Origin of the sequence: Variovorax sp. KK3 (genome assembly GCF_001984055.1) — a bacterium.
Classification (GTDB): domain Bacteria; phylum Pseudomonadota; class Gammaproteobacteria; order Burkholderiales; family Burkholderiaceae_C; genus Variovorax.
The window spans coordinates 54,786-111,865 of sequence record NZ_LYVO01000008.1; the positions used below are offsets into that span (position 1 = coordinate 54,786).

Genomic DNA, 57,080 nt, shown 5'->3' on the forward strand with positions numbered 1-57,080 from the left:
CGTCCAGGTGCGGCGCCAGCTCGCGCGGCAGCAGGTCGGTGGTGAACTCGAACAGCTCGCCGCCGGCCTGCACCCGGACGCGATAGGGCCCGGCGCCGGCCGGCCTGAAGGCATAGATGCCCTTGTAGTTGCGGCCTTGCCCGTCGCGAATCGGCTTCGGCACGTCGCCGCGGTCAGGCGCGGTGGGCGTCCCGTTGATCGTGAAGGCGGGCCGTGCCGGCGGCTGGGCCGCGCCGAAGATGCCGACCCATATCCGCAGCTCGCCGTCGTGGTTGGCCTGCGCGTACGCGGTGAGCATCATGGATGGAAGACGGCGCGAAGGTGGTTGCTGGTTCCCGGATGCGCATCGTGCTCCAAAACGCCGGGGCCTTGCAACTGCCACAGGGCATAGGCCGGCCCGCCGGCCGGGCTGGGCCTGGGCCTGGCCTCAGGCCGGCGTGCGCGGCAGCCGCACGCTGAAGAGCGCGCCTTCGCCGAGCGCGCTCTCCACCGTCACGTCGCCGCCATGCCGCCGCGCGATCTCGCGCGTGATGTAGAGCCCGAGGCCCAGGCCGCCCGCATGCTGCCGCCCGTCGGCGCTGCGTTCGAACTGCTCGAAGATGCGTGCGTGGTCTTCCGGCGCGATGCCGGGGCCGCGGTCGCGCACCGTCATCTCGGCCGCGTCGCCCAGCGCCCGCACGCTCACCTCGATCGCGCCGCCGCCGCCGTAGCGCACGGCGTTGGTCAGCAGGTTGGTCAGCACCTGCTCGATGCGGAACTCGTCCCACACGCCGTCGATGCGCGATTCGGCGTCGGGCAGCACCTGCAGCGAAATGGTGGCGTCGGCCGCCTCGGCCTGCTGGGCCATGCCGTCGACCACGCGGCGGGCCAGGGCGGCCAGGTCGGCCGGCTTGGGCTGGATCGACAGCGCGCCGCGGCGCATGCGCGTCACGTCGAGCATGTCGTCGATCAGCCGCACCATGTTGCGGATCTGGTGCTGGTCGCGCGCGACCATGGCGGCCAGCTTGTCGGGCTCGAAGTTGGCGAGGTTGCCGCGGTCCAGGTGCAGCTTGCGCACCTGCGCTTCGAGGTACAGCGTGTGCAGCGGCGTGCGCAGTTCGTGCGACACCATCGACATGAAGTCGTCGCGCATGCGCACCGCACGCTCCAGCTCGGTCTGCGTGGCGCGAAGCTCCTGCACCAGCGTCTCTTGCTGCCGGTGGGCGGCGGCCAGCGCTTCCATCTCGCGGTCGAGCGCCTTGCGGTGGCGGTTCAGGTCGACGAACACGCTGACCTTGCTGCGCACGGCGTGCGTGTCCAGCGGCTTCTGCAGGAAGTCGACGGCGCCGCTCTCGTAACCCTTGAAGGCGTAGTTCAGCTCGCGGCCCGCGGCGCTCACGAAGATGATCGGAATGTGCCGCGTGCGCTCGGTGCCGCGCATCATCTCCGCCAGCTCGAAGCCGTTCATGATGGGCATCTGCACGTCGACGAGCGCCAGCGCGAACTCGTGCTCCAGCAGCAGCGCCAGCGCCTGCTCGGCGGAGGTGGCCTGGAACACCTGGCGCCCCTCGCCGCGCACCAGCGCCTCGAGCGCGAAAAGGTTCTCGGGCAGGTCGTCGACCAGCAGCAGCTTGCTCACGACGTCATGGGGCATGGTGGTGGGCGGCATCCAGTTTCAGCAGCAGGGCGCGAAGCTCGCGCAGGGGAAGAACGAAGTCGGGCGCCTGGCGTGCGATGGCGGCCTCGGGCATGGTGGGCACCTGGGCCTCGGCCGGGTCTTGAACGGCGCACAGGCCGCCGGCCCGGTGAATGTCGTGCAGGCCGCGCGCGCCATCTTCGTTGGCGCCGGTGAGCAGCAGGCCGGCGAGGGCGGGGCCGTAGGCATCGGCGGCCGACGTCATCAGCACGTCGATGGACGGGCGCGAGAAGAGCACGGGCGGCTCGCAGCTCAGCGAGAAGCTGCGGTCGCGCTCGATCGACAGGTGATAGCTCGGCGGCGCGAAGTACAGGCAGGCGGCCTCGACGGGCGCCTTGTCCTGCGCCTCGCGCACCGCGAAGGGCAGGCGATGGCGAAACACCTCGGGCAAACGGCTTTCGTGCCCCTCGGGCAAGTGCAGCACCACCACGATGGGCAGGCGCCAGGTGTCGGGCAGCCCGGCGAAGAGCAGGCCCAGCGCCTCGACGCCACCTGCGGACGCGCCCACGACGATCGCTTCGACGCGCGGCAGGGCCTGGCTGCGGGCGTGGCGCGTCATGTGGCCTTGCGGAAGACGCGCTCGGCGCGCGACAGCACGTCGAAGCGGCCGGCGTAGGCGGAGAAGTCGATGCTCTCCTTGCTGCCCAGGCCCAGGAAGCCGCGGTGGCACAGCGACTCGTGGAAGAGGCCCAGCGCGCGGTCCTGCAACTGCCGGTTGAAGTAGATCAGCACGTTGCGGCACGACACGAGCTGCGTCTCGGCGAACACGCTGTCGGTGGCCAGGCTGTGGTCGGCAAAGATCACGTCGGCGCACAGCGAGAGGTCGAAGCGGGCCGCATCGTAGGCCGCGGTGTAGTAGTCGGAAAAGGCGCGCTGGCCGCCGGCGCGCTGGTAGTTGGTGGTGTAGCGGCGCACGGCCTCGAGCGGAAAGATGCCCTGCCGTGCCTTCTCGAGCGAGACGGGGTTGATGTCCGTGGCGTAGATCTGCGTGCGCGACAACAGGCCTTCTTCGCGCAGCAGGATCGCCAGCGAGAACACTTCCTCGCCGGTGCTGCAGCCCGCGATCCACACCTTGATGGTCGGGTAGGTGTGCAGCATCGGCACCACCTGCTGCCGCAGCGCCATGAAGTAGCCCGGGTCGCGGAACATCTCGCTCACCGGAATGGTGAGGTACTGCAGCAGCTGGCCGAACACCTGCGGCTCTCGCAGCACGCGCTCCTGCAGGGCCGAGATGGTGGGCAGGCCCAGCTCGTTCAGTGCGTGCAGCACGCGCCGCTTCTGCGACGAGCCGGTGTAGTCGCGGAAGTCGTAGCTGTACTTGAGGTAGATGGCTTCCATCAGCAGGCGCAGCTCGATGTCGCTGTCGCTCGGCGGCTGCATCGGCGGCGGGGCGCCGGTGGTGGCCGCGCTCACAGCCGCTCCATGCGCGGCATCCACACGCGGATCAGCGAGAACAGGCGGTCCAGGTCGACCGGCTTCGCCAGGTAGTCGCTGGCGCCGGCGGCGAGGCATTGCTCCTGGTCGTCCTTCATGGCCTTGGCGGTGATGGTGATGACGGGCAGCTTCTCGAAGCGCGGGTCGCTGCGCAGGCGGCGCGTCGCTTCGAGGCCGTCCATCTCCGGCATCATGACATCCATCAGCACCAGGTCGATGTCGGGGATCTGGTCGAGCCGTTCGAGCGCCTCGCGGCCGTTGCGGCCCACTTCGACCTTGGCGCCGCGCTGTTCGAGCGCGCTGGTCAGCGCGAAAATGTTGCGCACGTCGTCGTCCACCAGCAGGATGCGCCGGCCTTCGAGCACGCGGTCGCGGCCGCGCGCGGCACGCAGCATGCTGCGGCGTTCGCTCGACAGGTCGGATTCGACCTTGTGCAGGAACAGCGTCACCTCGTCGAGCAGCCGTTCCGGCGAGCGCGCGCCCTTGATGATGATCGAGCGCGAATAGCGCATCAGCTCGGCCTCTTCGTCGCGCGTGAGGTTGCGGCCGGTGTAGACGATGACGGGCGGGAAGGAAACGATCTCCTCCGTCGCCATGCGCTTGAGCAGCTCGCCGCCCTGCATGTCGGGCAGGCGCAGGTCGGTGACCATGCAGTCGAACACCTTCTGCTTGAGCAATTCGAGCGCCTCGCCGCCGGTCTCGACCGCCGTGATGGCCACGTCGTCGTCGCCGATCAGCCGCACCACGCTCTCGCGCTGCAGCGCATCGTCTTCCACCAGCAGCACGGCCTTGACCTTCTTGGCCAGCCGGTCCTCGAACTTCAAAAACACCTGCTTGAGCTGCTCGCGCGAGGCGGGCTTCAGCGCATAGCCGATGGCGCCCATGTGCAGCGCGGCCTCGGTGTTGTCGACGGCCGAGATCACGTGCACCGGGATGTGCCGGGTCGACGGATCGTCCTTGAGCCGCTGCAGCACCGACAGGCCCGCATCGTCGGGCAGCCGCATGTCGAGCAGGATCGCGTCGGGCTGGAACTGGGCCGCCATGCTGTAGCCCTCGGCGGCGCCGTGCGCGACCAGGCAGCGGTAGCCCAGCTCGTGGGCCAGGTCGTAGAGGATGTGCGCGAACTGCGGCTCGTCTTCGATGACGAGCACGCGGCGCGTCTGGTCGCGCGGCAGGGCGCGGTCGTCGGCGAAGGCCGGCGGCACGTCGGGCGCGGGAGCCGGCGTGGTGGCGGGAACGGGCGCCGGTGCGGCGGCGGACGGCGCAGGCCGTGACGACGGAAAGGTCACCGATCCAGCCGGCGACTGCGCCGCGGCCCGCGCCTGCGGTGCTGCGGCCGGCAGCTCCAGCGTGAAGGTGCTGCCCTGCCCGGGCACGCTCTGCACGGTCAGCGTGCCGCCGAGCAGCTGCGTCAGGTCGCGCGAGATCGACAGGCCCAGGCCGGTGCCGCCATAGCGCCGGCTCGTGGTGCCGTCGGCCTGGCGGAAGGCTTCGAAGATCAGCTCCTGCTGGTCGGCCGGGATGCCGATGCCCGAGTCGGTGACGGCGAAGCGCACGCCGCCGCCCGGCGTGGGCGTCAGCGCGAGCCGCACTTCGCCGCGCTCGGTGAACTTGAGCGCGTTCGACAGCAGGTTCTTCAGGATCTGCTCGGCGCGCTGGCGGTCGGTGACGATGCTGGCCGGCAAGCCGTCCGCCGGCACGAGGCGGAACGCCAGGTCCTTTTGCGCTGCCAGCGGCGTGAAGACCGATTCGAGCCCCTGCGCCAGGCGCGCCACCGACACCGGCTCGGGCACGATCTCGAGCTTGCCGGCTTCGACCTTCGAGATGTCGAGGATGTCGCTGATCAGCATCAGCAGGTCGTTGCCCGACGAGTAGATGGACTCCGCGTACTTCACCTGCTCCGCGTTCAGCGTGCCGGGCGCGTTGTCCGCCAGCAGGCGCGACAGGATGAGCGCGCTGTTGAGCGGCGTGCGCAGCTCGTGCGACATGTTGGCCAGGAACTCCGACTTGTAGCGGCTCGCGCGCTGCAGCTCCCGGGCGCGGTCTTCCAGCTCGTGCTGGGCGTGGCGCAGTGCGGTATTGCGCAGGTCCAGCGCTTCGGTGCGCTCCGAGAGCTGGCTGTTGGTCTGCTCCAGCTCGGCCTGCTGGTTCTCCAGCGAGGCCTGCGATGCGCGCAACGCGCGCGACTGTTCTTCGAGTTCTTCGTTGGCCGTGCGCAGCTCTTCCTGCTGCACCTGCAGCTCTTCGTTGAGCTGCTGTGTCTCGGCGAGCGCCTGCTGCAACTGCTCGCGGTAGCGCACCGAGGCCACGGCACTGCCCACGTTGCCGGCCGACTGGGTCAGCAGCTCGCGCGTGCGTTCGTCGGGCGTGCGCAGCAGGCCCAGTTCGACCACGCCGTTGACGTTGCCGTCGTGCGTCACGGGCAGCAGCACGGCGGCGGCCGGCGCCATGTCGCCCAGGCCCGAGTTGACGCGCAGGTAGTCGGACTGCACGGGCTCGACCAGCAGCAGGCGCCGCTCGGCCGCGGCCTGGCCTACCAGGCCTTGCTGCGCGGCGATCACCTGCGGCGTGGCATCGGCCTCCCGCGAGAAGCCGTAGCTCGCCACCCGCCGCAGCGCGCCGTCGCGCTCGCGCAGGTACAGCGCGCCGACCGCGCTGCCCACGTGCCGCGCGAAGAAGGCCAGCACCTTTGTGCCCATGATCTGCGCGCCCAGTTCGCCGACCAGCTCGCCCGCCAGCTCGGTGCGCGCGTCGCGCAGCCAGGCCTGCCGCTGCAAGTCGTCGGCAAAAGCCGCCTGTTCCTTGAGCACCGCGTCGTAGCTTTCCGACAGCCTCATCAGCTGCCGGCGGCCGAAATAGCCGAGCAGGCCGGTGGTGAGCAGGGTGAAGAAGACGAAGGCCACGACGATCCAGAGGGCCGTGTTGTTGGCATCGCGGCTGCGCTCGACGCGCAGCGTTCGTTCGGCATCCAGAAAGGCCCCGTACTCGGCCCGCATGGTGTCGGTGAGCCCCTTGCCGCGCCCCAGCCGCACGGCGCTCTGGTAGTCGCCGCCGGCACGCCGCAGGTCGATCATCTCGCGCGCGAAGGTGTTCCAGGCCGTCTGCATCGTGGTGATGCGGCCCACCCGCGCCACCTGCGTCGGGTTGTCCGACACGAGGTTGCGCAAGCCGTCCAGGTCTGTGCCAACGCGCGCCAGTGCCGACTCGTAGGGCTGGAGAAACGTGTCGTCGCCGGTGATCAGGAAGCCGCGCATGCCGGTTTCCATGTCGATGCTGCGGCGCTGGATCTCGGTGGCGCTGCTGGTGACGCGGTCGGTGTGCTCCACCCATCCGATCACCGTCAGCAGGTACACGATGAGGCCCACGAAGACCACGGCGCCGAGCACCCCGCCCAGAAGCGGCAGCTTGAGGTTGCGGCTCAGCAGTCGCTGGAATTCATGGGGGTCGATCGAGGTGGTGGGCATGTGGCGAGGGATGGAGCAAGCAAAACCCATGAAGCTTGCCCGACATCGGGCCGGTTGCCTGTCGGAAAACACCGCAAGCGGCGCCACGCAGGCCGCTTCGAGGGGCGCTAGTGGCGCGGTGCCGTCGACGCAGTATCCGTCATCTCCGAGCGCATCACCCGGTGCGCCACCAGCAGCCAGCCGGTGGCCCAGGCCGCGCCGATGGCCCAGCCGGCCAGCACGTCGGTGGTCCAGTGCACGCCCAGCGCGATGCGGCTGATGCCGACCAGGAAGGTCGCGATGGCGGCGATGGCCAGGATGCAGACGCGCTCGACCCAGCGGCTGCGGGTGTTGGCGGTGAGCGCACCCACCGTGAGGAACACGATGGCGGACATGCTGGCATGGCCGCTCGGAAAGCTCATGCCCCACGCCGCATAGTCGGCGAAGGCCAGGTCGGGCCGCAGGCGCCCGAAGGCGGGCTTGAGCAGCAGGTGGATGAAGGCCGCGCCCAGGGCGGTGGACGCGGCCACGAGCAGGGCCGAGACGCGCGCCGACAGCAGCGCCAGGTAGACCACCGTGGCGGCGATCACCAGCGTCAGCACCACGCTGCTGCCCAGGCCGCTCAGGTCGCGCATCGTGTGGCCGAACCAGGGGTGGGCTTCGCGGTAGCGCTGCGCGGCGTGCAGCAGGGCCATGTCGAGGGCGTGCGTCTCGCCTTCCATCACCTCGCTGGCCAGCAGCACGAACAGCAGCAGGAGCAGCACGACCGAGAGCCCCGCGATCAGCGGCGCCGCGAGCGAGCGCAGCGCGCCGATGTGGCGCAGGCCCAGGCGCTCGAAGCCTTTGGGCCGCCGCGGCGGACGCGCCTCCCCCGGGTGCGTGGACGGTCGGGGATGATGGGTCGGGCGGTGGTGGGTGGTCACGAGGCAGAGGGCAGAGGGCAGAGGGGCGCTGGCGACGGGCCAGTGTCCACGGAAGGGCGCAGCCGCGCAACGGCATGCGCCCTGGATGGACGAGGCCATCGGAAATCGGACCATCGCTCCGCGGGAAAGCACCCTACAACCAGTGCCGCGCGTGAAGGCTAGATTCCGACTACGCTGGCGCTGCGATTTCTCGTCGCACCCAAGTCGGCGTCAATCACTGCGGAGAAGCAATGAATACGACACAACCGCCCCAGAGCGGCGAGGAAGAGAAGGAAGAACCCGTGCTCAAGTCGACCGGCGTGCCTGGCCTGGACGACGTGCTCGGCGGCGGCCTGTCAGCCGATCGGCTCTACCTGCTCGAAGGCCAGCCTGGTGCCGGCAAGACCACGATCGCCATCCAGTTCCTGCTGGAGGGCGCGGCGCGCGGCGAGCCGGTGCTGTACGTGACCTTGTCCGAAACCAAGGTCGAACTGCTCGACGTGGCGCGCTCCCATGGGTGGAAGATGGACGGCATCGACGTGCGCGAGATGCTGCCGACGTCCACCGCGCTCGAGCCCGACGAGCAGTACACGATGTTCCACCCCTCCGAAGTGGAACTCGGCGAGACCACGGTCAGGCTTCTGGCCGACGTCGACGCCATCAAGCCCGCCCGCGTGGTGTTCGATTCACTGTCGGAACTGCGCCTGCTGGCCGGCAGCTCGCTGCGTTACCGGCGTCAGATCCTGGCGCTCAAGCAGTTCTTCGCCGGGCGGCATTGCACCGTGCTGCTGCTCGACGACCTGACCGCGGCGGGCCAGGACCTGCAGGTGCAGAGCATCGCGCATGCGGTCATTCGCCTGGAACAGATCAACCCCGACTACGGCAACTCGCGGCGCCGGATGGTCGTGACCAAGTACCGCGGCCGCGAATTCCGCGCCGGCTATCACGATTACAAGATCGTGCGTGGCGGCCTGGCCGTGTTCCCGCGGCTGGTGGCGGCCGAGCATCGGCCGCCGTTGACGCAGACCCGCATTCCCAGTGGCCTGACGGCGCTCGACGAGCTGTTGGGCGGCGGCATCGAAAAGGGCACCAGCACGCTCTTCGTGGGCGCACCGGGCACTGGCAAATCGACTGTGGCTGCGCAGTTCGCGCTGGCGGCCGCCAAGCGCGGCGAGTGCTCGGCGCTCTTCATCTTCGACGAGAGCGTCAGCACGCTGCGCACGCGCTGCGCCGGCCTGGGCATGGACCTGGGGCCTTACATCGATTCGGGCCTCATCCGGCCGCGGCAGGTGGATCCGGCCGAGCTGTCGCCCGGCGAACTGGTGCACGAGATCCGAGAGGCGGTGTCGGTGCACAACGCCGCCGTGGTGGTGATCGACAGCCTCAACGGCTACCTGAATGCCATGCCCGACGAGCGCTTCCTGATCGTCCAGCTGCATGAACTGCTCACCTACCTCGGACAGGCGGGCGTGGCGACGATGATGGTCGGCGCGCACCACGGTCTGATCGGCTCGCAGATGCAGGCGCCGGTCGATGCCAGCTACCTCGCGGACTCCGTGGTGCTGCTGCGCTACTACGAGTACGACGGCGAGGTGCGGCAGGCGATCTCGGTCGTCAAGAAGCGCGGCGGTGCGCACGAGCGGACGATTCGCAGTTTCCACATGGGCAGCTACGGCATCCAGGTCGGGCCCCCGCTGCGCAACTTTCGCGGCGTTCTCACCGGCGTGCCGATTCCCGTCGGGCCGGTCACTGGCATGGATGCATCCGAATCGTGAGCAACAGCCGCACGCCGTCGCCCCTGGAACAGCGCGTTCTGCTGCGTGCGGCGACGACGCGCGACGCCCAGATGGCCAGCGCGGTGCTGGAGCGCGCCGAATTCCTTCCGCATGCCTGCGAGAGCGTAGCGGACCTGGTGCACGAACTCGAACGCGGCGCAGGCGCGCTGCTGCTGGCCGAAGAGGTGATGGGCGCGGACGAGATGGCCGCGCTGACCGCTGCGCTGGGCCAGCAGCCGCCCTGGTCCGACCTGCCCATGCTCGTATTGGCGCGGCAGGGTGCCAATTCACGGGCCATCGCGCACGTGATGGAGGAGTTCGTCAACGTCACCGTCATCGAGCGGCCGATGCGCGTGGCCGCGCTGGTGAGCGCCGTGCGCACTGCGCTGCGGGCACGGCGCCGCCAGTACGAGATGCGCAACCTGCTCGAGGGCCTGCGCGAGGCCGACCAGCGCAAGACCGAGTTTCTGGCGACGCTGGCTCATGAGCTGCGCAACCCGCTGGCGCCGCTGGGCACCGCTCTGGCGCTGCTGACGCGCAAGAAGCCGCCGGCGGAAGAGGCGGTGAAGTACTACGAGCTGATGGCCCGGCAGGTCGAGCACATGGTGCGGCTGGTCAACGACCTGATGGAGGTGTCGCGCATCACGCGCGGCAAGATCGAACTGCACCGTGCGCCGGTGCTGCTCGACGCGGTGATCGACGATGCGGTCGAGTTCAGCCGGCCGTTGCTGGAGCGCGCCGGGCACCGGCTGGACATCGAGCCGGCCGGCGAGCCGCTGGTGGTGAGCGGCGATGCGGTGCGGCTGACGCAGGTCTTCTCGAACCTGTTGAACAACGCGGCCAAGTACACGCCGCCCGGCGGCCGCATCGGGTTGACGGCGCGGCACGAAGGGGCCCAGGCCGTGATCGCCGTCAGCGACACGGGCACCGGCCTGGCGCCGGAGATGCTCAAGTCGATCTTCGACATGTTCGTGCAAGTCAGCGGCACCGCGCGTGACGCGCAGGGCGGGCTGGGCATCGGGCTCACGCTGGTGCGCAGCCTGGTCGAACTGCACGGCGGCAGCGTCGAGGCCGCCAGCGAGGGCCTGGATCGTGGCGCCACCTTCACCGTGCGCCTGCCCTTGTCCAAGTCCATGCCCGCCGCCGGCCGGCGCGCGCGGGGCTCGCAGGACAACAACCATGCGAGCGCGCTCGAAGCCACCGTGCTGGTGGTGGACGACAACCGCGACGCGGCCGACAGCCTGGCCGAGCTGCTGGGGTCGATGGGCGCCAGCACGCTGGTGGCCTACGGCGGCGAAGAGGCGCTGACGCTGTCGCGCGACCACGCGGTGGACATCGCGGTGCTCGACATCGGCATGCCCGGCATGGACGGCTGCGACCTCGCGCGGCACCTGCGCGCCGCGCCGGGCGGCGGGCAGCTCAAGCTGATCGCGCTGACCGGCTGGGGCCAGCGCGGCGACCGCGAACGCATCGCGGCGGCCGGCTTCGACCATCACCTGCTGAAGCCACTGAACCTGCCGGAGTTCATGGGGCTGCTGTAGCCGCCCCGATGTCCGGCACGCGTTCACTCCGGCAGCGTCGTGCCCCGGTACTCCGCGAGTTCGGTGCGGCGGAATTCGCCGGCGGGAATGCGCTGGTCGGGCAGGTCGGGGAAGTTCGCGACGATGTCGCCGCGCTCGCGCTTCCAGCAGCCCTGCACCGCGCCCTGGCCCCACCAGCTGAGGTAGGCGACACGGGCCGGCGCCTCGCAGGCACCGCGCGCGTCGGTCAGGCTCATGGTGTCGAAGTCGGCGCCGTTGGTGGTGAAGAGGATGGCCGGCGGCGAATCGCAGGCGGCGATGCACAGGCAGGCAGCCAGTGCGCTGGCGTGAAGAATCTTCATGGTCTTTGCTCCCTCGCGGCCGAACACGACGCGGCCGCGCGAAGCCATTGGAAGCGGCCGCCGCGGCGCCGTCATCCTCCGCGCGGATGAGGAAGCCGGGGCGCCCTCAGCCGACCGCCACGCCCACCTTCGCGCCGGCCGCGACGATCTCGCCCCAGGTTGCGTCGTCGATCCAGATGCCCTCGCGCTCCCGCGCGGCGCGCGCCTTGCGCTCGGGCTCGCCGGCGATCTGCACGCCCTCGAAGCCCTGGCCCGGCGGGCTCTGGCGCAGCCAGTCGACGAAGGCACGGGCTTCCTGTTCGAAGGCGACCTGCGTGCCCAGGCGGGCCGGGTCGATCACGATCGCCAGCATGCCGTTGAGCACCGTGCGCGCGTTGTCGGCCGGCCGGTGCCAGGTGCCGCTGCCGGTGAGCGCGCCGCCGAGCAGCTCGCAGGCGACGGCCATGCCGTAGCCCTTGTGCTCGCCGAAGGTCATGAGCGCGCCGAACAGGCCGTTGCCTTGCGGCACGACGACCACGCCGGGGTCGTCGGTGGGCGCGCCTTGCTCGTCGATCAGGTAGCCGGGCGGCACGCGCTCGCCCTTGTTGTGGGCCACGCGCATCTTGCCCTGCGCGACCCGGCTGGTCGCGTAGTCGAGCACGAAGGGTTGTTCGCCCTGGATGGGGATGCCGATGCAGCACGGGTTGGTGCCGAAGCGCCCGTCGCCACCGCCCCAGGGCGCGACGACCGGGCGCGATAGCACGTTGACGAAGTGCATGGCCACCAGCCCCTGCGCGGTCGCCATTTCTGCGAAGTGGCCGATGCGGCCCAGGTGGTGCGCATTGGCCAGCGAGAGCACGCAGGTGCCGTGCTGCTTCGCGCGCTCGATGGCGAGTTCCATGGCCTGGACACCGACGATCTGGCCGTAGCCACGTTGACCGTCGAGCGAGAGCATGGGGCCGGCGTCGAGGTTGATCTTGACGGCGGCGTTGGGCTTCAGGCCGCCTTCGGCCGCGGCCTCGACATAGCGCGGCACCATGCCGACGCCGTGCGAATCGTGGCCGCTGAGGTTGGCGAGCACGAGGTTGTCGGCGACCTGCTGCGCCTCGGCGGGCGTGCTGCCGGTGCCGGCAATGATGGCGGCGACCTGGGTACGGAGGAGGGGGGCTTGGATGGTTTGAGGCATGGCGATTCGTCTTTGCTTAGGGATCTTGCTCCCTCTCCCCAAGGGGAGAGGGAGTTGACCGGATCACATCACGGCGCCCACCTGCCAAGGCACGAACTCGTTCTGCCCGTACCCATGCTTCTCGCTCTTGCTCGGCGCCCCCGACGCGGTCGCCAGCACCAGCTCGAAAATGCGCTGCCCCATCTCCTGGATCGACACCGCCCCTTCGACGATCTCGCCGCAGTTGATGTCCATGTCTTCCTCCTGCCGCTGCCACAGCGCCGAGTTGGTCGCGAGCTTCAGCGACGGCGAGGGCGCGCAACCATAGGCCGAGCCGCGCCCGGTGGTGAAGCAGATCATGTTGGCGCCGCCCGCCACCTGGCCGGTGGCGCTCACCGGGTCGTAGCCCGGCGTGTCCATGTAGACGAAGCCGTGCGCGCGCACCGGCTCTGCGTATTCGTACACCGCCTCGAGGTTGCTGGTGCCGCCCTTGGCCACCGCGCCCAGGCTCTTCTCGAGGATGGTGGTCAGCCCGCCGGCCTTGTTGCCGGGCGAGGGGTTGTTGTTCATCTCGCCTTCGTTGATCTCGGTGTAGTGCTCCCACCAGCGGATGCGCTCGACCAGCTTCTCGCCGACCTCGCGCCGCACCGCGCGGCGCGTGAGCAGGTGCTCGGCGCCGTAGACCTCGGGCGTTTCAGAAAGGATGGCGGTGCCGCCGTGCGCCACCAGCAGGTCGACTGCCGCGCCTAGCGCCGGGTTGGCGCTGATGCCCGAATAGCCGTCGGAGCCGCCGCACTGCAGGCCGATGGTGATGTGCTCCGCACTGCAGGGCTCGCGCTTCACCGCGTTCGCGCGCGGCAGCATCTCGTTGATGAGCGCCACGCCTTTCTCGACCGTCTTGCGCGTGCCGCCCGTGTCCTGGATGTTGAAGACGCGCAGGTTCTCGCCCTCGCGCAGGTTGCCGGTGGAAAGCCAGGCGTTGATCTGGTTGGCCTCGCAGCCCAGGCCCACCACCAGCACGGCCGCGAAGTTGGCGTGCGTGGCATAGCCCGTGAGGGTGCGCTCCAGCAGCTGCATGCCCATGCCTTGCGTGTCCATGCCGCAGCCGGTGCCGTGGGTGAGCGCGACCACGCCATCGACGTTCGGGTAGGCGGCCAGCGCCTGCGGGTTGGTCTGGCGCGAGAAGTGGTCGGCGATGGCGCGCGCCGCGGTGGCCGAGCAGTTGACGCTGGTCAGCACGCCGATGTAGTTGCGCGTCGCCACGCGGCCGTCGGCCCGCACGATGCCCATGAAGCTGGCCTCGCGCCGCGCGGGCGCCGGCTTCACGTCGGCGCCGAAGGCGTAGTCGCGCTCGAAGTGGCCCTTGTCCGGCCCCATGTCGAGGTTGTGCGTGTGCACGTGCTCGCCGGGCGAAATGGCGCGGCTCGCGAAGCCGATGATCTGGTTGTAGCGGCGCACCGGGTCGCCCTGGGCGATGGCGCGCACCGCGACCTTGTGGCCGGGCGGGACCAGGCCGCGCGTGGTCACGCCTTCGATCTGCGTGCCGCCGACGAGCTGGGCGCGTGCGATCACCACGTCGTCGGCGGGGTGGAGGCGTATGAAGGGGTTCATCGTGTGTCTTTCGTTGTCGGGGCTCAGGGCTCAGGGCTCAGGGCTGAGCGGGCACGGGGCTCACTGCATCAGCTTGGGCAGCCACAGCACGGTGGCCGGCCAGTAGGTGATGACGATCAGGCTCAGCAGCAGCGGCACCAGCCAGGGCAATATCGCCATCGTCGTGCGCTCGATGCTCAGGTTGGCGATGCGCGCCAGCACGAAGAGCACCATGCCCATCGGCGGGTGCAGCACGCCGATCATCAGGTTGAGCACCATCACGACGCCGAAGTGCACCGGGTCGATGCCGAGCTGGTTCGAAATGGGCAGCAGGATGGGCACGAGGATGGTGATGGCCGCGGTCGTCTCCAGGAAGCATCCTACGAACAGCATCAGCAGGTTGGCGAGCAGCAAAAATACCCACGGCTCCTTCGTGAAATTGAGCACCCAGGTCGCGATGTCGGCCGTCACGCCGGTGGCGGTGAGCATCCAGCCGAAGATCGATGCGGCGGCCACGATGAAGAGCACGGTGGACGTCGACTCCACCGTCTCGATGCAGACCTTGACGAACATCTTCCAGCTGAGCGACCGGTACCAGAAGAAGCCCAGCACCATCGCCCAGATGCAGGCCGCGATGGCGCCCTCGGTGGCGGTGAAGACGCCGGTGGCCATGCCGCCGATGAGCAGCACCGGCGTCATGATGGGCAGCACGGCCTCGAACTTGAACATGCGGTCGGCCGCGAAGAGCAGCACCAGCGCCACGCCCACGGCCGGCTGCGCGGGCAGCCCGAGCTTGTCGACGGCCAGGTACAGCAGCGTCGGCCAGGCGCAGACCACGAGCAGCTCGACCAGCGCCTTCATCACGCGCGGCCCGTTGAACTTGATGTCCGCGCCCCAGCCGTTCTTGTGGGCGTAGTAGGCCACCGTGAGCATCATCAGGATGGTCATGATGGCGCCCGGCATCAGGCCCGCGATGAAGAGCGCGCCGACCGACACGTTGGCCATCATCGCGTAGATCACGAAGGGCAGGCTGGGCGGGATGATCGGGCCCAGCGTGGCCGAGGCGGCCGTCACGCCCACGGCGAACTCGGCCGAATAGCCGTGCTCCTTCATGGCCTTGATCTCGATGGTGCCCAGCCCCGCCGCGTCGGCGATGGCGGTGCCGCTCATGCCCGAGAAGATCACCGAGCCGAGGATGTTGACGTGGCCCAGTCCGCCGCGCATCCAGCCCACCAGCGCCAGCGCGAAGTTGTAGATGCGGTTGGTGATGCCGGCGTTGTTCATCAGGTTGCCGGCCAGGATGAAGAAGGGCACGGCCAGCAGCGGAAAGCTGTCGATGCCGCTGACCATGCGGTGGATGACGACGAAGGAGGGCAGGTTGCCCGACCACAGGATGTAGACCAGCGACGCGCCGGCCATGGCCACCGCGATCGGCAGGCCGGCGCTCATGAGGACGAGGAATGCGATCTTGAGCATGCTTCTTGTTGTGGTCGTTGGGGGCGCGGATCAGCGGTCGGCCATCGTGGTCTCGGGCCGCTCCAGCACGCAGTAGCCGCGCCGCCAGTGCTGCACCGACACCTGCACCGAGCGCACCAGCATGGCCGCGAAGCCGAACAGGCAGACGCCGTAGACGATGTTCATCGGCAGGTCGACGATGGTCATGTTGGCGCTGTTGCCGATCTTCATCATCATCTGCACCGTCATCACCACCGCGGCGACGAAGAACAGCGTGCGCAGCAGGTCCACCGCGATGCCCAGCGCGCGGCCCATCGCCTTGGGCATGTGGCGGTAGAAGAAGTCGACCTGGATGTGGTTGTTCTTGGTCACGCCGACGGCCGCGCCGACGAACACCACGCCGATCAGCAGGTAGCGCGCGATCTCCTCGGTCCAGGCGGCCGAGTCGTTGAACACGTAGCGCGTGACGAACTGGTAGAGCACCGTCAGGCCCAGCAGCCAGAAGATGCCCAGCGCGATCCACGCCTCGAAGCTGGTGCCGGAGAGGTCCACCGCCTCGTCGGTGGCGTGGAACTCCCCGTCGTCGCCGACCAGCTTGTCGCTTGCCGCGTTTTCCATCACTTGATCGCCAGGATGCGGTCGTAGTCCTGCTGGCGGTAGCCGTGGTCGGTGGGCTTGGTGTTCTTCAACACGGCTTCGCGGAACGCGCCCTTGTCGACCGTGATGACGTTGTTGCCCTTCTTCTTGAAGTCGTCGACCAGCCGCGTCTCGGACGCGATGATTTCGCGGCCGGTCTTTTCGGCGGCCTCCTGCATCACCTCGGTGAAGATCTTCTTCTCGTCGGCCGACAGCTTGCCCCACAGCGGGCCCGACACGATGGTCAGCAGCGAGTCGACGATGTGGCCGGTGAGCGAGATGTTCTTCTGCACTTCGTAGAACTTCTTGGCCTCGATGGTGGGCAGCGGGTTCTCTTGCGCGTCGACGGTGCCGCTCTGCAGCGCGAGGTAGACCTCGGCGAAGGCGATCGGCGTGGCGTTCGCGCCCAGCGACTTGGGGAAGGCCAGGTAGGCCGGCGCATCGGGCACGCGGATCTTCAGGCCTTTCATGTCCTCGGGCTTGGCCACCGGCTTGGCGGCGCTGGAGGTGACGTGGCGCGCGCCGTAGTAGGTCAGCGCGGTGATGTGGTTGCCGCTCTTGTCGTCGTAGCCCTTCGACAGTTCCTTGAAGACGTCGCTCTTCGCGTACTTCAGCTGGTGCTCGGCGTCGCGGAAGATGAAGGGGAAGTACGACACTGCCAGCGGCTGGTAGGTGCGGCCCGCGAAGCTCGCGCCCGACAGGATGATGTCGACCGTGCCCAAGGTCAGGCCCTGGTTGATGTCGGCTTCCTTGCCCAGGCTGGACGCGGGGAAGACCTGGATCTCGTACTTGCCGTTGGTGCGCTTCTTGATCTCGTCGCCGGCCCACACCGAGTACTTGTGGAAGGGCTCGGAGGTCTCGTAGACATGCGCCCACTTGAGCTTGGTCTGGGCCTGGGCCATGCCGAGTGCGCCTGCGGCGAGCAGGCAGGCGGCGATCGTTTTCATCGCGAAACGCTTGGTGTTGATCGTCATCGTCATCTTCTCGTCTCCGTCGTCGGTTGAAGGAACTGGTTGGCCCGGCGCCAGCTCGCGCTGAAGCGCTGGTGCGATTTGTCCATGTGCGCGTGCATCGCGGCGCGCGCGGCCTCGGGGTCGTGCGCGGCGATCGCGTCGCGGATCGCCTCGTGCTCGGCGATGGCGCTGCGCCAGGAGCGCATGCTCTCGAAGTAACCGCCCAGGCGCGTGAAGATCGGGCCCCTGCGCGAGTCCCAGAAACCCTGCACCGTCTCGGCCAGCACCACGTTGCCGCAGCACTCGACCACGGCCAGGTGGAAGGCGCGGTCGCCCTCCAGCGGCATCACGTTGTGATCGGCCAGCTCGCGCATGCGCTCGATGGCGCGGCTCATGGCCTCGATGTCCTTGCGACGGGCCGTGCCTGCGGCGATGGCGGCGGTCTCGCCCTCCACAACCCGCCGCGCGCGGATCAGTTCGAGCGGGCCCCACTCGGTGCTGGGCGGTGCTTCGGGCGCCTGCTGGGTGCGGTCGAGCACGTACACGCCGGAGCCGGTGCGCACCTCGACCCAGCCCTCCACCTCGAGCGCGATCAGCGCCTCGCGCACCGAAGGCCGGCTCACGCCCAGCTGCTTGGCCAGGTCGCGCTCGGCCGGCAGCCGCGAGCCGACCGCGAACTCGCCCTGGGCGATCAGGGCGCTGAGCTGGTCGGCGATCTGGCGGTAGAGGCGCCGGGGTTCGAGGGTCTGGAGGGGCACGAGCGGGGTTTCAGGGTTGTCCTGGATTGGCCAAGTGGTCAGGCCAATTCAGAATACGGTCCAGCCTGCGACGCAGCCATCGGGCCAAACCCTGAACGGGCGCGTCGCTTCTTCTCTTTGCGCAACGATCGAGGACATCTCATGAGACTTAAGGGCAAGACCGCGCTCGTCACCGCGGCCGGGCAGGGCATCGGCCATGCGAGCGTGCTGGCATTGGCGGCCGAAGGCGCGCAGGTGTGGGCCACCGACGTCAACGACAAGCTGCTCGAGCGCTACGCTGGCGTCGCCAACGTCACGGCCGCCAAGCTCGACGTGCTCGACAAGCAGGCCATCGGTGCCTTCGTGGCGACGCTGCCCGCGCTCGACATCCTGTTCAACTGCGCGGGCGTGGTGCACAACGGCGCCGCGCTGCAGGCGACCGACGAGGACCTGGACTTCGCATTCCGATTGAACGTGCGCGCGCAGATGTGGGCCATCCAGGCCGTGCTGCCCGGCATGCTGGGCGCGGGCCGCGGCAGCATCATCAACATGGCGAGCGTGTGCTCCAGCATCAAGGGGCTGCCCAACCGCTTCGTCTACGGCACCACCAAGGCGGCGGTGCTCGGCCTCACCAAGAGCGTCGCGGCCGACTACGTGGGACAAGGCGTGCGCTGCAATGCCGTGTGCCCCGGCACGGTGGACACGCCCTCGCTGGCCGACCGCATCAACGCCAACGACGACCCGGCCGCCGCGCGCCAGGCGTTCATCGCGCGCCAGCCCATGGGGCGGCTGGCGCAGGCCGAGGAGATCGCGCCGCTGGTGGTGTTCCTGGCCAGCGACGAGTCGCAGTTCGTCACCGGCCAGGCCTACGCGGCGGACGGCGGCATCACCATCTGAGCCCGCCATGAACCAGCTCGACTTCGAGGGCCGCCATGCGGTGGTGACTGGCGGGGCCACGGGCCTGGGCCGCGGCATCGCGCAGCGGCTCATCGCCTCGGGCGGCAGCGTCACGCTGTGGGACCGCGATGCCGAGGCGGCCGAGAAGACCGCCTGGTCGCTCGGCCCCAAGGCGCACGCGCTCAAGGTCGACGTGTCGCAGCAGCCCTCGGTGGCCAAGGCGGTGGCGGGCACGCTCGCGCGGGCCGGGCGCATCGACGCGCTGGTCAACAGCGCCGGCATCACCGGACCCAACACCAAGCTGTGGGACTACCCGGTGGATGCGTGGCGCGAGGTGATGTCGGTCAACCTCGACGGCGTGTTCGTGTGCTGCCGCGAGGTGGTGCCGCAGATGCACAAGCAGGGCTGGGGCCGCATCGTCAACATCGCCTCGGTGGCCGGCAAGGACGGCAACCCGAACGCCAGCGCCTACAGTGCGAGCAAGGCGGCCGTGATGGCGCTGACCAAGTCGCTCGGCAAGGAACTGGCCGACACCGGCATCCGCGTCAACTGCGTGACGCCGGCGGCGGTGAAGACGGCCATCTTCGACCAGATGACGCCCGAGCACGTCGCCTTCATGCTGTCGAAGATCCCGATGGGCCGCTTCGGCACGGTGGAAGAGGTCGCGGCGATGGTCGCGTGGCTCTGCACCGATGAATGCTCTTTTTCCACGGGCGCCGTGTTCGACTTGTCGGGCGGGCGCTCCACCTACTGATCCCCAAAGAAAGGACAACATGAAACTCGTTCGCTATGGCAACCCCGGCAAGGAAAAGCCCGGCCTCATCGACGGCAGCGGCCAGCTGCGCGACCTGAGCGCGGTGGTCAAGGACATCGGCCCCGAGCAGCTCGGCGACGCCGCGCTCGACAAGCTGCGCAAGCAGAAGGTCGACAAGCTGCCGCTGGTGCGCGGCAAGCCGCGCTTCGGCTGCCCGGTGGCCAACGTCAACAAGTTCATCGCCATCGGCCTGAACTACGCCGACCATGCGGCCGAATCGGGCCTGCCGATTCCGGCCGAGCCGGTGGTCTTCATGAAGGCCAACAGCTGCGTGCAGGGCCCGAACGATCCGGTGATGCTGCCCAAGAACTCGGTCAAGAGCGACTGGGAAGTGGAGCTGGGCGTGGTCATCGGCAAGACCGCCCGCTACGTCTCGCAGAAGAGCGCGCTCGACTACGTGGCCGGCTACTGCACCATCAACGACGTGAGCGAGCGCGAATACCAGATCGAGCGCGGCGGCACCTGGGACAAGGGCAAGGGCTGCGACACCTTCGGCCCCATCGGCCCCTGGCTGGTGACGCGCGACGAGATCGCCAATCCGCAGAAGCTGTCGATGTGGCTGGACCTGAACGGCAAGCGCATGCAGACCGGCAGCACGAAGACGATGATCTTCAACGTCGCCAAGATCGTGAGCTACCTGAGCCAGTTCATGACGCTCGTGCCCGGCGACGTCATCACCACCGGCACGCCACCTGGTGTGGGGCTGGGCATGAAGCCGCCGCTCTATCTGAAGAAGGGCGATGTGATGACGCTGGGGATCGAGGGGTTGGGCGAGCAGCGGCAGGAAGTGATCGCGTTCAAGCTCTGAAGAACGCGGTCCCCGCTTTTGTTCCCTCTCCCTCTGGGAGAGGGAGCAAGACACTTCACTTCGCCGTCGGCATCACGAACTCGGCCCCCTTGCCGATGCTCTCGGGCCAGCGCTGCATGATCGACTTCTGCTTCGTGTAGAAGCGCACGCCTTCCTCGCCGTACGCGTGCATGTCGCCGAACAGCGATTTCTTCCAGCCGCCGAAGCCATGCCATGCCATCGGCACCGGAATCGGCACGTTGATGCCCACCATGCCCACCTCGATGCGCCGCGAGAACTCGCGCGCCACGTTGCCGTCGCGGGTGAAGCAGGCCACGCCGTTGCCGAACTCGTGGGCGTTGACCAGGTCCACCGCTTCCTTCAAATCGTGCACCCGCACGCACGAGAGCACCGGGCCGAAGATCTCTTCCTTGTAGATGCGCATGTCGGGCGTGACGTGGTCGAAGAGCGTGCCGCCCATCCAGAACCCGTTGTCGCATCCTTCACCGGCTTGCCTGGCCTCGAAACCCCGGCCGTCGTAGACCAGCGTCGCGCCTTCTTTCTCGCCGATGTCGATGTAGCCGATGATGCGATCGTGCGCGGCCTGCGTGACGATCGGGCCCATCTCGGCATCCAGGTTCGTGCCGTTCAGCACCTTGAGCGTGCGGGCGCGCTCGGCCAGCATCGGCACCAGCTTGTCGGCCACGTCGCCCACCAGCACCGCCACGCTGATCGCCATGCAGCGCTCGCCGGCCGAGCCGTAGCCGGCGCCGATCAGCGCGTCGACCGCCTGCTCCAGGTCGGCATCGGGCATCACCACCATGTGGTTCTTGGCACCGCCCAGGGCCTGCACGCGCTTGCCGTGGCGCGCGCCGGTCTCGTAGATGTAGTTGGCGATCGGCGTGGACCCGACGAAGCTGATCGCCTTCACGTCGGGGTGCTCCAGCAGCGCATCGACCGATTCCTTGTCGCCCTGCACCACGTTGAACACGCCGTCGGGCAGGCCGGCTTCCTTCAGCAGTTCGGCGATGCGCAGCGAGGGGCTCGGGTCGGTCGGGCTGGGCTTGAGGATGAAGCAGTTGCCCGCCGCGATGGCGACCGGGAACATCCACATCGGCACCATCACCGGGAAGTTGAACGGCGTGATGCCGGCGACCACGCCCAGCGGCTGGCGCAGCGTCCAGTTGTCGATGCCGGTGGAGACCTGGTCGGTGTAGTCGCCCTTGAGCAGCTGCGGAATGCCGCAGGCGAATTCGACGATGTCGATGCCGCGCGTGACCTCGCCCTGCGCGTCGGTGAACACCTTGCCATGCTCGGCAGTGATCAGGTGCGCCAGCTCGTCGCGGTGCTTGTTGAGCAGCTCCAGGAACTTGAACATCACACGGGCACGCCGGATCGGCGGCGTGTCGGCCCAGGCCGGGAAGGCGGCGCGTGCGGCCGCCACCGCGGCATCCACGTCGTCACGGTTGGCCAGCGCGACGCTGCCGGTGGCGGCGCCGGTGGCCGGGTTGAACACATCCTGCGCGCGCTGCGACTGCGGCTTGGCGATGCGGCCGCCGATGAAGTGATGAATGGGGGTCTTGGCGAGTTGCATGCGTGTCTCCTGCGGCGGCCCGGGGGCCTGGGTGGAAGGCGCCAGTCTAGGAAGCGGGCGAGCGCGTGCCAAGCCGCCAGGCGTGAATTGATTGTTCGCCATGGTGAACAATGCACCCATGGAAACCAAGAACATCGAACTGCTGTGGAGCCATCTGCATTGGCTCACGGTGCTGGCGCAACAAGGCACCTACACTGCGGCGGCCGTCCGCCTGGGTGTGAGCAAGGCGGCCATGAGCCAGCGCATCGCCGAGCTGGAGCGCGCGGCCGGCGTGCCGCTGGTGCAGCGCACCACCCGCAGCGTGCGCTTGACGGAGGCCGGGCAGCGGCTGGTCGACGACACGCGCGCGCCCTTCGAGCAGATCGCCCACAGCTTCGCGGGCGTGCGCGACCTGGCCGGCGTGCCGCGCGGCCTGTTGCGCGTGACGGCCCCGGTGGCTTTCGCGCGCCAGCAGTTGGTGCCGCGCGTGGCGGATTTCCTGCGGGCCCATCCCGAGGTGCGTTTGGCGTTGGACCTGTCGGACCGCCTCAGCGCGCTGGCCGTGGAGGGCTTCGACCTCGCGATCCGGCATGCGCCGTCGGTGCCCGACACCCACGTGGCCTGGCGCCTGTGCGCGACCCATTCTCTGCTGGTCGCGAGCCGGGCCTACTTGCGCCGCCGTGCCGCGCCACAGACGCCGCAGGACCTGTCGTCGCACGACTGCCTGCACTATCCGCGCGCGCAGGACCAGCCTGCCTGGACGCTCGAATCTGCGACCGGGCGCCGAGCCGTCGAGCGCGTGACCATCCCCGTGGCCGGCCCCTTCGCCGCCAACAACAGCGAGGCCCTGCGCGACGCCGCGATCACAGGCATGGGCATCGCGCTGGTGCCCGACTTCAGCGCCCAGGCCGCGCTGCAGGCCGGCAAGCTGGTGCGGGTGCTGCCCGACTGGCGGCCAGTGGGCGCCTTCGCCGAGCAGCTCTTCGCGATCCGGCCCTATGCGACGCACGTGCCGCGCGCGGTGACGGTGTTCGTGGCGTGGTTGAGGGAGGCGTTGAAGGAGGGGTTCGCGAACTGAATCAGAGGGCGCACGCGACGTCGATCTGCGAGTCATGCCTCCAGCCGGAACCTTTTGCGCCAGCGCTGTTACACATCCGCACCCAGAAGCAAGCCGGCTGCCCTCGGCCGGTGATCCAGAGTGCAATGAACACAACAGAATTCGAAGACGTGTGTCGCGCGACGGCCGACGCATTGCGAGTCGAAGCCCGCCTCGATGCCGACGGGCGTTGCTCGTTGTCGATCGATGGCGTCGAAGTGCTCGTGGACCACGACGAAGAAGGCGATGCGTTCGCCTGCTACGTGGACCTGGGCAGTGCCGAGCCCTTCAATCGCGCCGGAGTCTGCGAGCAGCTGCTGGCGCTCAACCTCAGCGAACACGCCCAGCATGGAGGCTCTTACGCCTTCGAACCCCAATTCAGCCGCGCGATCTTCTGCGCGAACTTTGCCGAGGCCAGCGTATTGGGGGTGGATGAACTCGCGGACTTGCTGCGCTACTACGTCGACAAGACCGAGCATGCGCGGCGGGTCGTTGTGGACCCTTCCATCGACTCTCATCGGACGGAAGACAGCACAAGCTGCCTGTTCGCGGGCCGCCTGGCCTGAGGGTCACATTGACATTGCCCACTTTCATCTATTGAAAAGGACTGCACCGTGAATGGTTCGCCCCCTCCAAGACCCACATATCCTCCACCGATTCACATGGCTTATCGAGGGATGCCCGTGAGGGCACTGGGCACGGCGTCTGATGCACAGTCGACCACTCCGGGAGCTCCGCTCAGCGAAGTTGTATCGATGAAGTCGCGGCAAGCGCCGCTTGGACCGGACGGGGGCCCGAAGTCTCGAACAAGAACGCTTGCTCAAGCTCGATCGGCAAACATGACCGACGTCGTTGCCAAACAGAAGAAAGGTGAGGAGCTCTCTACGGAGCAGAGCGTTAGGCGCGGGGAATATGCGAAGGCTAGGAGCATCGCTTACAAGCGGCTGGAAAAAAAGGTGCCTGCAAGAACGCCGTCGCCATTGCAGAAAGTGGCGGAATCACCGGATGGTGACGAGGTGGTTAACAGCACGAGCGAAAACCATCTTCCTCAAAAAGACGTCGCCGTTGATGTCATTGAAGCCAACCAGGAAAAGTCCGATGTGCTCACCTGCCTGTATGCCGAAAAGTTCGCCGGCATCGACGGTGTGCTTCTGAACCGCTTGCAAATGTTTGTCCGGGCTGCGACAGCTGAACAAAGCGAGCATGGTGATTTCGAGGGACGGATGCACGTCGAGTGCAGACGAGCGATCACTCAGATGATCGCGCACAGTCATCATTTTGACGGTCTTGTAACGCCTGCTCATTGGACGGAACTGGCCAAAGCGCTCGACGTCGAATTCGAGAAGATGCTGAACATGAGCATCGATCAGCAGGCCGAAGAGAAGCCGGTCCATTTGTCGTTCGAACAGATGCACAACTACATCAGCCCCATGAGGAACATCGCCACGACATTCGCGGACAAGGTGGTGGATGTACTTCAGACGGAGTGGCCGGCACTCATCGCTGCCGACAAGAAGCCGAGCACCGACAACTGATTCGGCGAAGCGCCGCAGCAGTCGTCGATCGCCACGCGCTCGCTGCTTCGAAGGCCAGGCAGCTCATCCCCGCGTTTGAGCTTCTTGCCCGGCCAGCCAGGCCGCGGCCTGCAGGCGCGACGTGACGTCCAGCCGCTCGAGGATGCGCGCCACGTGGCGCTTGATGGTGTGCGGGCTCAAGCCGAGTTCCGCCGCGATGACCTTGTTGCTGTGGCCTGCGGCCAGCCTGCGCAATACGCTCATCTCGCGCGGGCTCAGGCCGGCCTCGTTCGACGGGGCGGGTGCGTCGTCCGGCCGCGTCCCAGACGGTGCGCGTGACATCTCGACCCATTGCCTGAGCACCTCGCGACCATCCGCCGGGGCGACACCGTCCCATCGGCCTCTGGCGATCTCGTGCAGCGACGTCGACCCGTTCAGCAAGACGCCTCCGCATTCGCCCGAGGCCTGGAAGTGCGCCACGAGCGGCGCGACGGCGTCCCAAGCGGCTGACGCGTTGCCGGCCCGCAGTTCCGCGCGGCACAGCTGAACCCTGACAAAGGCGTCCAGGCCCACCCGGTTCGACGCGCGGGAGCTGAGGACGATGTGCTGCAGCAAGACGAGTGCATCTGAAGCCCGTCCTTCATGCAGCGCGATGCAGGCCTCCACGGTCTCGTGCAGCGGCCAGCGCTCGTCCGGATGCACCTCGGCCAGCAAGCGCAGCGGCCCGATCGCTCGACGCACACCCTCCCAATCGTCCAGCGCGGCGGCGCTTCGGCAGGCGAGGCTGAGATTCATGACGCGAAGGCCGATGTGGCGGCGCGGCTCGTCGGCATCCCTGATCAGGGCCTCCTGTGCGGAGCGCGCCCGTTCGACGTCGCCCTCCAGAGCGCAACAGATGGCGCGCAGCCGCATCAACGGCACCTGCAGGCTGCGCGGGTGGCCCAGCCAGCGGCTGTCGGCCTCGATCTGCCGGATCGTCTCGCCGGCTTCGTCGATGGCGCCGCTCCAGAGGTGCAGCCAGGCGCTCAAAACACCGGCCGCAGCCAATGGGCCCGGACGTTCGCCGGCTGCCACCCTGGCTTCCGTGACGAAGCGCTCCATGTGAGGCCGCACGCCGGCGCGGCCGATGAACAAGAACACGCGTGGCGTGCATTGATACCAGAGGTCCGGGCGGTTCGCGGCGTGCAGGTGGTCGACCATCGCCGCAAGGTGGACGGCCGGCCCTTGCGGCGGGCCGTTGTGGCCGGTATCCCAATAGGAGATCAACGACACCAGGGCGCGCGTCGCGGAGTCCGGGGCCGGACCCGGCAGGCTCGCGATCAGCGCGTGCGCGTCGGGGGCTCGCTGCAGGAACATCAGGCCCAGGACTTCGTACACGCGCGCTTCGTAGGCGTCGCGATGCCGGCCGGCTTCTGCGAAGCCCTTGGCGGCCTTTGCCATGGCAAAGCCCAGCGCGGGCCAATCCATCTCTGCCATGGCGCAAAGGCCGCGGGCGAACGCGAGCACCGGCGAGGTGTCGCGCAGGCGCTCCGGAAATTGATCCACGAGGCGCAAGACGAGAGAGCTGTTCTCGTCGGTGATGAGGAGCCCGGCTGCATCGGCAAGTTCGTGTTCGGCCTCGACCCACATGCCGGCGCGCAGCAGCATCTGCAGCCTGCGTGCGCGATCGGGCTCGAGCTGCGCCGCCAGCCTGAGCAATGGCGGAATGCGCTCCGGCGCGTCACGGCGCAGACGCTCTTCGAGGAACTCCCTGAAGAGGTCATGCAGGCGCAGCGCCAATTCGTCCCCTTCCAGGACGGTCACGAAGAGCCCGCGCCGCTCGATCTCTTCCAGCAGCTCCGAGGTGCGGGGATGGCCGCTCACCGCGCGGCAGCGCCGCTCGGTGAGCTCGGGCAGCACCGAGCAGGTCAGGAGGAAATCGCGCAGCTCCTGCGGCATCTGGCCCAAGACCTCGGACGCGAGGAAATCGAACATGTGCCGCTGTTGCTGCTGCCGGCGCACCGCATTCGTGCGGTTCGAATGCCGCTCGACCTCCAGGCTGATACAGAGCCCTGCGGCCCAGCCGTTGGTGCGCTCACGCAGCAGCCGGCGCGCGTCGTCGGCCTGGTCCAGGCCGGCGGCCACGCAAAGGCGCTGCGTCTCGTCGTCGCTGAAGCGGAGGTCCGACTCGCAGATTTCCTCCAGGTTGCGATCGGCGCGGAATCGCGACAGCGGCAGGGGCGGGTCGGTGCGCGAAGCCAGCACCAGCGTCCAATGATTCGGCAAACGTTCGATCAACAGTCCGAGAAACTCGAAGACCTGGGGCACCTCGATGCAGTGCACGTCATCGAGCACGATCACGCCGCGTTCGACAGGCATCGCCGCTAGCACGTTGGCAAACTCGCCGGCGCTGTCGAGCAGGCTGCCGCCCTGCCGTACGGCCTCGACCAGCCTGTCGGGCGCCACGCGCCATGGCGGATCGTAGGGTTCCAGGGCTTCGCCCAGGTAGGCCAGCAGGCGGCGCAGGTCGTCCTGCCTGTCGGAGGTGACCCACGCAGATGCATCGCGAGGGCCGAGACGCGCGATGAGTTGCGAGAGCACCGCCGTCTTGCCGTAGCCTGCCGGCGCCACCACGACCAGCAGCTGGCGCCGATGCAGTGCGCGATGGAGCCGCTCTTCGAGTTGGGTGCGCTCGATCAGGCCGGCGCGGAAATTCGGTGGCTGGATCCTGGTTCGGGCGAAGACCATGGATTGCATTGAAGCGAGAGAAGGGCAGAACTGTCAATCGGTTCAAGCCCCCCGCCCGTGCCGCCTGTGCGATTCAACGGTGCCGCCGCGCGTCGTCAAATGTCCCATTGACAGAACATTCGAAGTGGTCAACGATGCCCTCCGATGTCGTTGATGCCCCTGCCCAAGTACCACCAGATCTACCTGGTGCTGCGCGAACAGCTCGCCGAGGGCCGTTTCGCCGAGGGCGTGCCGGGCGAGCTGGCGTTGATGGCGCAGTTCGGCGTCGCGCGCGTCACGGTGCGGCGGGCGCTCGAGCGGCTGTCGTCCGAAGGGCTGATCTCGCGCAACCCGGGGCGGCGCACGCGTGCGGTTCTGCAGGTCGCCGCGAACGAACCGAGGGCGGAGACCGCGACGCGGGCCAACCTCCACGGCCTGCTCGAAAACCTCGTCACCATGGGCCTGCATACCTCAGTCAAGGTGATCGACGTGGCCACGGTGTCGGCCTCGAGCCAGGTGGCGGAGGCGTTGCAATTGCAGATGGGCGACGCGGTGCAGAAGGCTGTGCGCGTGCGCTCCACGCGTGAAGGGCCGCTGTCGCACATCACCACCTACGTCCCGAACGACGTCGGCCGCCGCTTCGGCCGGCGAGAGCTGGCGAAGAAGCCGATCCTGGTGCTGCTCGAAGAAGCTGGCGTGAAGGTCGGCCGCGCGCACCAAACGATCACTGCGCGCCTCGCCGACAACGTGCTGGCCGAGCACCTGGAGGTGTCGGTCGGATCGGCCCTGCTGGCGGTGCGCCGGCTGGTGTACGACCAGAACGAGCGGCCCGTGCAGTGGCTGCACGGCTTCTACCGGCCCGACCGCTATGCCTACGAGATGCAGCTGTCGCGCGTCGGCAGCATCGACGCCAAGGTCTGGGTGAGCAAGGACGTCTCCGCGCCTTTCAACTAGCCGATCAACGAACCAACAAGGAAAACCCATGAGCACTCGTCGCCGCTTCATCTCGCAGTCCGCCGCCATGGCCTCCGCCGTCGCCCTGCCGCTCGTGGCGGGCGCGCAGCCCAAGACCGTGAAGGTCGGCGTGCTGCATCCGGTGACGGGTGCACTGGCCTACTCGGGCCAGCAATGCCGCCTGGGCGCGCAGCTCGCCATCGAGGACATCAACAAGGCCGGCGGCATCAAGTCGCTGGGCGGCGCGCAGATCGAGGCGTTGCTGGGCGACGCGCAGTCGCAGCCGCAGGCCGGCACGGCCGAGGTCGAGAAGATGAACGAAGCCGGCGTGAGCGCGATCGTCGGCGCCTTCGCGTCGGCCATCTGCCTGGCGACCACGCAGGCCGCAGCCAAGTACAACCTGCCGCACGTGGTCGACGTGGGCGTGGCCGACCAGATCGTCGAGCGCGGGCTCAAGAACACCTTCCGCTTCGGGCCCGGCTACAAGAAGTCGACCGAGCTCTCGATGGCCAACCTGCTGGTGCTCAACAAGGCCGCGGGCAGCCCGGCGAAGACGGTGATGATCATCCACGAGGAATCGCTGTTCGGCGCCGGCACCGCGCAGCTGCTGTCGCGCGAGCTACCGGGCTACGGCTTCGACGTGAAGGAAGTGGTGAAGCACGCCAACCCCACGCGCGACTTCAACAACATCGTGCTGCGCATGAAGTCGATCAACCCCGACATCGTGATCCCGGCCAACTACTACAACGAATACGCGTTGCTGGTGCGCACCATGCAGCAGCAGAAGGTGTCGCCGAAGGCCATCTTCTCGGTGCTGGGCGGCGCGGCCTCGAGCTACAAGTTCGTGAAGGAGTTTCCCGACGCGGCCAACGGCATCATCGACTGCAACCACTGGTTCAACCCGAAGGACAAGCGCGCGCAGGAACTCAGGAAGCGGGTGGAGGCCAAGGGGCAGTTCTTCAGCTACGAGGTCTTCATGACCTACACCGCGATGGGCCTGCTGGCCGATGCACTGGAGCGCGCGAAGTCGACGGACCGCGCGGCCATCATCGATGCGCTGGAGAAGAGCACCTTCTCGAATCACATCATGCCGTACGGGCCTACGAAGTTCGTCAACGGGCAGAACGAAGGTGCGCAGCCGCTGATGACGCAGGTGGTGAAGAACGACATCAAGGTGATCATTCCGCGCGATTACCGCGAGGTGGAGCCGGTGTTTCCGTTGAAGGCGTGAGGATGCGATCGACTTGTCCCTTGTCCCCGCTTTGTCCCCTCTCCCTCTGGGAGAGGGCGTAATACCGTGCTCGATTTCGGCATTCTTTTCCCGTCGCTGCTCAACGGCCTGACCACCGGCGCCGTGTACGCGCTGATCGCGCTCGGCCTCACGCTCATCTACGGCGTGCTCCACATCATCAACTTCGCCCACGGCGCCTGCCTGATGCTGGCGCTGTACGCGGTGTACTTCCTCAAGGAACGGCTCGGCATCGATCCGTACCTGGCGTTGCCGATCGTGGTGCCCGGCATGTTCGCGCTCGGCTACGCACTGCAACGCATCGTCATCAACCGCGCCGGCCACGGCAAGGACGAGAACATCCTGTTGGCGACACTCGGCATCGCGATCGTCATGGAGAACCTCGCGCTGATCTTCTTCAAGTCCGACACGCGCAGCGTCGACACCGCCTACTCGCTGGCCACCGTCGCCATCGGCCCCGCGATGATCGCGGTGCCCAAGCTGGTGGCCTTCGCCGGCGCGCTCGTCGTGTCGGCGCTGCTGTTCTGGATCATGGGCCGCACCGACCTCGGACGCGCCATCCGTGCGGTGGCGAAAGAGAAGGAGGGAGCGAAGCTCATGGGCATCGACGTCGACCACGTCTACGCGATGAGCTTCGGCATCGGCCTGGCCTGCCTGGGCGCCGCGGCCTGCTTCCTGCTGCCGGCCTACTACGTCAACCCGCAGGTGGGCAGCGGCTTCGTGCTGGTGGCCTTCACCATCGTGGTGCTGGGCGGCATGGGCAGCTTCGTCGGTGCGCTGGTCGGCGGCTTCCTGGTCGGGGTGGTGGAGTCGCTGGGCGGGCTGTACCTCGGTGAATCGCTGGGGCAGATCGGCATCTTCGCGATCTTCATCGCGGTGGTGCTGTTCAGGCCGCAGGGGTTGTTCGGAGCCAAGGCATGAGCGGAGGCCGCCAGCTCGCGCTCATCGCGCTCTTCACCATCGCGGTGGCCTGCGTGCCGCTCGTTTCGCGCTCGGGCGCGCTGCTCAACTTCGTGATGATGGCGCTCTATGCCACGCTGCTCGCGCAGGCCTGGAACATCCTGGGCGGCTTCGGCGGGCAGTTCTCGTTCGGCCATGCGCTCTTCTTCGGCACGGGCGCTTACGTGCAGGCCATCGCGCAACTGCAGGGTGGGATCAACGCGTGGGCGGCGCTGCCGCTGGCCATCGCGGGTGCGGCGGTAGTGGGCGTGTTCGTCGGCGCGCTGAGCTTCCGCTACGGGCTCAAGGGCTCTTACTTCGCCTTGGTCACGCTGGCCTTCGCGGAGGTGTTCCGCATCGTCGCGCTGTCGGTGCCGTTCACCGGCGGCGGTGTGGGGCTGATGGTGCCGCTGCGCGAGGCGGCGTCCAACTTCCAGTTCGGCTCGCGTGCCGGCTACCTGTGGGTGATGCTGGGCTTCGTGCTGGCGGCGCTGCTGGTGACCTGGTGGCTGCGCCACGGCCGCTTCGGCGCCTGGCTGCAGGCGGTGCGTGACAACGAGGACGCGGCCCGCGCGGTCGGCGTGAATCCGTTTCGCGTGAAGCTAGGCGCGATCGCATTGTCTGCCGCCTTCATGGGCGCGGCCGGGGCCTTCTATGTGCAGGTGTTCCAGTACATCGACCCGGGCATCGCCTACGGGCCGTCGACCTCGGTCGAGGCGCTGGTCGCGGCCATCGTGGGCGGCATGGGCACGCTGTGGGGGCCGGTGCTGGGCGCGGTGGTGCTGCACCTGCTCGCCGACCTCACGCGCAACCTGTTCGGCGAGCTGCCGGGCATCAACATGGTGATCTACGGCGTGGTGCTGGTGCTGATCGTGATCTTCCTGCCGCGCGGCATCGCGGGGCTGGGCCAGTCAGTGCGGCAGCTGTGGGCCGGGAAGGGCGGGCGCCATGGCTGAGCCGCTGCTGCAGCTGTCGAGCGTGTCGCGCGCCTTCGGCGGCCTGAAGGCGGTGCAGGACGTGAGCCTGGCCGTGCCCCAAGGGCGCCTGTGCGCGCTGATCGGCCCCAACGGCGCCGGCAAGACCACGCTGTTCGCGCTGATGTCGGGCTTCCTGAAGCCTGACACCGGTACCGTGCGCTTCGCCGGCGAAGACATCACCGGCCGCGAGCCGCACCGCAATGCGGCCGCGGGCATGACGCGCACCTTCCAGATCGTCAAGCCCTTCGCCGCGCAGACGGTGCGCGAGAACATCGCGGTCGGCGCGCACCTGCACGTGCGCAGCCGCGGCCAGGCGCTGGCGCAGGCCGAACAGGTGGCCAAGCAGGTCGGCCTGGCGCCGCAGCTCGACAAGCCCGCCTCCGACCTGACCGTGGCGGGCCGCAAGCGGCTGGAGCTGGCGCGCGCGCTGGCCACGCGGCCGCGCCTGCTGCTGCTCGACGAGGTGCTGGCCGGCCTCAACCCGCAGGAGATCGCCGAGATGATGCCGGTGGTGCGCGGCATCGCCGATGGCGGCGTGACCGTGCTGATGATCGAGCACGTGATGCAGGCGGTGATGCACCTGGCCGAGCACGTGTGGGTGCTGGCGCAAGGCAAGCTCATCGCAGAGGGCAGCCCGCAGCAGGTCACGTCGAACGAGCAGGTGGTCGAGGCCTACCTGGGGCAGGGCACGGCGGCGCGGCTGCGCAAGGCGCAGGGGGCCCGCGCATGACCTCGTTGCTCGACATCCAGGCCCTGCGCGGCGGCTACGGCCGCACCGAGGTGCTGCGCGGCGTGGACCTGCAGGTGAACGCCGGCGAAATGGTCGCGCTGCTGGGCAGCAACGGGGCCGGCAAGTCCACGCTGAACAAGATGGTCTGCGGCCTCGCACCGGCCTGGAGCGGCACGGTGCGCTTCGACGGGCAGGACCTGAGCGGCGCGCACTACCGCGACGTCGTGAAGGCCGGCCTGATCCAGGTGCCCGAGGGCCGCAAGGTCTTCCCCAACCTGAGCGTGCTGGAGAACCTCGAACTCGGCTCCTTCACCCGCGCACGCGAGCGCCGCGCACTCAACCTGGAGCGCGTGTTCACCATCTTCCCGCGGCTCAAGGAACGCCGCGGCCAGCACGCCGGCACCATGAGCGGCGGCGAGCAGCAGATGCTCGCCATCGGCCGTGGCCTGATGGCGGAGCCGGTGCTGCTGATCCTCGACGAGCCCTCGCTGGGCCTGTCGCCGCTGCTGGTCGAAGAAATGTTCGCGCTGATCCGGCAACTGCGCGACGACGGCCTGGCCGTGCTGCTCGTGGAGCAGAACGTGGGCCAGTCGCTGGAGATCGCCGACCGCGCCTACGTGCTGGAGAACGGCAGCGTGCGCTTCTCGGGCGAGCCGCAGGCGCTGTTGGCAAGCGACGAACTGCGGCGCGCGTACCTGGGGCTGTGAGCCCGCCAATTCCGATTCAAGAGACATCGAGCCAAGGAGGCCACCTGCCATGAAACGTCGAGACATCCTCATCGCATCCGCAGCCGCCGCGCTGGCCACCGGCGCACGCGCCCAGGTCGGCGGCGCGCCGGTGCGCATCCTGGTCGGCGCGCCCGCCGGCGGTTCCACCGACACCCTGGCGCGCACGCTGGCCGCCAGCATGGGCCCGGTGCTGGGCCGCACGGTGATCGTCGAGAACCGGCCCGGCGCCGGCGGCAACATCGCGGCCGAGGCGGTGGCCAAGGCGGCGCCGGACGGCAACACGCTGCTGATGAGCTTCACCAGCCACGCGATCAACGCGACGCTCTACCCTTCGCTGCCCTTCGACCCCATCAAGGACTTCAGCGCGCTGACCTGCGTCGCGACCTCGCCCTCGGTGCTGGTGGCGCATCCGTCGGTGCCGGCCGCCAACGTGCGCGAGCTGATCGCACTGGCCAAGGCCAAGCCGGGGCAGCTCAACTTCGCCATCGGCGGCATCGGCTCCTCGCTGCACATGGCGGGCGATGCCTTCAAGATGCAGTCGAACACCTTCATCGTCAACATCCCCTACCGCGGCACCGCGCCTGCGGTGCAGGACGTGCTGGCCGGCCAGGTGCAGCTGATGTTCGCCGCGGTGGGCAACGTGCAGGCCCACGTGAAGGCCGGCAAGCTCAAGGCGCTGGGCGTGACCACCGCGAAGCGCCTGCCTTCGCTGCCCGAGGTGCCGGCCATCGCGGAGACGCTGCCGGGCTACGAGTCGAGCGCGTGGTTCGGTCTGTTCGGGCCGGGTGGGCTGCAGCCCGATGTCGCCAAGCGCATCAGCGACGCGGCGCGCCAGGCCATCGCCCAGCCCGAGATGCGCAAGCGGCTGGAGACCGAAGGCGCGATTCCCGTCGGCAACTCGCCCGAGCAGTTCACCGAGTTCGTCAAGGGCGAGATCGTGCGCTGGGGCAAGGTGGTCAAGTTCTCCGGGGCGAAGCCGGAATGACGTCCGCCCAGACCCTGGCGCAGAAGCTGATCGCCCGTGCCTGCGGCCGCGAGCGGGTCGCGGTGGGCGAGATCGTGACCTGCAACGTGGACCTCGCGATGTTCCACGACTCCTCGGGCCCGCGCCGCCTGAAGCCCATGCTCGAAGAGCTGGGCGCGCAGATCTGGGACAAGCAGCGCGTGGTGCTGGTGATGGACCACTACGTGCCCGAGCGCGACGAGGACTCGCGCCGCATCGTGCGCATCGCACGCGACTGGGCGCGCGACCAGCAGCTGCCGCACGTGTACGACAGCCAGGGCATCTGCCACGTGGTGGTGCCGCAGCACGGCCACATCCGCCCCGGCATGCTGTGCGTGGGCGGCGATTCGCATTCGCCCACGGGCGGGGCCTTCGGCGCCTACATGTTCGGCGTGGGCAGCACCGAGATGCTGGGCGTGGTCGTCACCGGCCAGATCTGGCTGCGCGTGCCCGAGACCATCCGCATGTGGTGGGACGGCGCGCTGCCGGCCGGCGTGACCGCCAAGGACATGATGCTGTCGATGATCGGCCGCTTCGGCATGAACGGCGGGCGCTACCAGGCGGTCGAGTTCTGCGGGCCCGCGGTAACGGCGCTGTCGATGCAGGAGCGCATGACGATGTCGAACATGAGCGCCGAGCTGGGCGCGCAGGCCGGGCTGATCGCGCCCGATGCGACCACCGTCGCCTTCCTGGCCGAGGCCGGTGTGCGCGAGGTGGACACCACGCCCTGGTTCACCGACGAAGGCGCGGCCTGCGAGACGCATCGCTTCGACGCAAGCACGCTCGAGCCGCAGGTCGCCGCGCCGCACAGTCCGGCCAACACGCATGGCGTGAGCCACGATGCGGGCACGCCGGTCGACGTGGCCTACATCGGCGCCTGCACCGGCGCCAAGCTCGAAGACCTGCGCGCCGCGGCCCAGGTGCTGCGCGGGCGCAAGGTCGCGCCCGGCGTGCGCCTGATGGTGGCGCCGGCCAGCCTGCAAGACCAGGCGCGCGCGCAGCAGGAGGGCGTGCTGCAGGTGCTCGTCGATGCCGGTGCCGAGCTCTTTGCGACCGCGTGCGGCGCCTGTTCGGGCTACGGCGATCCGCTGGACGACGTGACCGTGATCTCCACCACCGCACGCAACTTCAAGGGGCGCATGGGCTCGCCCGATGCGCTGGTGTACCTGGGCTCGCCGTACACCGTGGCAGCCTCGGCGCTGCGCGGTTGCGTGACCGATCCGCGGGAGGTGCTGCAGTGAAAGCAGACGCGACGCACCGTGTCTGGCGCCTCGGCCCCGACATCGACACCGACGCGCTGGCGCCGGGCCATGCGATGAAGCACGGCATCGACGTCATCGCGACGCATTGCCTCGAAGCCGTACGCCCCGAGTTCGCGCGCGAGGTGCGGCCGGGCGACGTGATCGTGGCCGGCCCCAATTTCGGTATCGGCTCGTCGCGCGAGCAGGCCGCAGCGGTCCTGGTGCATCTGGGCGTGGCGGCGGTGATCGCACCGTCGTACAGCGGGCTCTTCTTTCGCAACGCCTTCAACCTGGGGCTGCTGCTGCTGACCTGCGCCGAGGCCGAATCGATGCAGGACGGTGAGCAGGTCTCCCTGGACGAGAACGGACCGTCCGTGCAAGGTGCCGACGGCCGCGTCCTGGCGTGCGAGCCGGTGCCCGGCTTCCTCATGGACATGGTGCGCGCCGGCGGACTGCTCGCGCAGTTGCGGCAGCGCGTCGAGGACGGCCATGGCGGCTGACACCGACGGCTTGCGCCGGTGGGACGGCCACCTCGCCGTGCTGCGCGAAACGGTCGCGCTGCACGCGGCGCGCCGGGCCACCGCCGAGGCCTCGATGCAGGCGCGCCGCCTCCTGGCCGACACGCTGGGCTGCGCCATCGCGGGCCGCCATGCCGCCGAAGTGCGCCGGCTCGAAGACCTGCTCGGCGGCTGCGAGCCTGGCAGCTTTCGCCTGCCGGGCGGGCCAGCGCTGGGCGTGCAGGCCGCGGCGCAGGTCCTGGCCATGGCCGCTACGTGGGACGAAGCCTGCGAAGGCCACGCACTCGCCCACGGTCGCCCCGGCGTTCCGCTGGTGGCCGCGCTGCTGCCGCTGGGCCTGCAGCGCGGCTCGACGCTGGCCGAGTTCGCCGACGCCTTCGTGCTCGGCTACGAGGTCGGCGCGCGGTGCGGGGCCTGGCTGCGCATCCGGCCCGGCATGCACGTCGATGCCAACTGGCCGGCACTGGGCGTCGCCGCCGGCGTGGCGCGGCTGATCGGCCTGCCGGCCGCGGGCATCGCGCAGGCCATCGACATCGCGGCCTGCCAGCTCGCGACCAGCCTCTACCTGCCGGTGGCGCAGGGGCGCACAGCGCGCAACACCTACCTGGGCCACTCCGCGACGCTGGGCCTGCAGGCGGCCTTCGCCAGCGCGGCCGGCATCGATGCGCCGGCCGATGCACTGGCCCACTATGCGCAATGGCATGCGGCCGCGGCACCACAGGCCTTGCCGGCCGCCGATGTCGCGCTATTGCAGGACGCCTACCTCAAGCCGTTCGCCGCGGTGCGCCACGTTCACTACGGCGCGGTCGCGGCGCGCATGCTGCGCGCGCAGCTCGACGGCGACACGCGTTCCATCGAGCGCATCGTGCTGCAGGTCTACCAGGAAGCCATCACCTACTGCGGCAACCGCGCGCCGCGCACGCCGATCCAGGCGCAGTTCTCGTTGAGCTTCGGCCTGGCTGCGATGCTGCGCTTCGGCGACATCGATCCCACGGTCTACGAAGGGCCGCGCTTCGACGATGCCGAGTTGCGGCGGCTCGAATCGCTGGTGGCGCTGGAGCCCGATGCCGGGCGCACGGCCCGCAACGCACGCGGCGCGACGCTGCGCCTGCACCGCGCGGCCGACACGCTGCAGCAGGCGGTCGACGCCATTCCGGGCGATGCCGGCCATCCGCTCGATCGCGCCGCGCTCATCGACAAGTTCTGCCGCTACGCCGCGCGCAGCCTGGATGCCGAGCGCGCCGCGCGCTTCTGCGAGGCGCTGCTCGGCGGCAAGAACACCGAAAGCACCGGAGACAGCCACGACGTCGAACTGCGCGCCCTGTGGCGGCAGCTCGACCCTTCTCATTCCTGACATCGACCGAAAGCCTCCCATGAAATCCCTGCGCCAACTCGCAAGCACGCTGCTCGTGTGCCTGCCGCTGGCCGCCGCCGCCCAGGGCGCCGGCGACTTTCCGAACAAGCCGATCCGCATCGTCGTGCCCTTCCCGGCAGGTGGTGCCACCGATGCCGCGGCGCGGCTGGTCGCCACCCAGATGTCCGAGGCCTGGGGCCAGCCGGTGGTGGTGGACAACCGCGCCGGTGCCGGCGGCAACGTGGGCTCGGACATCGTCGCCAAGTCGGCGCCCGACGGCTACACGCTGGTGATGGGCGTGACCGGCTCGCACGCCATCAACACCTCGCTCTACAGCAAGATGCCTTACGACCCCGTGACGGACTTCGTGCCGATCGCCCAGGTGGCGGTGGTGCCCAACGTGCTGGTGGTGCATCCCTCGGTGCCGGCGAAGAACCTGGCCGAACTGGTGGCGCTGGCCAAGCGCGAGCCCGGCAAGCTCAACTACGCATCGCTGGGCAACGGCACTGCCGCGCACCTGGGCATGGAGATGCTCAAGACCGCCGCGGGCATCGACGTGACGCACGTGCCTTACAAGGGCAGCGCACCGGCCGTGACCGACCTGCTGGCCGGCCAGGTGCAGATGATGGTCGACGGCCTGCCGTCGGCCCTGCCGCACATCCAGGCCGGCAAGCTGCGCGCCATCGCGCTGACCAGCCTCAAGCGCGCGCCGGCACTGCCCGAGCTGCCAACCATCGCCGAGACCTACAAGGGGTTCTACGCCGATGCCTGGTCGGGCCTGTTCGCGCCTAAGGGCACGCCCAAGCCCGTCGTCGACAAGCTCTCGGCCGAAGTGCAGCGCATCCTCAAGCAACCCGCGGTGCGCGAGAAGCTGGCCGCGCTGGGCGCCGAGCCGGTGGGCTCCACGTCGGCGGAGTTCGGTGCGCACGTGAAGCGCGAGATCGACAAGTGGGCCGCGGTGGTGAAGAGCAGCGGTGCCCAGGTGGATTGACCATGAACCCGAACATGAACGACAGCACAAGCCTCGACCCCGTCACCCTCGCCGTGCTGCGCGGCCGCCTCGAACAGGTGGCCGACGAGATGGACGCCACGCTCTACCGCAGCGCCTTCAATCCCATCATCGCGGAGGCGCACGACGCCTGCCACGGCCTGTACGACGCGCAGACCGGCGACACGCTGGTGCAGGGCAAGTCGGGCCTGCCGGTGTTCGTGGGCGCCATGGCCTTCGCGGTGCGTGCCACCGCGGCTGCGGCCGAAACGCGCGGCGGCATGCAGGACGGCGACATCTGGATCAGCAACGACGCCTACGACGGCGGCACGCACGCCAACGACTTCAAGCTGGTGCGGCCCTTCTTCCGCGATGGCCGCCTGTGGTGCCACATGGCCTCGGCCGCGCACTGGCACGACGTGGGCGGCGCGGTGCCCGGCAACTACAACCCGGCGGCCACCGAATGCTGGCAGGAGGCGGTGCAGATTCCGCCCGTGCGCATCGTGCGCGGCGGCGTGCTCGACCAGGACGTGCTGGCCATCCTGCGCGCCAACACGCGCCTGCCCGAAAGCCTGTGGGGCGACCTCAACGGCCAGCTGGCGGCGCTGGAACTGGGCGCGAAGCGGCTGCACGGCCTGCTCGACGAGTACGGCGACGCGCTGGTGCTGCAGGCGCTGGGCGAGCTGCGCGGCCGCGCGCTGAAGCTGATGCGTTCGCACATCGCCTCGCTGCCCGACGGCCGCTACAGCTTCGAGGACCTGCTCGACAACGACGGCATCTCGCCCGAGCCGCTCACCATCGCGCTCGACATGACGGTGGCCGGCGACCGGCTCGAACTCGACTTCTCGCGCACGTCGCCGCAGTGCGCCGGCCCGGTCAACATCTCGCGCGCGACCGCGGTCGCGGCCTGCTACGTGGCGCTCAAGCACCTGTTCCCCGACGTGCCGGCCAATGCGGGTGTGCTCGATGCGGTGGACTTCCGCATCCCCGACCGGCTGGTGATCAGCGCCGAGCGGCCGCGGCCGGTGGGCGGCTACACCGAGACCATCCTGCGCATGATCGACGTGATCTTCAGCGCGGCGGCCCAGGCCGACCCGCGGCGCGCGGTGGCGCAGGCCTACGGCACCATCAATGCACTGTCGATCGCCGGGCACCGCAGCGATGCGGGGCGCGAAGGGCAGCGCTGGGTGATGTTCAGCTTCTTCGGCGGCGGGCACGGTGCGCATTCGGGCGGCGACGGGTTGTCGCACGGCAATGCGCCGATCTCCACCGCCACCATCCCGCCGCTGGAAATCCTCGAGGCGGCGTACCCGGTGCGCTTCACCGAATGGAGCCTGCGCACCGGCTCGGGCGGCGACGGCGAGCACCGCGGCGGGCTGGGCGCGGTCTACGAGATCGAGCTGCTCGAGAAAGACGCGGAGGTTTTCGTGTTCGGTGAGCGCGGCAGCTCACCGCCCAAGGGCATCGCCGGCGGCGGGGAAGGGGCGCTCAACGTGTTCCGCTACGAGAACGACGGGCAGTGGCATGTGCCGCCGATGGTGTCGAAGATGCGCGGCATCCACCTGGTGCGCGGCGAGCGCGTGCGGCTGGAGACGCCGGGCGGCGGCGGCTGGGGTGCACCGGCCGAGCGTTCGCGCGAGGCGCGGGCACGCGACCGGGCCATGGGCTACGTGGGCGAAGAAAGCGCCGAGGATTCCGAATGAACGCAGCAGACAGCAAGAACACCGCAGGGCTGGTCGTCGGGGTCGACGTCGGTGGCACCTTCACTGACCTCTTCGTACTCGACGAAGCTGCGGGAACGGCACGCATCGTCAAGGTGCCTTCCACGCGCGGCGAGGAAGCGCGCGGCTTCATGAACGGCGTGCAGCGCGTGGCCGACTCGGCCGCCGCCATCGCGACCATCGTGCACGGCACGACCGTCGGCACCAACGCCTTGCTGGAGCGCAAGGTGGCGAAGACCGGCATCCTCACCACGCGCGGCTTTCGCGACGTGCTGGAGATGCGCCGGCGCGACCGCCCGCAGACCTGGGGCCTGCGCGGCAGCTTCGTGCCGGTGGTGCCGCGGCAGCTGCGGCGCGAGGTGGACGAGCGCGTGCTGGCCGACGGCAGCATCCACACGCCGGTCGACCTCGACCAGGTGCGCGAGCAGGCGCGCGCGCTGCTGGCCGAAGGCTGCGAGGCCGTCTGCGTCTTCTTCATCAACACCTACGCCAACCCCGAGAACGAGCGGCGCGCGGTGGCCGAGGTGCGCGCGCTCTGGCCGAACGCGCACGTGACCTCGGCCAGCGAGGTGCTGCCCGAGATCCGCGAGTTCGAGCGCTGCTCCACCGCCACGCTCAACGCGGCGCTGCAGCCGGTGGTGGGCAACTACCTCGAACGGCTCGAAGGCGACCTCCGCGCGCAGGGCTTCGCCGGCGAGTTGCTGGTGGTGCAGAGCAACGGCGGCGTGATGTCGCGCGCCACGGCCGGCGAGCTGCCGGTGCGCACCGCGTTGTCGGGCCCGGCAGCCGGCGTGATCGCCTGCGCCGAGATCGCGCGCGCGGCGGGTTTTCCGAACGCGATCACCGGCGACATGGGCGGCACCTCCTTCGACGTGTCGCTGATCGCAAACGGCGAGGCCGCGCTGGCGGCGCAGACCGCGATCGAGTTCGGCATGGTGATCCGCTCGCCCATGATCCAGATCGAGACCATCGGCGCGGGCGGCGGCTCGATCGCCTCGGTCGATGCGAGCGGCATGCTGCAGGTGGGGCCCGAGTCGGCCGGCAGCGTGCCCGGCCCGGCGTGCTACGGGCGCGGCAACACGCGGCCGACGGTGACCGATGCGAACGTGCTGCTGGGGCGCATCGCGGCCGACCGTCCGCTGGGCGGCGGCCTGCTGGCGGCACTCGACGCCGGCAAGGCGCGCGAGGCCATCGCGGAACACGTGGCCCAGCCGCTGGGCCTGGAGGTGCATGCGGCCGCCGAGGCCATCCTGACGGTGGCCAATGCGCGCATGGCCGGCGCGATCCGGCTGGTGTCGATCGAGCGCGGCCACGACCCGCGCCGTTTTGCCTACATGCCCTTCGGTGGTGGCGGCGCGCTGCACGTGTGCGCCATGATGCGCGAGGTCGGCGTGGCCACGGGCATCGTGCCGCGCTACCCGGGCGTGACTTCGGCGCTGGGCTGCGTGATCGCCGACATGCGGCACGACGCGGTGCAGACGCTGAACCAGCCGCTCGATGCGCTCGACGTCGAGGGCCTGCAGCGGCGCGTGGCCGAGCTGGCCGCGGGCTGCCAGCAGCGGCTGGACTCGTCGGGCGTGCGCTTCGACGCGGTGCGCGAGGTGATCGCGCTGGACATGCTCTACGCCGGCCAGACCCACACGTTGCCGGTGCTGCTGCGCGATGCGGGGGCGCTCACGCGCGAGGCGATTCGCGTCGCCTTCGAAGAGGCTTATGCAGCCGCCTTCGGCCGCGTGCTCGACGGCATCGCCATCCGCGTGATGAACCTGCGCTATGCGCGCATCGGCGTGCGGCCCAAGTTCGACCTGGCGGTGCTGGCGCCGGAAGGCGAGGGCAGCGTGGCGCCGCTGGGGACGCAGCGGGTGTTTCACGAGGGGCGGTGGCATGAGGCGACGCGGTATGCGCGGCTCGCGTTGCCGGTGGGCACGCGCATTGCGGGGCCGGCGATCCTTGAGCAGGCGGATACCACGGTGTGGTTGGAGCCGGGCTTCGAGGCGGAGGTGGATGCCTTCGGCAACTTGCTGGTGAGGGCCGCATGAAGTTGAGGCGCGGCCCTGCCTTACTCCCTCTCCCGGAGGGAGAGGGAGCAATACCGCGCGACCGCTATTCAATGAACGCCGACCAATGACCACCGACAACCGCATCCACGCCCCCCGGACCGCCCTGGTCATCATCGACCTGCAAAACGACTTCCTCGACCCCAACGGCGCCTACGCCCGAGGCGGCGACACCAACCCCGCGGCGGCACCGCTGCCCGAGCGCGTGGCCGGCGTGGCCCACACGCTCAAGGCGGCCGGCGGCCTGGTCGCCGCAAGCCAGTTCACGCTGTGGCCCGACGCGGCCGGCGAGCCGATGGTGTCGCCGCACCTGAAGGCACTGCGCCCCTTCCTGCGCAAGGGCGACTTCGCGCCCGGCAGTTGGGGCCAGGCCAACGTCGATGCGCTGGCGGGCCTCATCGCGGTGACGGTCTCCAAGGTCGCCTACTCGGCCTTCTTCAACACCCAGCTCGACTGGGTGCTGCGCCGCGCCGGCATCGACACCGTGGCCGTGTGCGGCATCGTCACCAACGGCGGCGTGGCCAGCACGGTGCGCGATGCCCACATGCGCGACTACCGCACGCTGGTGCTGGCCGACGGCTGCGCGGCCTTCGGCGAAGAGCGGCACGATACCGCGCTGGCCGACATGCGCAACGTGGCCGAAGTGCTCGACTGCGCGGAACTGATCCGCCGGCTGGCATGACGCAGATGCCGCTTCGCAGCGTGCGCCGGGCATCGCGAATCGATGCCGAGGCGCGGACCGCGGTGGCCATCGTCGGCGCGGGCGCCTGCGGACTGACGGCGGCGCTGATGCTGCACGACGCCGGCATCGACTGCGTGGTGCTGGAGCGCGATGCACAGCCGAGCGGATCGACCGCGCTGTCGTCGGGCTTCATCCCGGCGACCGGCACGCGCGTGCAGCGCGCACGCGGCATCGACGACAGCGCCGAGCGCTTCGCTGCCGACATCCAGGCCAAGGCGCATGGCCGTGCCGCGCCGGCGCTGGTGCGCGCCTACGCCGAGGCCATCGGCCCGGCGCTCGATGCGCTGCAGGCCCGGCATGGACTGGACTGGGTGCTGCTCGACGGCTTTCTGTATCCGGGGCATGGCGTCCATCGCATGCACGCGCTGCCGCAGAAGACCGGCGCGTCGCTGATGGCGGCCTTGCAAGCGGCGGCCGAGGCGGCGGACATTCCTGTGCTGACCCAGGCGCTGGTCGAAACGCTGTGGCTCGACGAGGCGGACCGCGTGATCGGCCTCGGCTACCGCCGCCCCGACGGCCGTGAAGAAGGCCTCGCCTGCGATGCGCTGCTGCTGGCCTGCAACGGTTTCGGCGGCAACGCGGACATGGTGCGCGAACTGCTGCCCGAGATGGCCCAAGCCACCTTCGGCGGCCATGTCGGCAACGACGGCAGCGCCATCCTCTGGGGCCGGGCGCTGGGCGCGCGGCTGCGCGACCTGGGCGGCTACCAGGGGCACGGCTCCTGGGTGACGCCGCAGGGTGCGCTGATGTCTTGGGCCGTGATGATGGAAGGCGGCGTGCAGCTCAACCGCGAAGGGCGCCGCTTCCACGACGAGACCCAGGGCTACTCCGAAGCCGCGGTGAAGGTGCTGGCGCAACCGGGCGGCGTGGCCTGGAACGTGTTCGATGCGTCGCTGTTGACGCTGGCCCGCGAATTTCCCGATTTCTGCGAGGCCGAGGCGGCAGGCGCGCTGCGCCGCTGCGACACCGTGGCGCAGCTGGCGGCGTGCATCGGCAGCAGCCATTGCGACGTGCCGACACTGCAGGCCACGCTCGATTCGATGCGCGCGGTCGGCCCGCAGCCCGACGGGCGCGTGTTCCGCCGCGGGCTCTCCGCGCCGTACTACGCGGTCAAGGTGACGGGCGCGCTGTTCCACACGCAGGGCGGGCTGGACGTCGCGCCCGACATGCACGTGCTGCGCGCCGACGGCACGCCGCTGCCCAACCTGCTGGCCGCAGGCGGCGCGGCGGGCGGTGTGTCGGGCGACGCCGTGTGGGGCTATCTCTCGGGCAACGGGTTGCTCAGCGCGGTGGCCGGCGGCGCCATCGCGGCGGCCACGCTGGCCGCATCGACCGGCGCGCGAAAGGACAAGGACAGCACATGACGAATCCTATTTCCCTCAAGTCACGCCTCGCCTCGCGCGACATCGTCCTGGCGCCCGGCGTCTACGACGCGCTGAGCGCACTGGTGGCCGAGCAGGCCGGCTTCGAGGCGCTCTATCTGTCGGGCGCCTCCATCGCCTACGCGCGGCTGGGCCGCTCCGACGTGGGGCTGACCACGTACACCGAGGTGGCCGACACGCTCGCGCGCATCTGCGAGCGGGTGGCGTTGCCGGTCATCGTCGATGCCGACACGGGCTTCGGCAACGCGCTGAACACCCAGCGCACGGTGCGCGGCTTCGAGCGCGCGGGCGCGGCCATGGTGCAGATCGAGGACCAGGGCTTTCCCAAGCGCTGCGGGCACCTCGACGGCAAGACGGTGGTGCCGGTGGGCGAGATGACAGGCAAGCTCAAGGCCGCGCTCGATGCGCGCGCTTCGGATCAGACGCTGATCCTGGCGCGCACCGATGCGGTGGCAGTCGAGGGCCTGGACGCGGCGCTGGACCGCGCCGAGGCCTACCTCGCCTGCGGCGTCGACGCGCTGTTCATCGAGGCGCTGCGCTCGCCCGAGCAGATGGACGCGGCCTGCCGCCGCTTCGCCGACCGCATTCCGCTGCTGGCCAACATGGTCGAGGGTGGCAAGACGCCCGTGCAGGACGCCGACGCGCTGCAGGCCCACGGTTTCCGCATCGCGATCTTTCCAGGCGGGACGGCGAGGGCGGTCGTCCACACCCTGCAGGGCTACTACGGCAGCCTGAAGCGGCACCGCACCACGCAACCCTGGCGCGACCGGATGCTGGATTTCGACGGGCTCAACGCCGTGATCGGCACGCCGGAATTGATGGCGACCGGCCAGCGCTACGAGGGCTGACTGCGGCCTGACCCGTTGACGAGCCGTTCGGCAGCGAATGGCGGAAATGTCAACTTTTGCATTCAATCGGCCTGCAGGAGGTGTCGGACAAAAGTAATACTGGGGCATGATACTTGCGGTAACTAAAAAGACTTCAAGTTTCATGATGACCCTGTCCGCCTTCTCGATCATCCTGGCCGCCGTGCTGCTGAATTCGGCAGCGCAGCTGATGCTGAAGGCCGGCGCGCAGTCGCTCGGCACCGTCGCCTTCAATGGCGCTTCGCTGTTTTCAGCCGCGTGGAATGCGGCCACCCAGCCCTGGATCGTGCTGGGGCTGTGCTGCTATTTCGTCAGCGCCGGGCTCTGGATCGTGGCCCTGACCAAGGTCGACGTGACGGTGGCCTACCCGATGCTGTCGATGGGTTACGTCATCGCGGCCGTGCTGGCCTGGCACTTCTTCGGCGAGGCGCTGACCGCCTCGCGCATCCTGGGCATCTCGATCATCCTGGTCGGTGTCGTCGTGCTCGCGCGAGGCTGAAATGAACGCATCCCTGCCCCTGTACGTCGACCTCGACGGCACGCTGATCGCCACCGACTCGCTGCACGAATCGCTGCTCAAGCTCGTGCGTTCATCGCCGCTGGCGCTGCTCCAGTTGCCGGGCTGGCTGCTCAAGGGCCGCGCCGTGCTCAAGCAGGAGGTCGCGCGGCGCACGAGCCTGGACGTGACCACGCTGCCTTACCGGCAAGAGGTGCTCGACCTGGTGCGCGAAGCCCGCGAATCGGGCCGCCGCACCATTCTGGCCACGGCCAGCGATGCCCGCGTGGCGCATCGCGTGGCCGAACACCTGGGCCTGTTCGACTCGGTGCTGGCCTCCGACGGCGAACGCAACGTCAAGGGCTCGGCCAAGCTGGCGGCCATCCAGGCCGATGCCGGCGGCCAGGGCTTCGCGTATGCGGGCGACCATTCCGCCGACATGAAGGTCTGGCAAGGCGCCACGGCCGCGGTGGTGGTCAGCCGTTCGGGCACGCTCGCGCGCCGCGCCGCCGGCGTGACCCAGGTCGAGACGGTCATCCAGCCGCGCCGCGCGGGGCTCGGCCGCTACCTGTACGGCCTGCGCGCGCACCAGTGGCTCAAGAACCTGCTGGTCTTCCTGCCGCTGATGCCCTTGCTGCACGAACTGACGGCCACGCTCGTCGTCGACGCCGCGCTGGCCTTCGTCGCCTTCAGCCTGATGGCTTCGGGCATCTACGTGCTCAACGACCTGCTGGACCTCGAATCGGACCGGCGCCACCACCGCAAGCGACGACGGCCTTTCGCGGCCGGCGACATCTCGCCGGCCACCGGCCTCGCGATGTCGGCCGCGCTGGGCATCGCATCGGTGGCGATGTCGTTCGCCCTGTTGCCCGAATCCTTCGTGCTGGTGCTGCTGGTCTACGCGGCGCTCACCACCGCCTACTCGGTGTTCTTGAAGCGGCGCGCCGTGGTGGACGTGTTCTCGCTGGCCGCGCTCTACACGATCCGCGTGGCGGCAGGCACCGAGGCCACCGGGCAGCCGCTGTCGTTCTGGATTCTTTCCTTCTCGCTCTTCATCTTCCTGAGCCTGGCGCTGGCCAAGCGCTACGTCGAAATCACCACCGCCGCCGGCGACGGAGGCCAGCTCAAGCGTGACCGCGGCTACCATCCGGGCGACGAGACCTTCGTGCTGTGCACCGGCGTGGCCGCAGGCCAGATGTCCGCGCTGCTCTTGAGCCTGTACCTGCAAGACCAGCAGATGCTGTCGCGCTACGACAACCCGACCTGGCTGTGGGTGCTGATTCCCGTCTTCCTGTTCTGGACCGTGCGCATCTGGCTCAAGGCCATCCGCGGCGTGCTGCACGACGACCCGGTGGTCTTCGCAGCCCGCGACTGGGTCAGCCGGGTCGCGGTGGGCATCGGCGCGGTGGCGCTGTGGATGGCGAACTGAGCCGTTGCCGCCTTCGCTCCACGTCTCTTTCTTCCTTCCTTAGGCCCTCTCCGGTAACAAGAACATGAAGATCCTCATCGCGTCGGTGGCGCTCACTTTGCTGTGTGCCGGCTTGCTGTTCGTGCTGTGGCGCCACCGTCCCGGCATTCCGGGCCTGGTGTCGTCGCGCGAGACGCAGCGGCTGGAAAGCACCTGGCGCCTGTGGCTGATCTGCCTGGTCGGCGGCGTGGCGCTCAGCGCGTTGCTCGCGCTCGCGGTGGGCGCGCAGCGCGAGACCTCGCTGGGCTACCTCCGCATCGTGCTGTCGAGCCACGCCGGCGAGGACTCGTGGATGCCGATGCTGCGCGCCTCGGCCTTCCTGCAGGCGCATCCGGACACGCTGCTGTACCAAGGCGTCTTCTTCGGCCAGCACGTGAAGTTCCAGTACCCGCTGACGGCGCTGTTGCCGCTGGACCTGCCGCAGTGGCTCTTCGGCCTGTCGGGCGAGAGCGTGGTCACGATCTTCCAGATCGTCTCGCGGCTCAGCCTGGTGGCGATCGCGCTGGTGTTCTTCAAGCTCTTCATGGGCGCGATGCAGGCGTCGTCGGGCGGCCGCGAGTTGAAGCTGCCCAAGATGTCCAAGGGCGCGCTGATCGCCATGAGCCTCGCGAGCACGCTGCTTTTCTATCCGCTGCTGCGCTCCGAATACCACGGCCAGATCCAGACGCTGATGACGCTGGCCGCCGGCCTGGCGCTGCTCGCCTGGCAGCGCGACCAGCCGCGCCTGGCCGGTGTGCTGATGGCCCTGTGCTGCATCATCAAGCCGCAATGGGGCGTGGTCGTCCTGTGGGCACTGCTGCGCCGGCAATGGCAGTTCGCGCTCTTCGCCACCGTCGCGACCGGCGTCGCGGGGCTGCTGGCCCTCGCCGTGTACGGCTGGAACAACGTGTTCGACTACGTGTCGGTCGTGTCCTTCCTGGGCCGGCATGGCGAGAGCTACTTCATCAACCAGTCCGTCAACGGGCTGATGCACCGCTTCTACTTCAACGGCGTCAACCTGCAGGGCGCGGGGCAACTGTGGTCGGGCACGGACTTCCCGCCCTACCACCAGGTGGTTCACTTGGCGACCGTCGTGACTTCGGCCTTGCTGCTGGTGCTGGCCCTGGTCTGGCGCATCGGCAAGCGCCCGAGCACGACCGACCTGGGGCTGGTCATGCTGACGCTGACGATGGCTTCGCCCATCGCGTGGGACCACCACTACGCCTTGCTGCTGCCGGTCTTCGCGGTCGTGTTCCCGGCGGCGGTCAAACGCCAGCCCTTCGGTGCGTGGACGATGCCGGTGCTGTTCGTGACGCTGACGCTGTCCTGCCAGTCCTTCGTGGGGCCGACCAACCTGGCGGCCGGCTCGGTGTGGAACGTGCTGCAGTCGTACCAGTTCGCCGGCGCGGTGATGGCGCTGGTCCTGCTGTACCGCCTGTCGTGGTTGGAGCAGCCGCTGCCCTCCGCGGCGCGGCGCGACGGCCCGGAACTGGCGCCGGCCACCGTCTATTGAGTACGAGAACGCGGCGCGAGCCTGCGCCGCCTTTTTGGCCTGGTCACGCCTGGTGCGTGCCGGGCCTGCTTTTTTTTGGGCTCCGATAACCTGCCGCGGCAGTAGGACTTTCATTCGCCGGCCATCAAACGTCGCAAAATAGAACGACCGTTCGTTTTATTTGCGACCTTCCATGCCTTCCACCGCAGCGCCTTCCCGCAGCACCCGTGCGCCCCACAAGGGCCAGCAGACCAAGGCCGTCATCGTCGACGCCGCGCTGAACCTGGCCGCGCAGATCGGGCTCGAGGGCCTGTCGATCGGTGCGCTGGCCGAGGTCACCGGCATGAGCAAGTCGGGCGTGTTCGCCCATTTCGGCTCGCGCGAGGAACTGCAGATCTCGGTGGTGCGCGAGTACCACAACCGCTTCGAGCAAGAGGTGTTCTATCCCGCCCTGCAGTCGCCGCGCGGCCTGCCGCGGCTGCGCGCCCTGTTCGCCAACTGGATGAAGCGCACCTCGGCCGAAATCGACTCGGGCTGCATCTACATCAGCGGCGCGGTCGAGTTCGACGACCGGCCCGGGCCGGTGCGCGACGAGTTGGCCGAGTCGGTCAACAGCTGGCTGGCCGCCATGCTGCGCGCCGTGCTGCAGGCCCAGGAAGAAGGGCACCTGCATGCCGAGGCCGATGCCAAGCAGATCTCGTTCGAAATCCACGCGCTGATCCTGGCCCTGCATTACGAAGCACGCTTCCTGCGCTCGCCAGACTCGCTGGCCCGCGCCAATGCGGGCTTCGACAACATCGTCGCGCGCTGCGCGACGCCGGAAGCGCTGGCCTCGCCCGAAGCCGCCGCCCATGCGAGCGGCGCCACCGCGCCGCCCGCCCGGCGCATCAAGGCCGTTCGCTGAACGGCCGAACGTTTTTTTTCGCTTTTCTTTTCTCATCTCTTTTTGCAGCTGGAGACCTTTTCATGCCCGCCTACACCCCGCCCCTTCGCGACATGCAGTTCGTCATGCACGAGGTGCTCAAGGTCACCGAGGAATACAAGGCGCTGCCCGCGCATGCCGAGGTGGACGCCGACACCATCAACGCGGTGCTGGAAGAGGGCGGCAAGTTCGCCGCCGAGGTGACCTTTCCGCTCAACATCTCGGGCGACGAGGAAGGCTGCACCCTCGACAAGAGCACGCATGCGGTGAAGACGCCCAAAGGCTTCAAGGAGGCCTATGCCAAGTACGTCGAAGGCGGCTGGGCGGCGCTGTCCTGCGACCCGAAATACGGCGGCCAGGGCCTGCCCTTCACGGTGAACCAGTGCATCTACGAGATGCTCAACTCCGCCAACCAGGCCTGGACCATGTACCCCGGCCTGTCGCACGGCGCCTACGAGGCGCTGGTCGCGCACGGCACCGACGCGCAGAAGACGACCTATCTGCCCAAGCTCGTGAGTGGCGAATGGACCGGCACCATGTGCCTGACCGAGCCCCACTGCGGCACCGACCTGGGCATGCTGCGCACCAAGGCCGAGCCGCAGCCCGACGGCAGCTACCGGCTGACCGGCAACAAGATCTTCATCTCGGCCGGCGAGCACGACATGGCCGAGAACATCATTCACCTGGTGCTGGCCCGCCTGCCCGACGCGCCCAAGGGCAGCAAGGGCATCAGCCTGTTCGTGGTGCCCAAGTTCAACGTGCAGGCCGACGGCTCGCTCGGCAGCCGCAACGGCATCTGGTGCGGCGGCCTCGAGCACAAGATGGGCATCCATGGCAACGCCACGGCGCAGATCGTGCTCGAGAACGCCAATGGCACGCTGGTCGGCGAGCCCAACAAGGGCTTGGCCGCGATGTTCGTGATGATGAACGCGGCACGCCTGGGCGTGGGCAACCAGTCGCTGGGCCTGACCGAAGTCGCCTTCCAGAACGCCCTGGCCTACGCCAAGGACCGCATCCAGATGCGTTCGCTCTCGGGCATCAAGGCGAAGGACAAGGAAGCCGATCCGATCATCGTGCACCCCGACGTGCGCAAGATGCTGATGACCGCCAAGGCCTATGCCGAAGGCGGCCGCGCACTCGCCATCTTCTGCACGCTGCTGCTGGACAAGGAGCACCACCACCCCGACGAGAAGGTGCGCAAGGACACGGGCGAGCTGGTCGCGCTGCTGACGCCGATCGTGAAGGCCTTCCTCACCGACAACGGCCACATCTCGACCAACGCCTGCATGCAGGTCTTCGGCGGCCATGGCTTCATCAAGGAATGGGGCATGGAGCAGTTCGTGCGGGACAACCGCATCAACATGATCTACGAAGGCACGAACACCGTGCAGTCGCTCGACCTGCTGGGCCGAAAGGTGCTGGGCAACAACGGCGCGACGCTGAAGAAGTTCGGCAAGCTGGTGGCGAAGCTGGTGGAGGAAGAGGGCGTGAACGAGAAGATGAGCGAGTTCATCACGCCCATCGCCGTGCTGGGCGACCAGCTCACCAAGTTCACCACCGAGCTGGGTTTCCGCGGTTTCCAGAACCCCGACGAGGTGGGCGCCGCCGCGGTGGACTATCTGCGCGTGGCCGGCCACTTCGTCTTCGGCTACATGTTCGCGCTGCAGGCGCGCGTGGCGCTGGCCGCCATCGCTGCGGGCAGCGACGACAAGTTCTACCAGGCCAAGCTGCAGACCGCGCGCTTCTACTTCGCGAAGCTGTTCCCCGAGACCGCGACGCTGATGCGCACCGCACGCGCCGGCGCCGCCCCTCTGATGAACACCGACGCCGCACTGGCATGAGCACCATGACCAAGCACCTTCTTGCAGCCATCGCCCTGGCGTCGGCCGGCGCGGCCTTCGCGCAGATGACGCCCGTCGGCGTGTGGCAGAGCGTCGACGACAAGACCAGCGAGGCCAAGTCGCAGATCCGCATCGACGAATCGGGCGGCGTGCTGAGCGGCCGCATCGAGAAACTGCTGCGCAAGGAAGCCAAGCAGGACGCGGTGTGTGACGAATGCACCGACGACCGCAAGGGCAAGCCGCTGGTCGGTCTCGAGATCATCCGCGGCGCGAAGAAGGCCGAGGGCAAGGACGTCTGGGAAGACGGCAAGATCCTCGACCCCGAAAACGGCAAGAGCTACACGCTGCGGCTCACGCCCGTCGACGGCGGCAAGAAGCTCGAAGTGCGCGGCTCGGTGCTGGGCATCGGCCGCACGCAGACCTGGAACCGCGTCCAGTAAGAACACATCCCCTCGTTGGAAATCTCATGTCCAAGTTTCAAGTGAAGAAGGTCGCCGTGCTCGGCGCCGGCGTGATGGGCGCGCAGATCGCGGCGCACCTGGTGAACGTGCGCGTGCCCGTCGTGCTGTTTGACCTCGCGGCGACCAAGACCCCCACGCTCCCCGCTGCGCGTGGTTCGCTGCCCCCCGAGGGGGCTGGTCTCGCCTTGGGGCGGCCCGGCGGCGAGACCGGCCCGAAGAACGGCATCGTCACGCGCGCCATCGACAACCTCAAGAAGCTCAAGCCGGCCCCGCTTGGCGACTTGGCCGATGCGGCGCTGATCGAGCAGGCCAACTACGACGACGATCTTGCGAAGCTCGGTGAATGCGACCTGGTGATCGAGGCGATCGCCGAGCGCATGGACTGGAAGCTCGACCTGTACAAGAAGATCGCGCCCCATGTCGCCAAGCACGCGATCCTGGCCTCGAACACTTCGGGCCTGTCGATCACGAAGCTCAGCGAGGCCGTGCCCGAGGCGCTGAAGCCGCGCTTCTGCGGCATCCACTTCTTCAACCCGCCGCGCTACATGTTCCTGGTGGAGCTGATCGCCACGCCGACGACCGAGCCGGCGGTGCTCGACCAGCTCGAAACCTTCGTCACCAGCACGCTCGGCAAGGGCGTGGTGCGCGCCAAGGACACGCCCAACTTCATCGCCAACCGCGTGGGCATCGCCGGCATGCTGGCGACGCTGAAAGAGGTGGAGAAGTTCGGCCTCACGCCCGACGTGGCGGACGACCTCACCGGCAAGAAGCTGGGCCGCGCGAGTTCAGGCACCTTCCGCACCGCCGACGTGGTGGGGCTGGACACCATGGCCCACGTCGTGAAGACGCTGCAGGACAACCTGAGTGCCGAGACCGACCCGTTCTACGGCAACTTCGCGACGCCGCCGGTGCTGGCCAAGCTGCTGGAGCTGGGCAACCTGGGGCAGAAGACCAAGGCCGGCTTCTTCAAGAAGGTGGGCCGCGACATCCTGCGCTTCGACCTGGCGAAGGGCGACTACGTGCCTTCGGGCGACAAGGCCGACGAGGTCTATGGCCGCATGCTCAAGAAGCCCGCCGCCCAGCGGCTGAAGTTGCTGCGCGAGAGCGAAGGCGCGCAGGGGCGCTTCCTCTGGGCCATCCTGCGCGACAGCTTCCACTACGCGGCCGTGCACCTGGCGACCATCGCCGAGAGTGCGCGCGACGTCGACTTCGCGATGCGCTGGGGCTTCGGCATGAAGCAGGGCCCCTTCGAGCTTTGGCAGGAAGCGGGCTGGGCACAGGTCGCGAAGTGGATTCAGGCAGACATCGACGCGGGCGAAGCCTTGTCGAGCGCGCCGCTGCCGAAGTGGGTGTTCGAAGGCCCGGTGGCCGAGGCCGGTGGCGTGCACACGCCCGAAGGCTCGTGGAGCGCCGCCGAAAGCCGCTTCGTGCCGCAGCGCCGCCTGCCGGTGCATGCGCGCCAGCTCTTCCCCGAAAGCGCGCTGGGCAGCAACGCGCCCGATGCCGACCAAGCCGGCACCACGATCCAGGACGAAGGCGACGTGCGCTTGTGGACGCTGGACGGCGAAGTGCTCATCGCCAGCATCCATTCGAAGATGCACGCCATCAGCCCCGACGTGGCCGAGGCGCTGGCCGCCGGCGTCGAGCTGGCCGAGCGCGAGTACAAGGCGATGGTGATCTGGTCGCCCGACGAGATGTTCTCCGTCGGTGCCGACCTGCAGGCGATGCTGCCGGCCTTCGTGGTGGCCGGTGTCAATGCGATCGACGGCGCCGAACAGGAACTGCAGAACACCATGCTGCGCATCCGCTACGCCGGCGTGCCGGTGGTGTCGGCCGTGCGCGGCATGGCGCTGGGCGGCGGCTGCGAACTGGCCGTGTACTCGGCCAAGCGTGTCGCCGCAATGGAAAGCTACATCGGCCTGGTCGAAGTCGGCGTCGGCCTCGTACCGGGCGCCGGCGGGCTGACCTACATCGCCCGCCGCGCGGCCGAGAACGCCGAGGCCTCGACCGGCAGCGATCTGCTGCCGTTCCTGACAGAAGGCTTCACCGCCGCCGCGATGGCCAAGGTGGGCACCAGCGCGCTCGAATCGAAGAAGCTGGGCTACCTGCTGGACGGCGACGTCATCGTGCCGAACAAGGACGAGTTGCTCTACGTCGCCCTGCAGCAGGCCAAGGCCATGGCCGATGCGGGCTGGCGCGCGCCGATGCGGCGCCTGTTCAAGGTGGCCGGCCGCAGCGGCGCGGCGACCATCAAGGGCCAGCTGGTCAACATGCGCGACGGCGGCTTCATCAGCGAACATGATTTCCACATCGCCGGCCTGATCGCGAACGTGGTGACCGGCGGCGACGTGGATGCCGGCAGCCTGGTGAGCGAGGAGTACCTGATGGCGCTGGAACGCAAGGCGTTCTGCGCGCTGGTGGTGCATCCGAAGACGCAGGAACGGATCATGGGCATGCTCAGTACGGGCAAGCCGCTGCGCAACTGAAGGAACACTCATGAGCAAGCAACTCCAAGACGCCTACATCGTCGCCGCCACCCGCACCCCCATCGGCCGCTCGCATCGCGGCTACTTCCGCAACACGCGCCCCGACGACCTGCTCGCCACCACCCTGAAGGCGGCGCTCGCAGCGGTGCCCGGCCTGGACCCGAAGGCGATCGAAGACCTCATCTGCGGATGTGCCATCCCCGAGGCGCAGCAGGGCCTCAACGTCGCGCGCATCGGCGCCGTGCTGGCCGGCCTGCCCACCAGCGTGGGCGGCATCACGGTCAACCGCTTTTGCGCCGCCGGCCTGTCGGCGGTGCAGATGGCGGCCGACCGCATCCGCGTCGGCGAGGCCGAGGTGATGATCGCGGCCGGTGTCGAGAGCATGAGCATGGTGCCGATGATGGGCAACGCGCCTTCGTTGTCGCCATCCATCTTCGAGCGCGACGGCGACGTCGGCATCGCCTACGGCATGGGCCTGACCGCCGAGAAGGTGGCGCAGCAGTGGAAGGTGAGCCGCGACGCGCAGGATGCCTTCGCGCTGCAGTCGCACCAGCGCGCACTGGCCGCGCAGCAGGCCGGCGAGTTCGCCGCCGAGATCACGCCGATCGAGGTGACGGAGCGCACGCCCGACCTCGACAGCGGCGAGAGCATCGCCAAGACCCGTACCGTCGACCTCGACGAAGGCCCGCGCCCCGACACCAGCATCGAAGGGCTGGCCAGGCTGCGCACCGTGTTCGCCGCGCGCGGCAGCGTGACGGCCGGCAACAGCTCGCAGACCTCCGACGGCGCCGGCGCGCTGATCCTGGCGAGCGAAAAGGCCTGCAAGCAGTTCGACCTGAAGCCGCTCGCGCGTTTCGTGAGCTTCGCGAGCAAGGGCGTGCCGCCGCAGATCATGGGCATCGGCCCGATCGAGGCGATTCCCGCAGCGCTGCGCTACGCCGGCCTGACGCAGGACGCGATCGACTGGATCGAACTCAACGAGGCCTTCGCAGCACAGTCGCTGGCGGTCATGAACACGCTGGGCCTCGACCCTGCCAAGGTCAACCCGATGGGCGGCGCGATCGCGTTGGGCCATCCGCTGGGCGCCACCGGCGCCATCCGCTCGGCCACCGTCATCCATGCGCTGCAGCGCAAGAAGCTCAAGTACGGCATGGTCACCATGTGCGTCGGCATGGGGCAGGGCGCCGCGGGCATCTTCGAAAGGGTCTGACACTGCGCGCGGCGCAGCAGGCGGCAAGGAGACGAAGGCATGCAAGCAAGGACATTGACGCTCGACGACGGCGCACAGGTCGCCCTGCGCGTATACGAGCCCGAAATCACACCGCGCGCCAGCGTGGTGATCGGCGGCGCGATGGGCGTGCGACAGGCCTTCTACGAGCCGTTCGCACGTTGGCTCGCGGAGCAAGGGCTGCGCGTGTGGACCTTCGACTACCGAGGCTCGGGCGACTCGCGCCCCGGTGGTGCGGGCACATCGCTGCGCGGCTTCGACGCCGATCTGTTCGACTGGGCACGCGACTACGAGGCAGTGATCGAAGCCGCCAAGGCCGCACGCCCCGATCGCCCGCTCTACCTGCTGGGCCACAGCCTCGGTGCGCAACTGCCGGGCTTTCTGGAGCGGCCGGAGATGGTCGACGGCCTGGTGAGCATCGCCGCCGGCAGCGGCTACTGGCGCGAGAACGCGCCGCGGCTCAGGCGCAGCGTCTTGTATTTCTGGTTCGTGCTGGTGCCGCTGGCCACGCGGCTCTGGGGTTACTTCCCCGGTCGCCGGCTGCGCAAGGTGGGCGACCTGCCGCGCGGCGTCATCCTGCAATGGCGGCGCTGGTGCCTGAACCCGCGCTACAGCGTCGGTGCCGAAGGTGAGCCGGCTGCGCGCAGCTACGCACGGGTGCGCTTTCCCGTGCTGGCCCTGTCGATGACCGACGACGAGCTGATGACCTTGGAAGGCACGCAGAGCCTGCTGGGCCTGTACCCCGCGGCGCCGCGTGCCGTTCAGCGCATCGCACCGGCGGATGTGCACGTGCGCCGCATCGGGCACTTCGGCTTCTTCCGCGAACAGTTCAGCCTGAACCTGTGGCCGCGCCTGGCCGACAGCCTGCACCGGCTCGCCGCCCTCACCACACCACCCGCGGGCGCCGTCCCGCATACGACTGCCTGAGCTGGCTCGACGCAGCACACTCCGACCATGAGCACACATCCCCTGGACCAGGCACTGGCGCTCGCGCACAGCGACCTTCGCACCGGCCTCTTCACCGGCGCCGCCAGCGCCGACTACTGGAACATGGTCGGGCCTTTCGGCGGCACCACCGCGGCCGTGATGCTGCAGGCTGTGCTGGAGCATCCGGAACTGCTCGGTGCGCCGGTGTCGTTGACGGTCAACTTCGCCGCCGCCATGGAGGCCGGGCCTTTCGAGCTGCTGGCCGTGCCGGTGCGCACCAACCGGTCGACCCAGCACTGGACGGTGCAGATGTCGCAGGCCGGCGCCGATGGCAAGCCCCAGGTCGTGACCACGGCCACCGCAGTGACTGCCCTGCGGCGCGAGACCTGGGGCGCGAGCGACCTGCCCATGCCGCAGGTGCCGCCGCCCGTGGACGTGGAGCGCCTGGACACCGGCCCGGCCGGCGTGGCCTGGCTCAAATGCTATGAGATGCGCCTGATCAGCGGCGGCGTCCCCACGCGCTGGGACGGCGGCGGCGATCACAGCGAAACCCGCATGTGGCTGCGCGATGCGCCGCCGCGCGCATTGGACTTCGCCTCCCTCGCCGCGCTGAGCGACTGCTTCTTCCCGCGCATCTGGCTGCGCCGCGCGAAGCCGGTGCCCTTCGGCACGGTGTCGATCACCACCTACTTCCACGTCGACGCGGCGCAGCTCGCCGAGGTGGGATCGGGCCACCTGCTCGGTCGCGCCACCGGACAGCAGTTCAGCAACGGCTACTTCGACCAGGCCGCGCAGCTGTGGAGCCAGGCCGGCAGGCTGCTGGCGACTTCGAACCAGATCGTCTACTTCAAGGAATGAACGGAGGCCCCATGGCGAACGCGAAATCGGTGGAGTTCTACTTCGACTTCGGCAGCCCGGCCACCTACTTGGCCGCGACGCAGCTGCCGCACCTGTGCGCCGACACCGGCGCCGACTTGGTCTGGAAGCCCATGCTGCTCGGCGGTGTGTTCCAGGCCACCGGCAACCGCTCGCCCGCCGAGGTCCCGGCCAAGGGCCCCTACATGTTCGACGACCTCAAGCGCTTCGCGCGGCGCTATGCGGTGCCCTTCGAATACAACCCGCATTTCCCGATCAACACGCTGCTGCTGATGCGCGGCGCCACCGGCCTGCAGGCGCGCGATCCCGATCGTTTCGATGCCTACGTGAAGGCCGTCTTCCACGCGATGTGGGTGGAACCGCGCAACCTCAACGATGCGGCCACCGTGGGCCAGGTGCTGGCAGAAGCCGGCTTCGACCCGGCAGCGCTGCTGGCGCTGGC

Annotated in this window: 50 protein-coding genes (2 of these 50 cut by a window edge); 35 read left to right on the plus strand and 15 right to left on the minus strand. The window is 68.8% G+C overall.

Features of this window, described 5'->3' with window-relative positions:
- The 6 genes from B0W80_RS06055 to B0W80_RS06080 all read right to left on the minus strand — a co-directional run.
- Positions 1–301, minus strand: partial view of an alkaline phosphatase D family protein gene (locus B0W80_RS06055; protein ID WP_076998213.1) — the beginning only. 1,121 nt of this gene lie to the left of the window's left edge; only the first 301 of its 1,422 coding nucleotides appear in the window; its start codon is at positions 299–301; its stop codon lies off the left edge, out of view.
- Between the two features lie 126 nt (positions 302–427).
- On the minus strand, positions 428–1,633 hold the full coding sequence (locus tag B0W80_RS06060; RefSeq protein WP_076998273.1) for a hybrid sensor histidine kinase/response regulator: 1,206 nt from the start codon (positions 1,631–1,633) through the stop codon (positions 428–430).
- Entirely contained in the window at positions 1,623–2,234 is a 612-nt protein-coding gene (locus B0W80_RS06065) for a chemotaxis protein CheB (RefSeq protein ID WP_076998214.1), read from the minus strand. Before B0W80_RS06065 ends, B0W80_RS06060 begins: the two co-directional genes overlap by 11 nt.
- Positions 2,231–3,055 carry a protein-glutamate O-methyltransferase CheR gene (locus B0W80_RS06070; RefSeq protein WP_076998274.1) on the minus strand — a complete coding sequence of 275 codons (825 nt, stop codon included), beginning with the start codon at positions 3,053–3,055 and terminating at the stop codon, positions 2,231–2,233. Before B0W80_RS06070 ends, B0W80_RS06065 begins: the two co-directional genes overlap by 4 nt.
- Positions 3,056–3,084: 29 nt before the next feature.
- Positions 3,085–6,573, minus strand: a complete 3,489-nt coding sequence (locus B0W80_RS06075) for a response regulator (protein ID WP_076998215.1) — start codon at positions 6,571–6,573, stop codon at positions 3,085–3,087.
- Positions 6,574–6,680: 107 nt separating this feature from the next.
- Positions 6,681–7,475, minus strand: coding sequence for a phosphatase PAP2 family protein (locus B0W80_RS06080; RefSeq protein ID WP_179106842.1), 795 nt, complete (start codon positions 7,473–7,475; stop codon positions 6,681–6,683).
- Positions 7,476–7,705: 230 nt separating this feature from the next.
- On the opposite strand from B0W80_RS06080, the gene B0W80_RS06085 reads away from it, so the two are divergent.
- Positions 7,706–9,229, plus strand: coding sequence for an ATPase domain-containing protein (locus B0W80_RS06085; protein WP_076998216.1), 1,524 nt, complete (start codon positions 7,706–7,708; stop codon positions 9,227–9,229).
- Positions 9,226–10,770 (plus strand): ATP-binding protein, encoded by a 1,545-nt coding sequence (locus B0W80_RS06090; protein ID WP_256856501.1) that lies wholly within the window; start codon positions 9,226–9,228, stop codon positions 10,768–10,770. The genes B0W80_RS06085 and B0W80_RS06090 overlap by 4 nt, the downstream gene beginning before the upstream one ends.
- A 23-nt stretch (positions 10,771–10,793) precedes the next feature.
- On the opposite strand, the gene B0W80_RS06095 is transcribed toward B0W80_RS06090, so the two are convergent.
- From B0W80_RS06095 to B0W80_RS06125, 7 genes are all read right to left on the minus strand, one after another.
- Positions 10,794–11,111, minus strand: a complete 318-nt coding sequence (locus tag B0W80_RS06095; protein WP_143684499.1) for a hypothetical protein — start codon at positions 11,109–11,111, stop codon at positions 10,794–10,796.
- A 106-nt stretch (positions 11,112–11,217) separates the two neighbouring features.
- Complete coding sequence (locus B0W80_RS06100; RefSeq protein ID WP_076998218.1) at positions 11,218–12,276, minus strand: malate/lactate/ureidoglycolate dehydrogenase; 1,059 nt, start codon at positions 12,274–12,276, stop codon at positions 11,218–11,220.
- 63 nt (positions 12,277–12,339) lie between these two features.
- Positions 12,340–13,866 carry a UxaA family hydrolase gene (locus B0W80_RS06105; protein WP_076998219.1) on the minus strand — a complete coding sequence of 509 codons (1,527 nt, stop codon included), beginning with the start codon at positions 13,864–13,866 and terminating at the stop codon, positions 12,340–12,342.
- 60 nt (positions 13,867–13,926) lie between these two features.
- The gene (locus tag B0W80_RS06110) at positions 13,927–15,321 is read right to left on the minus strand and encodes a TRAP transporter large permease (RefSeq protein WP_076998220.1); all 1,395 of its coding nucleotides are present in this window, start codon (positions 15,319–15,321) and stop codon (positions 13,927–13,929) included.
- 30 nt (positions 15,322–15,351) lie between these two features.
- The gene (locus B0W80_RS06115) at positions 15,352–15,918 is read right to left on the minus strand and encodes a TRAP transporter small permease (RefSeq protein WP_076998221.1); all 567 of its coding nucleotides are present in this window, start codon (positions 15,916–15,918) and stop codon (positions 15,352–15,354) included.
- Positions 15,918–16,916 carry a sialic acid TRAP transporter substrate-binding protein SiaP gene (locus B0W80_RS06120; protein ID WP_143684500.1) on the minus strand — a complete coding sequence of 333 codons (999 nt, stop codon included), beginning with the start codon at positions 16,914–16,916 and terminating at the stop codon, positions 15,918–15,920. Before B0W80_RS06120 ends, B0W80_RS06115 begins: the two co-directional genes overlap by 1 nt.
- Positions 16,913–17,647, minus strand: a complete 735-nt coding sequence (locus B0W80_RS06125) for a FadR/GntR family transcriptional regulator (protein WP_076998222.1) — start codon at positions 17,645–17,647, stop codon at positions 16,913–16,915. Before B0W80_RS06125 ends, B0W80_RS06120 begins: the two co-directional genes overlap by 4 nt.
- 141 nt (positions 17,648–17,788) lie before the next feature.
- Here B0W80_RS06125 and B0W80_RS06130 point away from each other — a divergent pair, with 141 nt between their 5' ends.
- The 3 genes from B0W80_RS06130 to B0W80_RS06140 are packed head-to-tail and all read left to right on the plus strand — an operon-like array spanning position 17,789 to position 20,145.
- Complete coding sequence (locus tag B0W80_RS06130; RefSeq protein WP_076998223.1) at positions 17,789–18,523, plus strand: SDR family oxidoreductase; 735 nt, start codon at positions 17,789–17,791, stop codon at positions 18,521–18,523.
- A 7-nt stretch (positions 18,524–18,530) separates the two neighbouring features.
- A complete protein-coding gene (locus tag B0W80_RS06135) occupies positions 18,531–19,277 on the plus strand; it encodes an SDR family NAD(P)-dependent oxidoreductase (protein WP_076998224.1) in 747 nt (248 codons plus the stop codon).
- A 19-nt stretch (positions 19,278–19,296) separates the two neighbouring features.
- Positions 19,297–20,145 carry a fumarylacetoacetate hydrolase family protein gene (locus tag B0W80_RS06140; protein ID WP_076998225.1) on the plus strand — a complete coding sequence of 283 codons (849 nt, stop codon included), beginning with the start codon at positions 19,297–19,299 and terminating at the stop codon, positions 20,143–20,145.
- Positions 20,146–20,200: 55 nt separating this feature from the next.
- Here the strand turns inward: B0W80_RS06140 and B0W80_RS06145 are convergent, their stop codons facing one another.
- Positions 20,201–21,718 (minus strand): CoA-acylating methylmalonate-semialdehyde dehydrogenase, encoded by a 1,518-nt coding sequence (locus B0W80_RS06145; RefSeq protein ID WP_076998226.1) that lies wholly within the window; start codon positions 21,716–21,718, stop codon positions 20,201–20,203.
- A 118-nt stretch (positions 21,719–21,836) separates the two neighbouring features.
- On the opposite strand from B0W80_RS06145, the gene B0W80_RS06150 reads away from it, so the two are divergent.
- From B0W80_RS06150 to B0W80_RS34745, 3 genes are all read left to right on the plus strand, one after another.
- Positions 21,837–22,775, plus strand: coding sequence for a LysR family transcriptional regulator (locus B0W80_RS06150; RefSeq protein WP_076998278.1), 939 nt, complete (start codon positions 21,837–21,839; stop codon positions 22,773–22,775).
- A 125-nt stretch (positions 22,776–22,900) separates the two neighbouring features.
- The gene (locus B0W80_RS06155) at positions 22,901–23,359 is read left to right on the plus strand and encodes a CesT family type III secretion system chaperone (RefSeq protein WP_076998227.1); all 459 of its coding nucleotides are present in this window, start codon (positions 22,901–22,903) and stop codon (positions 23,357–23,359) included.
- Between the two features lie 273 nt (positions 23,360–23,632).
- The gene (locus B0W80_RS34745; protein WP_143684501.1) at positions 23,633–24,328 is read left to right on the plus strand and encodes a hypothetical protein; all 696 of its coding nucleotides are present in this window, start codon (positions 23,633–23,635) and stop codon (positions 24,326–24,328) included.
- A gap of 63 nt (positions 24,329–24,391) precedes the next feature.
- On the opposite strand, the gene B0W80_RS06170 is transcribed toward B0W80_RS34745, so the two are convergent.
- Positions 24,392–26,752 (minus strand): LuxR C-terminal-related transcriptional regulator, encoded by a 2,361-nt coding sequence (locus B0W80_RS06170; RefSeq protein WP_143684502.1) that lies wholly within the window; start codon positions 26,750–26,752, stop codon positions 24,392–24,394.
- A 435-nt stretch (positions 26,753–27,187) separates the two neighbouring features.
- On the opposite strand from B0W80_RS06170, the gene B0W80_RS06175 reads away from it, so the two are divergent.
- From B0W80_RS06175 to B0W80_RS06305, 27 genes are all read left to right on the plus strand, one after another.
- A complete protein-coding gene (locus tag B0W80_RS06175) occupies positions 27,188–27,967 on the plus strand; it encodes a GntR family transcriptional regulator (RefSeq protein WP_076998279.1) in 780 nt (259 codons plus the stop codon).
- Between the two features lie 28 nt (positions 27,968–27,995).
- On the plus strand, positions 27,996–29,198 hold the full coding sequence (locus B0W80_RS06180; RefSeq protein ID WP_076998231.1) for an ABC transporter substrate-binding protein: 1,203 nt from the start codon (positions 27,996–27,998) through the stop codon (positions 29,196–29,198).
- 66 nt (positions 29,199–29,264) lie between these two features.
- Positions 29,265–30,137 (plus strand): branched-chain amino acid ABC transporter permease, encoded by an 873-nt coding sequence (locus tag B0W80_RS06185; protein ID WP_076998232.1) that lies wholly within the window; start codon positions 29,265–29,267, stop codon positions 30,135–30,137.
- The gene (locus B0W80_RS06190) at positions 30,134–31,111 is read left to right on the plus strand and encodes a branched-chain amino acid ABC transporter permease (protein WP_076998233.1); all 978 of its coding nucleotides are present in this window, start codon (positions 30,134–30,136) and stop codon (positions 31,109–31,111) included. The genes B0W80_RS06185 and B0W80_RS06190 overlap by 4 nt, the downstream gene beginning before the upstream one ends.
- Positions 31,104–31,862 (plus strand): ABC transporter ATP-binding protein, encoded by a 759-nt coding sequence (locus B0W80_RS06195; protein WP_076998234.1) that lies wholly within the window; start codon positions 31,104–31,106, stop codon positions 31,860–31,862. The genes B0W80_RS06190 and B0W80_RS06195 overlap by 8 nt, the downstream gene beginning before the upstream one ends.
- Positions 31,859–32,569 (plus strand): ABC transporter ATP-binding protein, encoded by a 711-nt coding sequence (locus tag B0W80_RS06200; RefSeq protein WP_076998235.1) that lies wholly within the window; start codon positions 31,859–31,861, stop codon positions 32,567–32,569. Before B0W80_RS06195 ends, B0W80_RS06200 begins: the two co-directional genes overlap by 4 nt.
- Before the next feature lie 49 nt (positions 32,570–32,618).
- Positions 32,619–33,575 (plus strand): tripartite tricarboxylate transporter substrate binding protein, encoded by a 957-nt coding sequence (locus B0W80_RS06205; protein WP_076998236.1) that lies wholly within the window; start codon positions 32,619–32,621, stop codon positions 33,573–33,575.
- A complete protein-coding gene (locus tag B0W80_RS06210; RefSeq protein ID WP_076998237.1) occupies positions 33,572–34,834 on the plus strand; it encodes a 3-isopropylmalate dehydratase large subunit in 1,263 nt (420 codons plus the stop codon). Before B0W80_RS06205 ends, B0W80_RS06210 begins: the two co-directional genes overlap by 4 nt.
- Entirely contained in the window at positions 34,831–35,334 is a 504-nt protein-coding gene (locus tag B0W80_RS06215; protein WP_076998238.1) for a 3-isopropylmalate dehydratase, read from the plus strand. The genes B0W80_RS06210 and B0W80_RS06215 overlap by 4 nt, the downstream gene beginning before the upstream one ends.
- A complete protein-coding gene (locus tag B0W80_RS06220; protein WP_076998239.1) occupies positions 35,324–36,706 on the plus strand; it encodes an MmgE/PrpD family protein in 1,383 nt (460 codons plus the stop codon). The genes B0W80_RS06215 and B0W80_RS06220 overlap by 11 nt, the downstream gene beginning before the upstream one ends.
- 19 nt (positions 36,707–36,725) lie before the next feature.
- On the plus strand, positions 36,726–37,697 hold the full coding sequence (locus B0W80_RS06225; RefSeq protein WP_076998240.1) for a tripartite tricarboxylate transporter substrate binding protein: 972 nt from the start codon (positions 36,726–36,728) through the stop codon (positions 37,695–37,697).
- Positions 37,698–37,711: 14 nt separating this feature from the next.
- Positions 37,712–39,397, plus strand: a complete 1,686-nt coding sequence (locus tag B0W80_RS06230) for a hydantoinase B/oxoprolinase family protein (RefSeq protein ID WP_076998280.1) — start codon at positions 37,712–37,714, stop codon at positions 39,395–39,397.
- Positions 39,394–41,454 carry a hydantoinase/oxoprolinase family protein gene (locus tag B0W80_RS06235; RefSeq protein WP_076998241.1) on the plus strand — a complete coding sequence of 687 codons (2,061 nt, stop codon included), beginning with the start codon at positions 39,394–39,396 and terminating at the stop codon, positions 41,452–41,454. The genes B0W80_RS06230 and B0W80_RS06235 overlap by 4 nt, the downstream gene beginning before the upstream one ends.
- A gap of 85 nt (positions 41,455–41,539) precedes the next feature.
- Positions 41,540–42,154: a cysteine hydrolase family protein gene (locus tag B0W80_RS06240; RefSeq protein WP_076998242.1), complete on the plus strand. Its 615-nt coding sequence runs from the start codon at positions 41,540–41,542 to the stop codon at positions 42,152–42,154.
- On the plus strand, positions 42,151–43,578 hold the full coding sequence (locus B0W80_RS06245) for an FAD-dependent oxidoreductase (RefSeq protein ID WP_076998243.1): 1,428 nt from the start codon (positions 42,151–42,153) through the stop codon (positions 43,576–43,578). Before B0W80_RS06240 ends, B0W80_RS06245 begins: the two co-directional genes overlap by 4 nt.
- Entirely contained in the window at positions 43,575–44,444 is an 870-nt protein-coding gene (locus B0W80_RS06250; RefSeq protein ID WP_076998244.1) for an oxaloacetate decarboxylase, read from the plus strand. The genes B0W80_RS06245 and B0W80_RS06250 overlap by 4 nt, the downstream gene beginning before the upstream one ends.
- Before the next feature lie 145 nt (positions 44,445–44,589).
- A complete protein-coding gene (locus B0W80_RS06255) occupies positions 44,590–44,961 on the plus strand; it encodes a multidrug efflux SMR transporter (RefSeq protein WP_076998281.1) in 372 nt (123 codons plus the stop codon).
- 1 nt (position 44,962) lies between these two features.
- On the plus strand, positions 44,963–46,387 hold the full coding sequence (locus B0W80_RS06260) for a UbiA family prenyltransferase (RefSeq protein ID WP_076998245.1): 1,425 nt from the start codon (positions 44,963–44,965) through the stop codon (positions 46,385–46,387).
- Between the two features lie 64 nt (positions 46,388–46,451).
- A complete protein-coding gene (locus tag B0W80_RS06265; protein WP_076998246.1) occupies positions 46,452–47,918 on the plus strand; it encodes a glycosyltransferase family 87 protein in 1,467 nt (488 codons plus the stop codon).
- A 172-nt stretch (positions 47,919–48,090) separates the two neighbouring features.
- Positions 48,091–48,801 carry a TetR/AcrR family transcriptional regulator gene (locus B0W80_RS06270; protein WP_076998247.1) on the plus strand — a complete coding sequence of 237 codons (711 nt, stop codon included), beginning with the start codon at positions 48,091–48,093 and terminating at the stop codon, positions 48,799–48,801.
- Between the two features lie 62 nt (positions 48,802–48,863).
- Positions 48,864–50,660 carry an acyl-CoA dehydrogenase C-terminal domain-containing protein gene (locus B0W80_RS06275; RefSeq protein ID WP_076998248.1) on the plus strand — a complete coding sequence of 599 codons (1,797 nt, stop codon included), beginning with the start codon at positions 48,864–48,866 and terminating at the stop codon, positions 50,658–50,660.
- Between the two features lie 5 nt (positions 50,661–50,665).
- A complete protein-coding gene (locus B0W80_RS06280; protein ID WP_076998282.1) occupies positions 50,666–51,100 on the plus strand; it encodes a DUF2147 domain-containing protein in 435 nt (144 codons plus the stop codon).
- Between the two features lie 26 nt (positions 51,101–51,126).
- Positions 51,127–53,607, plus strand: coding sequence for a 3-hydroxyacyl-CoA dehydrogenase/enoyl-CoA hydratase family protein (locus B0W80_RS06285; RefSeq protein ID WP_076998249.1), 2,481 nt, complete (start codon positions 51,127–51,129; stop codon positions 53,605–53,607).
- A gap of 10 nt (positions 53,608–53,617) precedes the next feature.
- The gene (locus B0W80_RS06290; protein ID WP_076998250.1) at positions 53,618–54,817 is read left to right on the plus strand and encodes an acetyl-CoA C-acyltransferase; all 1,200 of its coding nucleotides are present in this window, start codon (positions 53,618–53,620) and stop codon (positions 54,815–54,817) included.
- A 39-nt stretch (positions 54,818–54,856) separates the two neighbouring features.
- The gene (locus B0W80_RS06295) at positions 54,857–55,762 is read left to right on the plus strand and encodes an alpha/beta fold hydrolase (protein WP_076998251.1); all 906 of its coding nucleotides are present in this window, start codon (positions 54,857–54,859) and stop codon (positions 55,760–55,762) included.
- A 27-nt stretch (positions 55,763–55,789) separates the two neighbouring features.
- A complete protein-coding gene (locus B0W80_RS06300; protein ID WP_076998252.1) occupies positions 55,790–56,620 on the plus strand; it encodes an acyl-CoA thioesterase II in 831 nt (276 codons plus the stop codon).
- A gap of 11 nt (positions 56,621–56,631) precedes the next feature.
- Positions 56,632–57,080 carry the 5' portion of a 2-hydroxychromene-2-carboxylate isomerase gene (locus B0W80_RS06305; RefSeq protein WP_076998253.1) on the plus strand. Its footprint extends 163 nt past the window's final position, so only the first 449 of its 612 coding nucleotides appear in the window; the start codon lies at positions 56,632–56,634; its stop codon lies beyond the right edge, outside the window.

Excerpts from the sequence above, each read along its gene's own strand:
- B0W80_RS06060 (WP_076998273.1), bottom strand. The coding sequence starts at position 1,633 with ATGCCCCATGACGTCGTGAGCAAGCTGCTGCTGGTCGACGACCTGCCC.
- B0W80_RS06065 (WP_076998214.1), bottom strand. The coding sequence starts at position 2,234 with ATGACGCGCCACGCCCGCAGCCAGGCCCTGCCGCGCGTCGAAGCGATC.
- B0W80_RS06070 (WP_076998274.1), bottom strand. The coding sequence starts at position 3,055 with ATGCAGCCGCCGAGCGACAGCGACATCGAGCTGCGCCTGCTGATGGAA.
- B0W80_RS06075 (WP_076998215.1), bottom strand. The coding sequence starts at position 6,573 with ATGCCCACCACCTCGATCGACCCCCATGAATTCCAGCGACTGCTGAGC.
- B0W80_RS06085 (WP_076998216.1), top strand. The coding sequence starts at position 7,706 with ATGAATACGACACAACCGCCCCAGAGCGGCGAGGAAGAGAAGGAAGAA.
- B0W80_RS06095 (WP_143684499.1), bottom strand. The coding sequence starts at position 11,111 with ATGAAGATTCTTCACGCCAGCGCACTGGCTGCCTGCCTGTGCATCGCC.
- B0W80_RS06100 (WP_076998218.1), bottom strand. The coding sequence starts at position 12,276 with ATGCCTCAAACCATCCAAGCCCCCCTCCTCCGTACCCAGGTCGCCGCC.
- B0W80_RS06105 (WP_076998219.1), bottom strand. The coding sequence starts at position 13,866 with ATGAACCCCTTCATACGCCTCCACCCCGCCGACGACGTGGTGATCGCA.
- B0W80_RS06110 (WP_076998220.1), bottom strand. The coding sequence starts at position 15,321 with ATGCTCAAGATCGCATTCCTCGTCCTCATGAGCGCCGGCCTGCCGATC.
- B0W80_RS06115 (WP_076998221.1), bottom strand. The coding sequence starts at position 15,918 with ATGGAAAACGCGGCAAGCGACAAGCTGGTCGGCGACGACGGGGAGTTC.
- B0W80_RS06120 (WP_143684500.1), bottom strand. The coding sequence starts at position 16,916 with ATGACGATGACGATCAACACCAAGCGTTTCGCGATGAAAACGATCGCC.
- B0W80_RS06130 (WP_076998223.1), top strand. The coding sequence starts at position 17,789 with ATGAGACTTAAGGGCAAGACCGCGCTCGTCACCGCGGCCGGGCAGGGC.
- B0W80_RS06135 (WP_076998224.1), top strand. The coding sequence starts at position 18,531 with ATGAACCAGCTCGACTTCGAGGGCCGCCATGCGGTGGTGACTGGCGGG.
- B0W80_RS06140 (WP_076998225.1), top strand. The coding sequence starts at position 19,297 with ATGAAACTCGTTCGCTATGGCAACCCCGGCAAGGAAAAGCCCGGCCTC.
- B0W80_RS06145 (WP_076998226.1), bottom strand. The coding sequence starts at position 21,718 with ATGCAACTCGCCAAGACCCCCATTCATCACTTCATCGGCGGCCGCATC.
- B0W80_RS06150 (WP_076998278.1), top strand. The coding sequence starts at position 21,837 with ATGGAAACCAAGAACATCGAACTGCTGTGGAGCCATCTGCATTGGCTC.
- B0W80_RS06155 (WP_076998227.1), top strand. The coding sequence starts at position 22,901 with ATGAACACAACAGAATTCGAAGACGTGTGTCGCGCGACGGCCGACGCA.
- B0W80_RS34745 (WP_143684501.1), top strand. The coding sequence starts at position 23,633 with ATGACCGACGTCGTTGCCAAACAGAAGAAAGGTGAGGAGCTCTCTACG.
- B0W80_RS06175 (WP_076998279.1), top strand. The coding sequence starts at position 27,188 with ATGCCCCTGCCCAAGTACCACCAGATCTACCTGGTGCTGCGCGAACAG.
- B0W80_RS06180 (WP_076998231.1), top strand. The coding sequence starts at position 27,996 with ATGAGCACTCGTCGCCGCTTCATCTCGCAGTCCGCCGCCATGGCCTCC.
- B0W80_RS06190 (WP_076998233.1), top strand. The coding sequence starts at position 30,134 with ATGAGCGGAGGCCGCCAGCTCGCGCTCATCGCGCTCTTCACCATCGCG.
- B0W80_RS06195 (WP_076998234.1), top strand. The coding sequence starts at position 31,104 with ATGGCTGAGCCGCTGCTGCAGCTGTCGAGCGTGTCGCGCGCCTTCGGC.
- B0W80_RS06200 (WP_076998235.1), top strand. The coding sequence starts at position 31,859 with ATGACCTCGTTGCTCGACATCCAGGCCCTGCGCGGCGGCTACGGCCGC.
- B0W80_RS06205 (WP_076998236.1), top strand. The coding sequence starts at position 32,619 with ATGAAACGTCGAGACATCCTCATCGCATCCGCAGCCGCCGCGCTGGCC.
- B0W80_RS06210 (WP_076998237.1), top strand. The coding sequence starts at position 33,572 with ATGACGTCCGCCCAGACCCTGGCGCAGAAGCTGATCGCCCGTGCCTGC.
- B0W80_RS06220 (WP_076998239.1), top strand. The coding sequence starts at position 35,324 with ATGGCGGCTGACACCGACGGCTTGCGCCGGTGGGACGGCCACCTCGCC.
- B0W80_RS06225 (WP_076998240.1), top strand. The coding sequence starts at position 36,726 with ATGAAATCCCTGCGCCAACTCGCAAGCACGCTGCTCGTGTGCCTGCCG.
- B0W80_RS06230 (WP_076998280.1), top strand. The coding sequence starts at position 37,712 with ATGAACGACAGCACAAGCCTCGACCCCGTCACCCTCGCCGTGCTGCGC.
- B0W80_RS06235 (WP_076998241.1), top strand. The coding sequence starts at position 39,394 with ATGAACGCAGCAGACAGCAAGAACACCGCAGGGCTGGTCGTCGGGGTC.
- B0W80_RS06240 (WP_076998242.1), top strand. The coding sequence starts at position 41,540 with ATGACCACCGACAACCGCATCCACGCCCCCCGGACCGCCCTGGTCATC.
- B0W80_RS06245 (WP_076998243.1), top strand. The coding sequence starts at position 42,151 with ATGACGCAGATGCCGCTTCGCAGCGTGCGCCGGGCATCGCGAATCGAT.
- B0W80_RS06250 (WP_076998244.1), top strand. The coding sequence starts at position 43,575 with ATGACGAATCCTATTTCCCTCAAGTCACGCCTCGCCTCGCGCGACATC.
- B0W80_RS06255 (WP_076998281.1), top strand. The coding sequence starts at position 44,590 with ATGACCCTGTCCGCCTTCTCGATCATCCTGGCCGCCGTGCTGCTGAAT.
- B0W80_RS06260 (WP_076998245.1), top strand. The coding sequence starts at position 44,963 with ATGAACGCATCCCTGCCCCTGTACGTCGACCTCGACGGCACGCTGATC.
- B0W80_RS06265 (WP_076998246.1), top strand. The coding sequence starts at position 46,452 with ATGAAGATCCTCATCGCGTCGGTGGCGCTCACTTTGCTGTGTGCCGGC.
- B0W80_RS06270 (WP_076998247.1), top strand. The coding sequence starts at position 48,091 with ATGCCTTCCACCGCAGCGCCTTCCCGCAGCACCCGTGCGCCCCACAAG.
- B0W80_RS06275 (WP_076998248.1), top strand. The coding sequence starts at position 48,864 with ATGCCCGCCTACACCCCGCCCCTTCGCGACATGCAGTTCGTCATGCAC.
- B0W80_RS06280 (WP_076998282.1), top strand. The coding sequence starts at position 50,666 with ATGACCAAGCACCTTCTTGCAGCCATCGCCCTGGCGTCGGCCGGCGCG.
- B0W80_RS06285 (WP_076998249.1), top strand. The coding sequence starts at position 51,127 with ATGTCCAAGTTTCAAGTGAAGAAGGTCGCCGTGCTCGGCGCCGGCGTG.
- B0W80_RS06290 (WP_076998250.1), top strand. The coding sequence starts at position 53,618 with ATGAGCAAGCAACTCCAAGACGCCTACATCGTCGCCGCCACCCGCACC.
- B0W80_RS06295 (WP_076998251.1), top strand. The coding sequence starts at position 54,857 with ATGCAAGCAAGGACATTGACGCTCGACGACGGCGCACAGGTCGCCCTG.
- B0W80_RS06300 (WP_076998252.1), top strand. The coding sequence starts at position 55,790 with ATGAGCACACATCCCCTGGACCAGGCACTGGCGCTCGCGCACAGCGAC.